Annotated in this window: 47 protein-coding genes (2 of these 47 running past the window's edge); 27 read left to right on the top strand and 20 right to left on the bottom strand. The window is 63.1% G+C overall.

Annotation, left to right across the window (positions count from 1 at the left end):
• The 4 genes in view from hlyD to IB262_RS22780 are tightly spaced (at most 1 nt apart) and all read left to right on the top strand, a layout consistent with a single transcriptional unit that may run on beyond the window.
• Nucleotides 1-962 carry the 3' portion of a secretion protein HlyD gene (gene hlyD / locus IB262_RS22795; protein ID WP_192372802.1) on the top strand. Its footprint begins 46 nt before the window's first position, so 962 of the gene's 1,008 nt are visible here — the last part of the coding sequence; the start codon falls outside the window, past its left edge; its stop codon occupies nt 960-962.
• On the top strand, nt 959-2,689 hold the full coding sequence (locus IB262_RS22790) for an ATP-binding cassette domain-containing protein (protein WP_192493805.1): 1,731 nt from the start codon (nt 959-961) through the stop codon (nt 2,687-2,689). Before hlyD ends, IB262_RS22790 begins: the two co-directional genes overlap by 4 nt.
• On the top strand, nt 2,686-3,834 hold the full coding sequence (locus tag IB262_RS22785; protein ID WP_034799624.1) for an ABC transporter permease: 1,149 nt from the start codon (nt 2,686-2,688) through the stop codon (nt 3,832-3,834). Before IB262_RS22790 ends, IB262_RS22785 begins: the two co-directional genes overlap by 4 nt.
• Before the next feature lies 1 nt (nt 3,835).
• Nucleotides 3,836-4,948 (top strand): ABC transporter permease, encoded by a 1,113-nt coding sequence (locus IB262_RS22780; protein ID WP_192493804.1) that lies wholly within the window; start codon nt 3,836-3,838, stop codon nt 4,946-4,948.
• On the opposite strand, the gene IB262_RS22775 is transcribed toward IB262_RS22780, so the two are convergent.
• Entirely contained in the window at nt 4,949-5,551 is a 603-nt protein-coding gene (locus tag IB262_RS22775) for an alpha/beta hydrolase (RefSeq protein ID WP_034799622.1), read from the bottom strand.
• 155 nt (nt 5,552-5,706) lie between these two features.
• Nucleotides 5,707-6,636: a VOC family protein gene (locus IB262_RS22770; protein WP_192493803.1), complete on the bottom strand. Its 930-nt coding sequence runs from the start codon at nt 6,634-6,636 to the stop codon at nt 5,707-5,709.
• A 234-nt stretch (nt 6,637-6,870) separates the two neighbouring features.
• Here IB262_RS22770 and IB262_RS22765 point away from each other — a divergent pair, with 234 nt between their 5' ends.
• Nucleotides 6,871-8,697 (top strand): sensor histidine kinase, encoded by a 1,827-nt coding sequence (locus tag IB262_RS22765; protein WP_034799620.1) that lies wholly within the window; start codon nt 6,871-6,873, stop codon nt 8,695-8,697.
• Nucleotides 8,694-10,055 (top strand): sigma-54 dependent transcriptional regulator, encoded by a 1,362-nt coding sequence (locus IB262_RS22760; RefSeq protein WP_192493802.1) that lies wholly within the window; start codon nt 8,694-8,696, stop codon nt 10,053-10,055. The genes IB262_RS22765 and IB262_RS22760 overlap by 4 nt, the downstream gene beginning before the upstream one ends.
• A gap of 75 nt (nt 10,056-10,130) precedes the next feature.
• Here the strand turns inward: IB262_RS22760 and IB262_RS22755 are convergent, their stop codons facing one another.
• From IB262_RS22755 to IB262_RS22740, 4 genes are read right to left on the bottom strand one after another with little or no spacing between them, the layout of a single operon-like run.
• On the bottom strand, nt 10,131-11,732 hold the full coding sequence (locus IB262_RS22755) for an ABC transporter ATP-binding protein (RefSeq protein WP_060530325.1): 1,602 nt from the start codon (nt 11,730-11,732) through the stop codon (nt 10,131-10,133).
• Nucleotide 11,733: 1 nt separating this feature from the next.
• A complete protein-coding gene (locus IB262_RS22750) occupies nt 11,734-12,864 on the bottom strand; it encodes an ABC transporter permease subunit (protein WP_034799617.1) in 1,131 nt (376 codons plus the stop codon).
• Entirely contained in the window at nt 12,857-13,780 is a 924-nt protein-coding gene (gene oppB, locus IB262_RS22745; RefSeq protein WP_034799616.1) for an oligopeptide ABC transporter permease OppB, read from the bottom strand. Before oppB ends, IB262_RS22750 begins: the two co-directional genes overlap by 8 nt.
• A 54-nt stretch (nt 13,781-13,834) precedes the next feature.
• Entirely contained in the window at nt 13,835-15,433 is a 1,599-nt protein-coding gene (locus IB262_RS22740; protein ID WP_034799615.1) for a peptide ABC transporter substrate-binding protein, read from the bottom strand.
• Nucleotides 15,434-16,193: 760 nt separating this feature from the next.
• On the opposite strand from IB262_RS22740, the gene fba reads away from it, so the two are divergent.
• Nucleotides 16,194-17,237 carry a class II fructose-bisphosphate aldolase gene (gene fba, locus IB262_RS22735; RefSeq protein WP_034799614.1) on the top strand — a complete coding sequence of 348 codons (1,044 nt, stop codon included), beginning with the start codon at nt 16,194-16,196 and terminating at the stop codon, nt 17,235-17,237.
• Between the two features lie 144 nt (nt 17,238-17,381).
• Here the strand turns inward: fba and IB262_RS22730 are convergent, their stop codons facing one another.
• Nucleotides 17,382-18,194 carry a MerR family transcriptional regulator gene (locus tag IB262_RS22730; protein ID WP_034799613.1) on the bottom strand — a complete coding sequence of 271 codons (813 nt, stop codon included), beginning with the start codon at nt 18,192-18,194 and terminating at the stop codon, nt 17,382-17,384.
• Between the two features lie 225 nt (nt 18,195-18,419).
• Between IB262_RS22730 and IB262_RS22725 the strand changes: the two genes are divergently transcribed.
• Together IB262_RS22725 and IB262_RS22720 are read left to right on the top strand one after the other, a co-directional pair.
• The gene (locus IB262_RS22725) at nt 18,420-19,688 is read left to right on the top strand and encodes a 4-aminobutyrate--2-oxoglutarate transaminase (RefSeq protein WP_034799611.1); all 1,269 of its coding nucleotides are present in this window, start codon (nt 18,420-18,422) and stop codon (nt 19,686-19,688) included.
• Between the two features lie 257 nt (nt 19,689-19,945).
• Nucleotides 19,946-21,421 carry an NAD-dependent succinate-semialdehyde dehydrogenase gene (locus tag IB262_RS22720; RefSeq protein ID WP_192493801.1) on the top strand — a complete coding sequence of 492 codons (1,476 nt, stop codon included), beginning with the start codon at nt 19,946-19,948 and terminating at the stop codon, nt 21,419-21,421.
• A gap of 20 nt (nt 21,422-21,441) precedes the next feature.
• Here the strand turns inward: IB262_RS22720 and fabI are convergent, their stop codons facing one another.
• Genes fabI through IB262_RS22700 form a run of 4 tightly spaced genes read right to left on the bottom strand, consistent with a single transcriptional unit; the run spans nt 21,442 to nt 26,620 of the window.
• On the bottom strand, nt 21,442-22,227 hold the full coding sequence (fabI, locus tag IB262_RS22715; protein WP_034799607.1) for an enoyl-ACP reductase FabI: 786 nt from the start codon (nt 22,225-22,227) through the stop codon (nt 21,442-21,444).
• Between the two features lie 17 nt (nt 22,228-22,244).
• Nucleotides 22,245-23,429, bottom strand: coding sequence for an acetate/propionate family kinase (locus tag IB262_RS22710; RefSeq protein WP_034799605.1), 1,185 nt, complete (start codon nt 23,427-23,429; stop codon nt 22,245-22,247).
• 2 nt (nt 23,430-23,431) lie between these two features.
• Nucleotides 23,432-24,388, bottom strand: coding sequence for a phosphate acetyltransferase (locus tag IB262_RS22705; RefSeq protein WP_060586225.1), 957 nt, complete (start codon nt 24,386-24,388; stop codon nt 23,432-23,434).
• Between the two features lie 15 nt (nt 24,389-24,403).
• Complete coding sequence (locus tag IB262_RS22700) at nt 24,404-26,620, bottom strand: DUF3141 domain-containing protein (protein WP_192493800.1); 2,217 nt, start codon at nt 26,618-26,620, stop codon at nt 24,404-24,406.
• A 359-nt stretch (nt 26,621-26,979) separates the two neighbouring features.
• Between IB262_RS22700 and htpG the strand changes: the two genes are divergently transcribed.
• The gene (gene htpG, locus IB262_RS22695) at nt 26,980-28,869 is read left to right on the top strand and encodes a molecular chaperone HtpG (RefSeq protein ID WP_060586224.1); all 1,890 of its coding nucleotides are present in this window, start codon (nt 26,980-26,982) and stop codon (nt 28,867-28,869) included.
• A gap of 92 nt (nt 28,870-28,961) precedes the next feature.
• On the opposite strand, the gene IB262_RS22690 is transcribed toward htpG, so the two are convergent.
• The gene (locus IB262_RS22690) at nt 28,962-30,146 is read right to left on the bottom strand and encodes a CaiB/BaiF CoA-transferase family protein (protein WP_192372792.1); all 1,185 of its coding nucleotides are present in this window, start codon (nt 30,144-30,146) and stop codon (nt 28,962-28,964) included.
• An 11-nt stretch (nt 30,147-30,157) separates the two neighbouring features.
• Nucleotides 30,158-31,345, bottom strand: coding sequence for an acyl-CoA dehydrogenase (locus IB262_RS22685; RefSeq protein ID WP_060530318.1), 1,188 nt, complete (start codon nt 31,343-31,345; stop codon nt 30,158-30,160).
• Between the two features lie 230 nt (nt 31,346-31,575).
• On the opposite strand from IB262_RS22685, the gene IB262_RS22680 reads away from it, so the two are divergent.
• The 15 genes from IB262_RS22680 (at nt 31,576) to IB262_RS22610 (ending at nt 48,293) form a co-directional block, all read left to right on the top strand.
• Complete coding sequence (locus IB262_RS22680) at nt 31,576-32,544, top strand: LysR family transcriptional regulator (protein ID WP_060530317.1); 969 nt, start codon at nt 31,576-31,578, stop codon at nt 32,542-32,544.
• 79 nt (nt 32,545-32,623) lie between these two features.
• A complete protein-coding gene (locus IB262_RS22675) occupies nt 32,624-33,751 on the top strand; it encodes an FAD-binding oxidoreductase (RefSeq protein WP_192493799.1) in 1,128 nt (375 codons plus the stop codon).
• A gap of 389 nt (nt 33,752-34,140) precedes the next feature.
• Nucleotides 34,141-34,524 (top strand): YciI family protein, encoded by a 384-nt coding sequence (locus IB262_RS22670; protein ID WP_090295868.1) that lies wholly within the window; start codon nt 34,141-34,143, stop codon nt 34,522-34,524.
• Between the two features lie 241 nt (nt 34,525-34,765).
• On the top strand, nt 34,766-35,608 hold the full coding sequence (gene phnC / locus IB262_RS22665) for a phosphonate ABC transporter ATP-binding protein (RefSeq protein WP_192493798.1): 843 nt from the start codon (nt 34,766-34,768) through the stop codon (nt 35,606-35,608).
• Nucleotides 35,609-35,692: 84 nt separating this feature from the next.
• Nucleotides 35,693-36,598 (top strand): phosphonate ABC transporter substrate-binding protein, encoded by a 906-nt coding sequence (phnD, locus tag IB262_RS22660; protein ID WP_034799586.1) that lies wholly within the window; start codon nt 35,693-35,695, stop codon nt 36,596-36,598.
• 169 nt (nt 36,599-36,767) lie between these two features.
• On the top strand, nt 36,768-37,730 hold the full coding sequence (gene phnE / locus IB262_RS22655) for a phosphonate ABC transporter, permease protein PhnE (protein WP_060530376.1): 963 nt from the start codon (nt 36,768-36,770) through the stop codon (nt 37,728-37,730).
• 9 nt (nt 37,731-37,739) lie between these two features.
• Nucleotides 37,740-39,257, top strand: a complete 1,518-nt coding sequence (gene phnE / locus IB262_RS22650; RefSeq protein ID WP_060518221.1) for a phosphonate ABC transporter, permease protein PhnE — start codon at nt 37,740-37,742, stop codon at nt 39,255-39,257.
• Nucleotides 39,258-39,383: 126 nt separating this feature from the next.
• Nucleotides 39,384-40,091, top strand: a complete 708-nt coding sequence (locus IB262_RS22645) for a DUF1045 domain-containing protein (RefSeq protein ID WP_060518331.1) — start codon at nt 39,384-39,386, stop codon at nt 40,089-40,091.
• Nucleotide 40,092: 1 nt separating this feature from the next.
• Nucleotides 40,093-41,232 carry an alpha-D-ribose 1-methylphosphonate 5-triphosphate diphosphatase gene (locus tag IB262_RS22640; protein WP_192493797.1) on the top strand — a complete coding sequence of 380 codons (1,140 nt, stop codon included), beginning with the start codon at nt 40,093-40,095 and terminating at the stop codon, nt 41,230-41,232.
• Nucleotides 41,229-41,813 carry a phosphonate metabolism protein/1,5-bisphosphokinase (PRPP-forming) PhnN gene (phnN, locus tag IB262_RS22635; protein WP_060518225.1) on the top strand — a complete coding sequence of 195 codons (585 nt, stop codon included), beginning with the start codon at nt 41,229-41,231 and terminating at the stop codon, nt 41,811-41,813. Before IB262_RS22640 ends, phnN begins: the two co-directional genes overlap by 4 nt.
• Nucleotides 41,814-42,113: 300 nt before the next feature.
• Entirely contained in the window at nt 42,114-43,358 is a 1,245-nt protein-coding gene (gene hutI / locus IB262_RS22630) for an imidazolonepropionase (RefSeq protein ID WP_034799575.1), read from the top strand.
• Nucleotides 43,355-44,890, top strand: a complete 1,536-nt coding sequence (gene hutH / locus IB262_RS22625) for a histidine ammonia-lyase (RefSeq protein WP_060530312.1) — start codon at nt 43,355-43,357, stop codon at nt 44,888-44,890. The genes hutI and hutH overlap by 4 nt, the downstream gene beginning before the upstream one ends.
• Nucleotide 44,891: 1 nt before the next feature.
• The gene (gene hutG / locus IB262_RS22620) at nt 44,892-45,710 is read left to right on the top strand and encodes an N-formylglutamate deformylase (protein ID WP_034799571.1); all 819 of its coding nucleotides are present in this window, start codon (nt 44,892-44,894) and stop codon (nt 45,708-45,710) included.
• 2 nt (nt 45,711-45,712) lie between these two features.
• Nucleotides 45,713-47,386, top strand: a complete 1,674-nt coding sequence (gene hutU / locus IB262_RS22615; protein WP_192493823.1) for a urocanate hydratase — start codon at nt 45,713-45,715, stop codon at nt 47,384-47,386.
• A gap of 268 nt (nt 47,387-47,654) precedes the next feature.
• The gene (locus IB262_RS22610; RefSeq protein WP_034799569.1) at nt 47,655-48,293 is read left to right on the top strand and encodes a hypothetical protein; all 639 of its coding nucleotides are present in this window, start codon (nt 47,655-47,657) and stop codon (nt 48,291-48,293) included.
• A 1-nt stretch (nt 48,294) separates the two neighbouring features.
• On the opposite strand, the gene IB262_RS22605 is transcribed toward IB262_RS22610, so the two are convergent.
• The 6 genes from IB262_RS22605 to IB262_RS22580 all read right to left on the bottom strand — a co-directional run bounded on the left by IB262_RS22605 (nt 48,295) and on the right by IB262_RS22580 (nt 55,218).
• Entirely contained in the window at nt 48,295-49,515 is a 1,221-nt protein-coding gene (locus tag IB262_RS22605) for an MFS transporter (RefSeq protein ID WP_060530310.1), read from the bottom strand.
• A gap of 181 nt (nt 49,516-49,696) precedes the next feature.
• Complete coding sequence (locus IB262_RS22600) at nt 49,697-51,139, bottom strand: M81 family metallopeptidase (RefSeq protein ID WP_060530309.1); 1,443 nt, start codon at nt 51,137-51,139, stop codon at nt 49,697-49,699.
• An 11-nt stretch (nt 51,140-51,150) separates the two neighbouring features.
• Nucleotides 51,151-53,070: a beta-N-acetylhexosaminidase gene (locus IB262_RS22595; protein WP_060644345.1), complete on the bottom strand. Its 1,920-nt coding sequence runs from the start codon at nt 53,068-53,070 to the stop codon at nt 51,151-51,153.
• Between the two features lie 24 nt (nt 53,071-53,094).
• Entirely contained in the window at nt 53,095-53,871 is a 777-nt protein-coding gene (locus tag IB262_RS22590) for an SDR family oxidoreductase (RefSeq protein WP_034799561.1), read from the bottom strand.
• Between the two features lie 21 nt (nt 53,872-53,892).
• Nucleotides 53,893-54,756, bottom strand: a complete 864-nt coding sequence (locus IB262_RS22585) for a MurR/RpiR family transcriptional regulator (RefSeq protein ID WP_034799558.1) — start codon at nt 54,754-54,756, stop codon at nt 53,893-53,895.
• A 72-nt stretch (nt 54,757-54,828) separates the two neighbouring features.
• Entirely contained in the window at nt 54,829-55,218 is a 390-nt protein-coding gene (locus IB262_RS22580) for a RidA family protein (RefSeq protein WP_034799761.1), read from the bottom strand.
• A 114-nt stretch (nt 55,219-55,332) separates the two neighbouring features.
• On the opposite strand from IB262_RS22580, the gene IB262_RS22575 reads away from it, so the two are divergent.
• On the top strand, nt 55,333-55,830 hold the full coding sequence (locus IB262_RS22575; RefSeq protein WP_192493796.1) for a hypothetical protein: 498 nt from the start codon (nt 55,333-55,335) through the stop codon (nt 55,828-55,830).
• Nucleotides 55,831-55,952: 122 nt separating this feature from the next.
• Nucleotides 55,953-57,428, top strand: coding sequence for a M81 family metallopeptidase (locus IB262_RS22570; RefSeq protein ID WP_034799551.1), 1,476 nt, complete (start codon nt 55,953-55,955; stop codon nt 57,426-57,428).
• Nucleotides 57,429-57,463: 35 nt separating this feature from the next.
• Here IB262_RS22570 and IB262_RS22565 read toward each other — a convergent pair whose 3' ends face one another.
• On the bottom strand, nt 57,464-57,671 hold the 3' portion of the coding sequence (locus IB262_RS22565) for a DUF1801 domain-containing protein (RefSeq protein WP_192493795.1). 50 nt of this gene lie beyond the right edge of the window; the window shows 208 of its 258 coding nt (coding positions 51-258); its start codon lies beyond the right edge, outside the window; the stop codon is at nt 57,464-57,466.

The raw sequence follows: 57,671 nt of genomic DNA, 5'->3' as shown, positions 1-57,671 counted from the left end.
CCAGTGCCTGGTGGTTCGACGTGCCGCAGCGGCTCGGCTGGATCGGCACGGAGCAGACCTCGGTGCTCTACGGCAATGTCGACATTCGGCAGGTTTCACTCGGCTTCCGCGTCAGCGGCCGCATCGCAAGCCTTGGCGTCGACGAAGGAGACGTGGTCAAGCCCGGGGACGTTCTGGCGACGCTGGACGCCGTCCCGTTCGAGCAGGCGGTCGCCGCGGCGCAGGCCGATCTCGGTGCGCTCAGGGCCAACCTTGCAAAGCTGAGGGCGGGGGCACGCCCGACCGAGATCGCCCAGGCGCGCGCGACCCATGAGGAACGTCTGGCCGATCTCGAAAACGCCAATCTCGCTTATGAACGCGCCCGGCAATTGCGCCCGAACGGCACCATCTCCCAGGCCAATCTCGACGAGGCGAACGCCAACAGGGCGGCAGCCGCAGCGCGCGCCACCTCCGCCCGCGAGGCCTTGGCGCTCATCGAAGAGGGAAGCCGGATCGAGGATATTGAAGCCGCCCAGGCGCAGGTGCTTGCCGCCGAAGCCAAGCTCGAAAGCGCCCGCACCTCGCTTGCCGATACCCAACTGTTCGCGCCGAGCGCCGGCACGGTCCTGTCGCGGGTGCGCGAGGCTGGTGCCATCGTCGCGCCTTCCGACACCGTCTACGTCGTCTCGCTGAACGAACCCGTCTGGGTGCGCGCCTATGTGGCGGAACCGGACCTTGGCCGGGTGCATCCCGGCATGGCCGTCGAGGTCACGTCCGACAGCGCCCCGGACCACCGCTACAAGGCGACGGTCGGGTTCATTTCACCGGTCGCCGAATTCACGCCCAAGTCGGTGGAAACGCCGGAACTGCGCACCGATCTCGTTTATCGCCTGCGCATCGTGGTCGACAAGCCGGGCCCCGATCTCCGGCAGGGCATGCCCGTGACCGTGCATCTGCCGGAAAAGGCTGGAGCCGCGCAATGAGCGACGAGGTGCCGTTCGTTCGCATCGCGGATGTGGTCAAGCGCTTCGGCGATGCTCCGCCGGCGCTCGACCATATCGCTGGCGAAATCTTGGGCGGGCGGATCACCGGGCTCGTCGGCCCGGATGGCGCCGGAAAGACCACGCTGATCCGCCTGATGACCGGGCTGATGGTGCCGGACGAAGGCAAGGTCGAGGTTCTCGGTTTCGATACGGTGGCGAATGCTGCCGATATCCAGGCGGCCATCGGCTACATGCCGCAACGCTTCGGCCTCTATGAGGACCTTTCCGTTCAGGAAAACCTCAATCTCTACGCCGATCTGCGCGGCCTGCCGCTTGGCGAGCGCACAGCGACCTTCGACGAACTGCTCGAATTTACCGACCTCAAGCGTTTCACTAGCCGCCTTGCCGGCAAGCTCTCCGGCGGCATGAAGCAGAAGCTTGGCCTTGCCTGCGCCCTGCTGCGCAAGCCGAGGCTGCTTCTCCTCGACGAACCGGGCGTCGGCGTCGACCCGATCTCGCGCCGAGATCTCTGGAAGATGGTCGAAAACCTGACGAAGGAAGGCATCGGCGTCGTCTGGTCCACGGCCTATCTGGACGAGGCGGAGGCCTGCGACAGCGTTCTGCTCTTGAACGAAGGCAAGCTCCTGTTCACGGGCAGTCCCGCCGAATTGACCGCCAGGGTCGCCGATCGCGTCTTCAAGATTTCCGGCATTCCCCATGGGCGGCGCCAGAAGCTCGCAAGCTATCTCGACGACGACGATGTCGTCGACGGGGTCATCCAGGGCGAAGCGATCCGCCTGGTCATGAAGCCAGGGACCAAACCGCCAACCCCAGACGGACATTCGTCCGCATCGGGCGTGGCGACGACCACGCCGCGTTTCGAGGATGCGTTCATCGACATGCTCGGCGGCGGTCCCGGTGGCCGCTCCAAGCTCGCGGAAACCCAGACCCCCTTCCCGACCGACGGCGAACGCCCGGTCATCGAAGCGCGCGGACTGACGAAACGCTTCGGCGATTTCACCGCCGCGGATGCGATCACCTTCGACATACCGCGCGGTCAGATCTTCGGGCTCTTAGGCCCGAACGGCGCCGGCAAATCCACGACCTTCAAGATGTTGTGCGGGCTGTTGAAGCCCACGGCCGGCGAAGGCCGCGTCGCCGGTTTCGATCTACGGCGAGACGCAGCGGAAGCACGCAACCGGCTGGGCTACATGGCGCAAAAATTCTCGCTCTACGGCGATTTGAGCGTCGGCCAGAACCTCAGCTTCTTTGCGGGCGTCTACGGTCTTGCCGGCGCGCGCAAACGCGAACGCATCCAGTTGATGACGGAAATCTTCGGCTTCGCCCGCCTGCTCGACATGTCGGCGAAAGATCTGCCGCTCGGCCTCAAGCAGCGTCTGGCACTCGCCTGCGCCGTATTGCACGAACCGGAAGCGCTGTTTCTCGACGAACCGACCTCCGGCGTCGACCCCATCACCCGGCGCGAATTCTGGACCCACATCAACGGCCTTGTCGAAAAGGGCGTCACCGTACTCGTCACCACCCACTTCATGGACGAAGCCGAATATTGCGACCGCATTTCGCTGATTTATCGCGGCCGGTCGATCGCGCTCGGCTCACCGGACGAATTGAAGGCGCAGGTCGCTAGCCCTGAGCTTCCGGACCCGACGATGGAGGATGCCTTCATCGCTCTGGTTCAAGGCTCAGAGGAGAAGGAGGCCGCATGAGCGCGCGCGCCGCAACGACCGAGGGCCGGGCCACGAGAGCCAGACGCTTTGCCGCGTTGGTGCGCAAGGAAAGCTATCAGATCGTTCGCGACCCGAGCAGCATCCTGATCGCCTTCGTGCTGCCGATGATCCTGTTGTTTCTCTTCGGCTATGGTGTTTCGCTCGACACGACGCAGACCCGCATCGGCCTCGTCGTCGAAGAAGAGGCCCCGCTGACGCGCGATCTCGCTGCGGGATTTCAGGCCTCGCGTTATTTCACGGTGGCGGTCGGTCGGGACCGCCGCGAGTTCGAGGAAGACCTAGTGCTTGGCCGGGTCCGGGGCATCGTTGTAATCCCCAAGAGCTTCGTGGCCGACTACTCGGCCGGTCGGCACCCCGCCTTGCAGGTGCTCGTCGACGGCTCCGATCCCAACACCGCGAACTTCGTCCAGAACTATGCGCAGGCGACCGTAGCCAATTGGGAGCGCCAGCGGTTGAGCGACAGCGCCGGCCGGCCGCCGGCGATCTCGGCCGAGCAGCGCTTCTGGTTCAACCCGGAGCTGACCAGCCGGAACTTCCTGGTGCCGGGCTCGATCGCCATCGTCATGACGCTGGTCGGGACGCTGCTCACCTCGCTCGTCGTTGCACGTGAATGGGAGCGCGGCACGATGGAGGCGATGATGGCGACGCCGGTTTCGGCAGCCGAACTCCTTGCCGGCAAGCTGCTGCCCTATTTTATTCTCGGGCTCACCTCGATGACGCTCTGCGTCCTCCTTGCCGTCTTCCTCTTCGGCGTTCCTTTTCGCGGCTCGGTCGCAGCGCTCTACGCGCTGTCAGCGACTTTCCTGATGCCGGCGCTCGGTCAGGGCCTGTTGATTTCCGCGGCGACCAAGAACCAGTTCCTCGCCTCGCAGCTCGCGCTGATTTCGGCGTTTCTTCCGGCCTTTCTGCTTTCGGGATTTCTCTTCGAGATCAATTCGATGCCGACGGTCATCCAGTGGATCACCTTTATCGTGCCGGCGCGCTATCTGATCCCGAGCCTGCAGACGGTGTTTCTGGCTGGCGACATCTGGCCGATGTTCGGCAAGTCCATTGCCGCCATGCTCCTGATCGGCAGCGTGTTCTTCGCGCTCGCCGCCCGCAGTACCCGCAAGAGGATCGGCTGACATGTGGTGGACGAGACTGAAGGCCCTGATCGTCAAGGAGTTGCTGGCGGTGCTGCGCGACCCCAAGGGGCGCACCGTGCTGATCGTACCGCCGATCCTGCAGCTTCTGGTGTTCTCCTACGCTGCGACGCTGGAGGTCACGAATGTCGACGTGCTGGTGCTGAACCGCGACAACGGCCACTGGAGCCAGGATCTGATCGAGGGGATCGACGGCTCGCCAACCTTCCGAAGCATCCGCTTCACCGACAGTCAGCAGGAGGTGCGCCTGGCGATCGACACCCAGCAGGTCATTGCGGCGATCGAAATCGGCCCCACCTTCTCGCGCGATATCGAGGCCGGCCGGCCGGCGGAGGTGCAGGTCATCCTCGACGGCCGCCGCTCCAATGCGTCGCAGATCGTCTCCGGTTATCTCGGCCGTATCGTCGGCGCGCTTGCCGCCGAGACGCCCGCAGGCAAGCGCATGGCATCGGGGGCGGTCACCGTCGTTGCCCGCAACTGGTTCAATCCAAACCTTACCTACCAGTGGTTCATGGTTCCGAACCTCGTCGCCAGCATCGCATTGTTGATCGGTCTTATTGTCACGGCGCTATCGATCGCGCGCGAACGGGAGCTCGGCACTTTCGATCAACTGATGGTCTCGCCGCTTCGAACCCACGAGATCCTGATCGGCAAGCTGATCCCGCCGATGATGATCGGCCTCTTCCACATCACCATTTACATCCTGGCGGCCGTCTTCATCTTCGGCGTGCCGCTGCGCGGCTCGCTGCTTTTGCTCTACGGCAGCGCGGTGTTCTACCTCGCCTCCGTCGTCGGCCTCGGCCTGTTCATTTCTGCCCTGTCGATGACGCAGCAGCAGGCGATCCTCGGCGCGTTCCTGTTCATGGTGCCGGCGATGCTGCTTTCGGGTTTCGCCACGCCGATCGAGAACATGCCCTCCTGGCTGCAGCCGATCACCTATGTCAATCCGCTGCGCTACTTCCTCGTGATCGTGAAAGGCGTGTTCCTCAAGGACATTCCGGCGGTCGAGGTGGCGCGACAGACGATCCCATTGTTTCTGATCGCCATCGTCACCCTCTCGGCCGCCTCCTGGCTCTTCCGTCGCCGGCTGGAGTGATCAATCCTTCAGGAAGCGCGCGATCGCCGCGATTTCATTCTGGCGGATGTCGTGCCCGCCCGAATGCCACTCGATCTCGGTTGCCGCGCCCTGCCCCTGGAAATAGTCCGCGAGCGCCTGGGTCAGCGGCGCCGGGCAGATGGGGTCACGCTCGCCGGCGGTGATCAGGACGCTACGCTCCTTCAGCCCCGCATTGTCCTTCGGGCGGAACGGGATCAAGGGATGCATCAGCACCGCCTTGTCGAAAACACCACCTTCGATCAGCACGTTGGCAAGGATGTTCGCGCCGTTGGAATAACCAAGGCCGATCACCTGAGAAGCCTGATGCTCCGTAGCCAGCGCCTTGACGAAGCCCGTCATCTTTTCGGTGGCGCGAGCAAGGTCGGCCATATCGTAGACACCCTCGCCGGTGCGCTTGAAGAAGCGTGCGGCGCCAAATTCCGAAACGTCGCCTCGTGGCGAAACGATCGTCGCGTCGGGCAGCAACTCGGATGCGAAAGTGAAGAACTGGTTCTCGTCACCGCCGGTCCCGTGGAACACGAAGAAAATCGGCTGGCCGGGCTTTCCGGCCTTCAGCTTGTGAACATAGCCATGATCTACCATTTTTGTCTCCTGGGGCAGGCCTCCGACGGGTCGAAGCCTCGTGCGAACCTGCCTGATTTCAAAGCGTTGGCTTCACGGTTTCGACGAAACTGTGAACCGACCTGTGCAAGATCGGGTAGCGAAGGCTCGCCGCGGCGGCGAGCCTTCTTGGCGTCTTAGTCGATCTTCTGCAGGTGATTTTCGAGGATCGGGCGCAGGTGCTTGTGCTGCTGCGGCAGCTTCAGCGCCTCGCCGAGATGGGCGAGGTCCTCGTCCCGGTCGAAGCCAGGCTCGTTTGTCGCGATCTCGAACAGGACGCCGCCCGGCGTGCGGAAATAGATCGCCCAGAAGTAATCGCGGTCGATGACCGGCGTCACCTGATAGCCCGTGTCCATCAGTGCCTTGCGCACCTCGAGTTGCTTTTCGCGGTTATCGACCGCGAAGGCGATGTCGTGCACCGAGCCTGCCCCTTGCGAGGCGCGGCCGATATTCGGCATCGTTTCGAGGTCGATGACGCGGGCATCGTTGCCGCCGGGCACGATTAGACGAGTTACACCATCCTTGCGGTCAAGCTCTTCGTAGCCCATGAACTTCAGAAGTTCCGCCGTCGCACCTTCGTCACGCAGGCGCAGTGCTGCCGAATGGAACCCGCGGATCGCATGATCAGCGGAAATGCCGCCTTCCGTCCAGGGCGTGCGCCCATCGTCCCTGACCTCGACAAGCGCAAAGCCGTCACCATCAGGACCGGCAAAGTTCAGGCGCTTTTCACCGAAGGTTTCTTCATCCTTGAGACCGGTGGCGCCGAGCGTCGCCAGCCGCTCTTTCCAGAAACCGAGCGAACCTTCGGGCACGGAGAAGACGGTGGTTCCGACTTCGCCAGTACCGGCGCGGCCACGCGGCATCTGCGGGAACGGGAAATAGGTCATGACGGTACCAGGCGTGCCGGCTTCGTCGCCGTAATAGAGGTGGTAGACATCCGGCGAGTCGAAGTTGACCGTCTTCTTGACACGGCGCAGGCCGAGCGACTTGGTGAAGAACAGGTTGTTCTCGCGCGCATCGTCCGCCATCGAGGTGACGTGATGCAGACCCTTGATCTGATTGAGCATTGCCGTGATCCTTTCTCTCCGGCGCCACCGGGCGCTCCGTTGGGTCTTAGATGCGCCTATCCGCTTCTCGGCGAAAGACGGCCGCAACCAAACGCATTGTCAACAGATCATTGACGACGCCTAAAACTCGTCAACAGAAGCGAGTTGCAGCGGCGACTTGTGAGCCCTCGCCCCGATGCTTAAGATCGGCGGGCGGCATTTGCTGCAACGACGCGAGGAGGGGCGCGCATATCTGTGAAACATCGCTTGGTCCTTGCGTTCCTGCTGTTGCCGCTGCTTGCAACCATGCTGGCATGGAAAGGCTATGCGGTCACGACCGACAGCTATTTGCGCGAGGCAGGTGCTCAGGCGACCACGGCGCTGCGCCTCGCCGTCACCGCGCTCGACGGCCACCTCAACCGCTACCAGGCGTTGCCGGCACTGATCGCGGATCATGACGATGTCCGCGAGCTCGTCACCCGCCCACGGGACCGGCGACTGCGGGAGGCCGTCGACAGCTACCTCAAGGACATCAACGGCCTGTTGCAGTCCTCGGACATCTACGTGATCACGCCGGATGGCAACACCATCGCCGCCAGCAACTATGACGGGCCGACGAGCTTCGTTGGGCAGAATTTCAGCTACCGGCCCTATTTCCAGGAAGCGCTTCGCGGCGAGCAATCACGGTTCTATGCACTCGGAACCACGTCGTTGAAACGCGGCTACTTTTTCGGCTCCCCGATCCGGGTTGGCAACGAGATCCGCGGCGTCATGGTGTTCAAGGTCGATGTCGAGCGCATCGAAGCGTCCTGGCAGGGCGGCGAGTACAAGATCTTCGTCTCCGACCCGGAAGGCATCGTCTTCATGTCCGGCGATCCGGAATGGCGCTACGCGTCGATCCTGCCGCTGACGTCGGACCGGCTTGCACGAACCGAGGCCTCCAGGCGCTACGCCGATGCGACCGTACATGCCCTTCCCGTGTCGGAGCGCGTTTCGTCCGACCGTCATTTCCTCACCGTCTCGGCCGAAAACTCGAGCCGCGAATACCTGATGCTTTCGCAGCGGATGCCCGACGCCGACTGGACGGTGAATGTGCTGGTCGACACCGCGTCGGTGCGAACACAGGCGCTGACGACTGTTATCGCCGCTCTGCTTCTGCTCTGCCTTGCCGGTCTCGGCGTCGCCATCATTCTCCAGCGGCGCGCGCGGCTCAACGAGCGCCTGTCGATGCAGGCGGAAGCACAGGCCGAGCTGGAACGCCGCGTAGACGAACGCACCGCTGACCTTGCCCGCGTCAACGGCCAGATCGAGGAAGAGATCGCCGAACGGCGGCTGACGGAGAAGCAACTGCGACGGACGCAGGCCGATCTGATCCAGGCCGGAAAACTGGCAGGGCTCGGGCAGATGTCCGCCGCCCTCTCGCACGAATTCAACCAGCCGCTCGCCGCCGCAAAGACCTATGCTGACAGCGCCGCACTGCTGATCGAGCGGGGTCGGTCCGACGAGGCGACGGACAATATCCGTCGCATCTCCGGGCTTGTCGACCGCATGGCGGCGATCAGCAAGCACCTGCGCAATTTCGCCCGCAAACCGAACGAGAAACTCGGGCCGGTCCCGGTCGAGGAAGTGGTGCGCGACACGATGGAGATCGTGTCGGTTCGGCTGAAGGCGGCGGCGGCGACCATCGACATCGATCTCGGCAACGAACCGCTCGTCGTCCGGGCCGGCTCGGTCCGCCTGCAGCAGGTGCTCGTCAACATCATTTCCAATGCCGCCGATGCCGTCGAGGGCCTTGACGACCGCACCATCCGCCTGCGTGCGAAGCAGGAAGACGGCAAAGTCGTGCTGACCGTCAGCGACCGCGGCCCCGGCATTGCGCCGGCGATTGCCGAACGTATCTTCGACCCATTCTTTTCCACAAAGGGCGTCGGCAAGGGGCTGGGCCTTGGCCTTTCGATTTCCTATAACATTATCAAGGATTTCGGCGGAAGCCTTGTCGCCACTAACCTCGCGGAAGGCGGCGCCGAGTTCCGCATCGAACTCGCTGCCGACAACAGCAATGCCCGGGAGGCCGCCGAATGATCGAGAGCCGGATCCTGCTCGTCGATGACGAAGAGGATGTGCGCCATTCGAGCGCCCAGGCGCTGGAGCTGGCCGGTTTCCGCGTCGATGCCTTCTCGGCCGCCGAACACGCGCTCGAATTCATCAGCTACAGTTTTCCTGGCGTGGTGATCAGCGATATCCGCATGCCGGGCATGGACGGCATGACCCTCCTGCAGCGCATCCGCGAAATCGATGCGGAGGTACCGGTCATCCTCGTCACCGGCCATGGCGATGTGCAACTCGCGGTCCGGGCCATGCGCGAAGGCGCCTATGACTTCGTCGAGAAACCCTTCGCAGCGCAGATGCTCGCCGGCACGATCCGCCGGGCACTGGACTGGCGCGCGCTCGTTCTTGAAAACCGCCGGCTGAAGGCGGTTGCCGGCAAGCGCGACGACATCGAGCAGCGGCTGCCCGGTCGAAGCCAGGTCATGGTCGACCTGCGCTACCGCATCCGCGCGCTCGGCGCGGCCGATGCCGATACCTTGATCATCGGCGATACCGGCGTCGGCAAGGAGGTGCTGGCCCGCACGCTGCATGATCTGAGCACCCGCGCCAACAGCCCGTTCATCGCCATCAACTGCGCCGCACTGCCCGAAAACCTGATCGAAAGCGAACTCTTCGGCCATGAGCCCGGCGCCTTTCCCGGCGCCATCCGTCCGCGCTACGGCAAGTTCGAACATGGTCGCGGCGGTACGATCCTGCTCGACGAGATTGGCTCGATGCCCTTCGACCTCCAGGCAAAGTTTCTGCGGGTGCTGCAGGAACGCGTCATCACCCGTCTGGGATCGAACGAGCAGGTCCCGCTCGACGTCCGTTTCATCGCCACCAGCAAGGTCGATCTCGAAAAGGAAGTCGCCGCCGGGCGCTTCCGGGCGGACCTCCTCTATCGCCTCAACGTCGCGACGCTCCGCGTCCCCTCGCTTGCGCAGCGGCGCGCCGACATTCCGCTGCTCTTTCTGCAACTGGTCAGGGAGTCGGCCGCTCGCTACGGCCGGGATGAGGTGGAGATCTCCCAATCGATGCTGGCCGAAATCGCCGAGCGCGACTGGCCGGGCAACGTGCGCGAGTTGCGCAATGCCGCCGAGCGGCTGGTGCTCGGGCTCGACGCGGCTCCCGACGACAGCGCGCGATCGGAAAACGGCAACCGCCTTGCCGACAAGGTGGCGGCATATGAAAAAGGCCTCATCGCCAGCGCAATCGCCGCCCATGGCGGCGCGCTGAAGCCGGTCTACGAGACCCTCGGCATCTCGCGCAAGACGCTCTACGAGAAGATGCAGAAGTTCGGGCTCGACAAGAAACTCGTCGCTTCCGATTTCTCCGCAGAGAACGAGAGCTGACGTTTCCGAGCCCGAGAACGGAAACGGGGACGCGATCGCTCGCGTCCCCGCCAAATTTTGAAGGCCTGTGCCTGCTCAAACGTTGAAGGCAGCGCCGATCAGCGTCTTGGTATAGGGCTGCTTCGGCGCCTCGAAGATCGCATCGGTCTCGCCTTCCTCGACAATCTTGCCGTTCTTCATGACGATCACATAGTCCGACATCGCCTTCACCACCGAAAGGTCGTGGCTGATGAAGATGTAGGAGAGCCCGTGTGAGCGCTGCAGGTCGCGCAACAGCTCGATCACCTGCCCCTGGACCGAACGGTCGAGCGCCGACGTCGGCTCATCGAGGATGACGACCTTGGGCTTCAGGATCATGGCACGAGCAATGGCGATGCGCTGGCGCTGGCCGCCCGAGAACTCGTGCGGGTAGCGGTTGCGGGAGGCGGGATCCAGGCCCACTTCCTTCAACGCTTCCGACGCCCGGCGGTCGCGGTCGGCGCGGGTGAGCTCGGGCTCGTGCACGTGCAGGCCTTCGGTGATGATTTCGCCGACGGTGCGCCGTGGCGAAAGCGAGCCGTAGGGATCCTGGAAGACGAGCTGCAGGGTGCGCCGCAGCGGCCGCATCTGCCCGCGGTCGAAGCCGGAGATATCCGTCGTGCCGAAGCGGTAGTGGCCGCTGCTCGGCAGGAGCCGAAGAAGCGCGCGGCCGAGCGTCGACTTGCCCGAACCGGACTCGCCGACGACACCGATCGTCTGCCCTTCCTTCAGGCGCAGATTGACGCTGTCGACCGCACGGAAGACGGACTTGCCGCCGCGGAAGAGGCCGCCACCGATTTGGTAGTCGACGCAGACGTCGCGACCTTCGAGAATGATCGGCGCACTGTCGGGCGGAGACGCCTTGCGGCCGCTCGGTTCGGCGGCAAGCAGCATCTTCGTATAGTCGGCCTGCGGCCGTTCGAAGATGTCGGCCGTCGTGCCCTTTTCAACCACTTCGCCGCGACGCATCACGGCGACACGGTCGGCGAAGTGTTTGACGATGCCGAGGTCGTGGGTGATCAGCACGATCGCCATGCCGAATCGCTTCTGCAGCGATTTCAGGAGATCGAGGATCTGTGCCTGGATCGTCACGTCGAGCGCCGTCGTCGGCTCGTCCGCAATCAGCAGATCCGGGTCGTTCGCAAGTGCCATCGCGATCATCACGCGCTGGCGCTGGCCGCCCGATAGCTCGTGCGGATAGCTGTCGATGCGGCGCGCCGGTTCCGGAATGCCGACGAGCTCCAGCAGTTCGAGCACGCGCGCCCGCGCCTGCTTGAACGTGCCGCCGCGGTGGTGAACGATCGGCTCGGCGATCTGGCGACCGACCGGATAGAGCGGATCGAGCGAGGTCATTGGCTCCTGGAAGATCATGGTGACCTTCGCGCCGCGGACCTGGTTCAAGGCCTTGGCCGGCAGTCCGACGAGTTCCTGCCCGCGGTAGGTTGCCGAGCCGGTCACGGTGCCGTTCTTGGCAAGCAGACCCATGATGCCCATCATCGTCTGACTCTTGCCGGAGCCGGACTCGCCGACGACCGCGAGCGTTTCGCCGGTGCGCACATCGAGGTCGATGCCCTTGACCGCTTCGACCGTGCCGTCAGGCGTCGAGAAGTTCACCTTGAGACCGCGAACGGCCAGGATGGTTTCCTTGGTATCTGCCATGTCAGCGATCCTTCGGGTCGAGCGCGTCGCGCAGGCCGTCGCCGACGAAGTTCAGCGAGAACAGCGTCAGGACGAAAAAGATGGCCGGGAAGATCAGAAGCCATGGCGCCGACTGGATGTTGTTTGCGCCTTCCGAGATCAGTGCCCCCCAGCTCGTCAGCGGCGCCTGAACGCCGAGGCCGAGGAAGGAGAGGAAGCTCTCGAGCAGGATCACCTTGGGCACGACGACTGTCACGAAAACGATGACCGGGCCAATCGTGTTGGGGATAATGTGCCGGCGGATGATCTGCCAATCTGTGAGGCCGAGCGCCTGAGCGGCGCCGACGAATTCTCGACGTTTCAACGCCAATGTCTGGCCGCGCACGATACGGGCCATGTCAAGCCATTCCACCGCCCCGATCACCAGGAAGATCAGGATGAACGAGCGGCCGAAGAACACGACGAGAACGACGACCAGAAACACGAAGGGCAGAGAATACATGATCTCAACCAGACGCATCATGACGTTGTCGACGCGACCGCCGATGTAGCCCGATGTCGCGCCGTAGACCACGCCGATCCCGAGAGACACGAGGCTCGCAAGCAGGCCGACGGCGATCGAGATCTGGCCGCCGAGCATGACGCGAACCAGGAGGTCGCGGCCGTTGGAATCCGTGCCGAAGGGGAAGTATTCCCGGTCGACCTGACCGGTCACCTTCAGCGTCTTCCCGTCGTTTTCCGTTGCCACCACCTGCGTGTCGCGGAATTCGTTGGCGCGGTCGAAGTAGCGCGTGGCGCGGGAATCGATCGGCTGTTCGGAGGTAATCGTCGCGGTGAAGGTTTCACCCTCGAGATTGAACTCCTTGAGCGTGACGCGTGCCCGTGTGGCGACGCCTTCCATCACGTCCTGAAGCGTCGACGTATCTGGACGCGGCTCCAGGCTCGGGCTGATCGAGACGTAGGACGGAAACACCTGATCGTAGGTGTGCGGGACGAAGAACGGGCCGAGGAACGAGAACAGCGCGATAAGCGCCAGCATGAAGCAGCCGGCCATGGCGGCGCGGTTGCGCTTGAAGCGCATGGCGGCGAGCTGGAAGAGGCTGCGCCCCTTTGTTTCCGGCGTCGCCGCCGGGGTCTGGGCGATATCAGTCATGGCGAACCCTCGGATCGAGCAGGCCGTAGAGAATGTCGACCAGGAGATTGAAAACGATGACGAAGATGGCAACGAGGATAACTGTGCCCATCACCAGCGTGTAGTCACGGTTGATGGCGCCAAGGACGAAGTAGCGACCGACGCCCGGGATGGTGAAGATCGTCTCAACGACGGCCGAGCCGGTCAGAAGGGCCGCAGCACAGGGCGCGAGATAGGACACGACCGGCAGCATCGCACCACGCATCGCATGGGTAACGACGACCGTTCGCGATGGCAGGCCATAGGCCTTGGCCGTTCGGATATGGTCGGTATGCAGCGCCTCGATCATCGAGCCGCGCGTGAGCCGCGCAAAAACTGCAAGCTGCGGCAATGCCAGCGCGATCATCGGCAGGATCAGGAAGCGCAGCGATCCATCCCCCCAACCACCGGCCGGCAGCCATGCGAGCACGATCGCAAAGACCAGTGTCAGCACCGGGCCGACGACGAAGTTGGGCACGGTGACCCCTATCGTCGAAAACGACATGATGGTGAAATCGAGGACGCTGTTTTGCCGAAGCGCGGCGATCGTTCCGGCGGTGACGCCGCCGATCAGCGCAATAAGCAACGCGTAGAAGCCGAGTTCCATCGAATAGGGCAGACCCTTGCCGATCAGTTCAGCGACGTTGTTGTCCTTGTAGACGTAGCTCGGGCCGAAGTCGCCGGTCACCGCATTGCTGAGATAGTGCGTGTATTGGCGCCAAAGAGGCTGGTCGAGCTGGTACGTCTTCATCAGGTTCGCCATCGTTTGTGGCGGAAGAGGACGCTCGAGGTTGAAGGGGCCACCAGGGGCGAACCGCATCAAGAAAAACGAAATGGTGACGACGATAAACAAGGTCGGCACCGCACTCGCCAATCGGCGAAGGATGAAGGAAATCATGGACGTGCTCCGGAGGCGACGCGCGACCTTATGACCGCGCGTCGTCTCTGTTCGTTATTCGGCGATGCTCAGGAACTTGCTGAGGTGCTCGTTCGGAGCATTGTCCGCCCAGCCCTTGACGCGGCTGGCAACCAACCACAGGTCGGCCTGGGTCAGAAGCGGAGCGATCGGCTGTTCCTTCATCAGCAGCGCTTCGGCTTCATGCATCAGCTTCGAGCGAGCGGCCGGATCTTGCTCGTCGTAGGACTTCTTCATCAGGCCGTCGAACTCGGCGTTTTCGAAATGGCCGTAGTTGAAGGTCTTGTTGGAGCCGACGCTGAGCGCCAGGAAGTTCTCGGCATCCGCGTAGTCAGCCTGCCAGCCGGCGCGGGCAACGTTGAACTTGCCGCCTTCCTGCAGGTAGGCGTAGTGCGAGGACACGTCGAGGTTCACCAGCGACACCTTGGCGCCGAAGGTGTTCTTCCACATGTCGGCGACAGCCGTTGCGACGCGCTCGTGGTTCGGGTTGGTGTTGTAGCGCAGCTCGATGTCGAGCGGCTTGCCACCTTCGCCGTAGCCGGCTTCCTTCATCAGGGCGATGGCCTTGTCTTCGCGGTCGAGCTGCGACAGCGTGCCGAACTCGGCCTTGGACGGCTCACCGTAGCTCTCGATGCCCGGAGGAACCATCGAATAGGCGGGGAGCTGCGAACCGGCGTAGATTTCCTTGGCGAGGAAGTCGCGGTCGACGGCCATGGAGAGAGCCTGGCGGACGCGAACGTCGCTATAGGGCTCCTGGCGGGTGTCGAAGGCGTAGTAATAGGTCGCAAGCGACGGCGAGACATGGACCTGCTCGCCATAGGACGTGCGCAGACGGTCGATCTGGTCAGCCGAGAAGTTGTAGACGAGGTCCATTTCCTTGGCTTCGAAACGACGAACCGAAGCAGCCTGGTCGTCGATCGGGTAGAAGATGACCTTGTCGAGCTTGACGTTGGCCGCATCCCAGTAGTTGGCGTTCTTGACGACGGTCAGGCTGTCGTTCGGAACGTGGGCCTGCAGCGTGAAGGCGCCGTTCGATACCATGACGCCCGGCTTGACGAAGTCTGCGCCGTTCTTTTCGACGCTGGCCTTGCTGACCGGAAGTGCCGTCTGGTGTGCGAGCAGCTCCAGGAAGAACGGGGTCGGACGCTCGAGCGTGATTTCGACGGTCTTTTCGTCGATCGCCTTGATGCCGAGCTGATCGGTCGGCAGGTCGCCCTTGTTGACCTTTTCGGCGTTCTTGATCGGGAAGAGAATGTTGGCGTAGCCGGCAGCCGTCTTCGGATCTTCGACGCGGCGGAAGGAGAAGACGAAGTCTTCAGCCGTTACCGGCGAACCGTCCGACCACTTTGCATCGGCGCGCAGCTTGAAGGTGTAGACCGTGCCATCGTCCGAAAGCTCCCACGTCTCAGCAACACCGGGGACGATCTTGGCAGAGGCGTCATAGATCGTCAGGCCTTCGTAGAGGTCCTTGAGGATGAACGCTTCAATGTTGATCGAGGTGTGGTGCTGGTCGAGCGTCTGCGGCTCACCTGCGTTGCCGCGATGCAGGACAGCTTCGGCAAGTGCCGGGCTTGCTCCGATGAGCAGCGAGCCAATCAGCGCGGCAGCGCGGAGGTTGAGTTTCAGTGATGCCATTTTGTTTCTCTCCTTCCCCTTGTTTTGGGTTTGTGATCGCAGGAGAGAAGTGCAAATCGTTCGCGAACGCAAGGCGGATTCTGCGGCTGTCTGCATCTTTATCTATAGGAGGGGAATCGACCTATCCCATAGGTTGTATTTTGTTTGCGATTCTTTTCGTCGCCTTTGCGACGGGCATATGACGTGAACAGGGCATTTTTGCGAAATCTACTGCAACGTTTTAGGTCCGCGCTTTTTGTCGGCCGGATTGGGCCTCGAATCATCCGCGATGCAAAGTTTGTGAATTTTAGCGGCAGTTTACGTAATCTGCGCAAAGAAAGAGGGGCGTTGCCGCAATCTTCTTGCGAGACGTTCACCTCCTGTCGACAGACTGTTTCCGAGAGGGCATCCACCACGATGGTGTAACAGACAAAATCAGCGCCCAATGGTTGTATCTACTGCCCTCGACTCCCCCTCCTCTCAGGCACCACCAGAAAGTGAAAACACTTCACACTGAAGGTGTTGCATCCAGTCCACAGTAAAATCGATTGAAGCGAGTTTCGACCTCTGGCAACCTGCCTTTTGCCCGGTTGTCAAACCACTTCGATGAACTATTGTGCGCCTGACTTCGGTGGGCGCGACCAATTCGCGCGCGCCGTCACGCCGCACGAAAAAGCCGGCCATCGACTTTGCCATCGATGCATTTCGTGCGGTTCAACGGCCGGATTGTTTTTGTGGTGCGCCGCATAGGTTGCACCGAGTATCCAAAGGGAGATAGCGAATGGCATTGATCACATTGCGGCAACTGCTCGACCATGCGGCGGAGAACGACTACGCGCTGCCGGCGTTCAATGTGAACAATCTGGAATACATTCAGGCCGTCATGCGCGCCGCCGATGCGACCGACAGTCCGGTCATCCTCCAGGCAAGCCGTGGCGCCCGCTCCTACGCCGGTGACGCGTTCCTGCGCCACCTCATCCTCGGCGCGGCGGAAGAATACCCGCATATCCCGGTCTGTTTGCACCTCGACCACGGCGACCAGCCGTCGACCTGCATTTCGGCCATCACCAACGGCTTCACCTCCGTCATGATGGACGGCTCACTGGAGAAGGACGGCAAGACCGTTGCCAGCTATGAATACAATGTCGCCGTCACCGCAGAAGTCGTGAAGATCGCACATGCGGCCGGCGTTTCGGTCGAAGGCGAACTCGGCTGCCTCGGCAACCTCGAAACTGGCGCCGGCGACAAGGAAGACGGCCACGGCTTCGAAGGCAAGCTGTCGCGTGAAGAACTGTTGACCGATCCGGAGCAGGCGCTCGACTTCGTCACCAAGACCGGCGTCGACGCACTGGCCGTCGCCATCGGCACTAGCCACGGCGCCTACAAGTTCACCCGCGAGCCCGATGGCGACATCCTGTCGATCGAAACGATCGCCAAGATCAATAAGAAGCTGCCGAACACCCACCTCGTCATGCACGGCTCGTCGTCGGTGCCGAAGGATCTGCAGGATCTCTTCAACACCTATGGCGGCAAGATGAAGCCGACCTGGGGCGTTCCGGTCTCGGAAATCCAGAAGGCGATCCCGCTCGGCGTTCGCAAGGTCAACATCGACACAGACCTGCGCCTCGCCATGACCGGCACGATCCGCAAGAACTTCGCCGAGAACCCGGAAAACTTCGACCCGCGCACCTACCTGAAGCCGGCAACCGCGCTGATGACCGAAGTCTGCAAGGAGCGCTTCGAAGCCTTCCGCACCGCTGGCAAGGCCTCGAAGATCCGCACGCTGCGCCTGCCGGAAATGGCAAAGCGCTACGCGGCCGGCTGATCCGACAATCCCTCCCCGCTCCGGGTCACCGGATCGGGGAGCAGACGGCTTGCCTGGGCTCACAACACCAATCGGCGCGCGGTTCTATTCGGACCGCGCGCCGATTGCGTTTCAATTGAGAAATACCGCGTGATCGGCCGACAATTAGAACGTCGGCGGCGTGTTGACCCAGAGCAGCACGGTTTCGCCGTCATGCCGGTTCGTCCAGGCGTGCCGCCTCTTGCTCTCGAAATAGAGCGAGTCGCCGACACCGAGGTCGTAGAACTGGTCGCTGTCGAGAATGAACTCGACACGGCCGGAGAGCACATAGACAAACTCCTCGCCCTCGTGCCCGTAGGCGCCTTCGCTGGACGCGCCCGGCTCCAGCACGAAGCGGTGGCAATCCATCTGGTTGCGGCCATCGGCAAGCAGTTGCACCGTGACGCCGGGGGTCGTGCGCGGCCATGTCCGCCATTCGCCGGCCCGAACGACGGCGCGCGTATCCGCCTCCTCTTCACCAGCAAGGCTGGAAACGGTGGTTCCGAAGAATTCCGCGATGTTGTGCAGCACAGCGACCGAGACGCCCTGCGACGTGCGCTCCAGCGTCGAGAGCACCGAGGCGGCGATGCCGATCTCGCCGGCGACCTGCTCCAGCGTCTTGCCGGCGGCGTGCCTGAGGCTGCGTAGCTTGCGCCCGATCTGGTTTTCAGGCCCGTCGCTCGTCGCCGATGGGGGCTGGTCATCCGCAGCCGCTTCGGCGTCCAGCGCCTCACGGATCGCAGCCGGATTGAGACCACGCTCGGCCCGGAACCAGGAGATGCGCTTCAACCGGGCAAGATCGTTCTCGGTATACTGCCTATGCCCCGTCGGCGAGCGCTCGGGCACGACGAGACCTTGCGTCTCCCATAGCCTCAGCGTCGAGGCGGAAACCCCCGCCAGTCGCGCCGCTTCAGCGACCTTGTAGCGCACTGCGCCCATTCCAATTTCCCTTTACCGCCCAGCGGCGCTGCCCGAATCCTTGCAATTCCGGCGTGTCCGCAACCTTAGCCGCCGCGATCGAGATCTGACAAGAACGGCGCATCAGCAACCGTGGTGTCTCGATCACCAAATTTGATTTGCAATCGACAGTGAAAGGTGTACCACTTCCACAATAAACTTGCAGAAAAAATGCAATATATTAACTCCAGACGACAGGAACGCGCCATGACCAGCCTCCCCGACCGCAAGAACGCCGCCATCTCGCGCGGCGTCGGCATGACCACCCAGATCTACGCCGACCGCGCGGAAAATTCGGAAATCTGGGACAAGGAAGGCAATCGCTACATCGACTTCGCCTCCGGCATCGCGGTCGTCAATACCGGCCATCGCCACCCGAAGGTGATCGAGGCGGTCAAGGCGCAGATCGATCGCTTCACCCACACCTGCCACCAGGTCGTTCCCTACGAATCCTACGTGCATCTCGCCGAGCGCCTCAATGCACTGACGCCCGGCGACTTCGCCAAGAAGACCATCTTCGTGACCACCGGCGCCGAAGCCGTCGAAAACGCCGTCAAGATCGCCCGCGCCTCGACAGGCCGTCAGGCGGTTATCGCCTTCAGTGGCGGCTTCCACGGCCGGACCTTCATGGGCATGGCGCTCACCGGCAAGGTCGTTCCCTATAAGGTCGGCTTCGGCGCGATGCCGGGCGACGTCTTCCACGCCCCCTTCCCGATCGAATTGCACGGCGTCACCACCGAACAGTCGCTCGCTGCGCTGAAGAAGCTCTTTGCCGCCGACGTCGATCCGGGTCGCGTCGCCGCGATCATTCTCGAGCCCGTGCAGGGCGAAGGCGGCTTCTATCCGGCGCCTGCCGCCTTCATGAAGGCGCTGCGCGAAATTTGCGACCAGCACGGCATTCTCTTGATCGCCGACGAAGTTCAGACCGGCTTTGCCCGTACCGGCAAGATGTTTGCCATGGACCACCATGATGTCGCGCCCGATCTCATCACCATGGCGAAAAGCCTCGCCGGCGGCTTCCCGCTTGCCGCCGTCACCGGCCGCGCCGAAGTCATGGATGCTCCAGCGCCGGGCGGCCTTGGCGGCACCTATGGCGGCAACCCACTCGGCATCGCCGCAGCGCACGCCGTCCTTGACGTTATCGCTGAGGAGAAGCTCTGCGAGCGCGCCGAGCAGCTTGGCGGCCGGCTGAAGCAGCGGCTTGCCGCAATCCGCGAGCAGGCGCCCGAAATCGCCGACATCCGCGGCCCCGGCTTCATGAACGCCGTCGAGTTCAACGACGTGAAGACCAACCTGCCGAGCGCTGACTTTGCCAACAAGGTGCGCCTGATCGCTCTGGAAAAGGGCCTGATCCTGCTTACCTGCGGTGTGCACGGCAACGTCATCCGCTTCCTGGCGCCGATCACCATCCAGGACGAAGTCTTCGCCGAAGCGCTCGACATTCTCGAAGCGTCGATCCTCGCAGCGCGTGCTTGATCCTCGACCGGGCGACCAGCAACGCGGGTTGCCCGGTGCATAATTCCTCAATTCAGGATCGACTTGAGGGCAAAATTATGCAGCAATTCAAAGTGCTATGGCGGCCTTAGCGCATCCTGAGGGATTCGCTGCGCTGTAGGTGCTGCGCGCCAATTCAGACGCGCAATTCTCGGGTGCCGGGATTGATCGGCACCCGCAAGAACAAGCAAAAGCGGGCCTGCCGTCTCGCGGCAGGCCATCGCCGGAGGATGCCCGCCATGACCTTGACCCCCGCCTTGACCAAGCACTTGCGCGACGCCGACCTGTTCGCTTCGCTTCACTCCATCCCCGCGGCCGGCAAGAATTGGGCTGGCGCAACCTTCGACGTCTTCAATCCATCGACCGGCGAAAAGCTGGCGACGCTGCCGGATATGGGCATCGACGAAGCCCATGCGGCAATCGAAGCTGCGGCCAAGGCGCAAGTTCTCTGGGCGGCAAAGCCTGCCAAAGACCGCAGTGCCGTGCTTCGCCGCTGGTACGACCTGATCGTCGCGCATGCCGACGACCTTGCAGCCATCCTGACGGCCGAGATGGGGAAACCCATCGGCGAATCGAAGGGTGAAGTGCTGCATGCCGCGGCCTATGTCGAGTGGTATGCGGAAGAGGCGAAACGCATCTATGGCGAAACCTTCCCCGCCCCGGCCAACGACCGCCGCATGCTTGTGATCAAGCAGCCCGTCGGCGTCGTCGGCACGATCACGCCATGGAATTTCCCGGCCTCGATGGTCGCCCGCAAGATCTCGCCGGCGCTAGCCGCCGGCTGCACCATCGTGCTGAAACCCGCCGAACAGACACCGCTCGTTGCCGGCGCGATGTTCTTGCTCGCCGAAAAGGCAGGCTTCCCGACCGGTGTCCTCAACCTGCTCTATGCCGCAGAAGGCGCTGCAATCGGCCGCGAACTTTGCAGCAACCCGAAGGTGCGCAAGATCAGCTTCACCGGTTCGACCGAGGTCGGGCGGCTGTTGATGCGACAATGCTCCGACCAGATCAAGAAGGTCAGCCTGGAGCTTGGCGGCAACGCCCCCTTCATCGTCTTTGACGACGCCGACATCGACGAGGCGGTCGATGGCGCCATCCAGGCGAAGTTCCGCAATGCCGGCCAGACCTGCGTCTCGGCCAACCGCATCTATGTGCAAGCGGGCGTGCATGACGCCTTTGCCGAAAAGTTCGTCAGGCGCGTCGCCGAGCTGACTGTCGGCGACGGTTTCACGCCTGATATCACCATCGGCCCGATGATCGACAAACACGCGATCGAAAAGATCGAGGCCCATGTCGCCGACGCCGTTTCGAAGGGTGCCAAGGTGCGCGCCGGCGGCCACAGGATCGGCACGTCCGGCACCTTCTTCGAGCCGACGGTGCTAACAGGCATTTCGACAGACATGCGCGTCGCCCAGGAAGAGACCTTCGGTCCGATCGCCCCGATCATCCGCTTCGAGACCGCCGAGCAGGTGATCGCCGAAGCCAACGACACGATCTACGGTCTTGCCGCCTATTTCTACGCCGAAAATCTGAAGCGCGTCTGGCATGTGGCCGAGGCGCTCGAATACGGGATGGTCGGCATCAACACCGGCCGCATGTCCTCCGAAGCCGCGCCCTTCGGCGGCATCAAGCAATCGGGCATCGGCCGCGAAGGCTCCCGCCACGGGCTCGAAGACTATCTCGAGATGAAGTATCTCTGCATGGGCAATATCTGACCCATGCGGAGACCCGGCGGTTAGTCGATGATGTGGTAGCCGCCGTCGACATAAAGCACCTGGCCCGTGATCAGGCGGGCGGCGTCATGCGCAAGGAAGGCGGTGGCCGCGCCGACGTCGTCGATGTCAATCAGCTCGCGGCTCGGCGATTTGACCTTGGTCTTTTCGAGCAGCGCGTCAAATTCCGGAATGCCGGAAGCGGCGCGCGTCGCCAGCGCGCCAGGCGAAATGGCGTGCACGCGGATCCCCTTCGGGCCGAGTTCGGAGGCGAGGTATCGGACGGCACTTTCGAGTGCGGCCTTGGCGACACCCATGATGTTGTAGTTTTCCACCACCACCTGTGAGCCATGATAGGTCATGGTGAAGAGCGTGCCGCCGTTCTTCATCAGCGGCTCGGCGAGATGCGCCATGCGGATGAAGGACCAGCAGGAAATGTCCATAGTCTTCAGGAAGCCCTCGCGCGGGACATCGACGACGCGGCCGCCGAGCGTATCCTTCGGCGAAAAGGCGATCGAATGGACGACAAAGTCGAGTTCACCCCAGGTCTTCTCGATCTCCTCGAACACCGCTTCCATTTGCCCTGGCACGGCCACGTCGAGCGGCAGGAAGATCGGCGCTTCGATTTCACGCGCCAGGGGTTCGACGTGAGGTTTCGCCTTGTCGTTCAGATAGGTGACCGCCACCTCCGCCCCGAAGGCGCGGAAGGCACGGGCGCAGCCCCAGGCGATCGATCGATCATTGGCAATGCCGACGATCAGGCCCTTGCGGCCGTCCAGAAGTTTGGCCTTTGCGACAGGAATGGACATCAATTGTCTCCGATGGATCAGGCTGCGCGGGTTTTAAGCAGTGCAAGCGTGTGGCGGGCGATCATCAGTTCCTCGTCGGTCGGGATGACGTAAAGCGCAACGCGGCTCGAAGGCGTCGAAATCAGCGTCGCGCCGGCCTCGTTGGCGGCTGGGTCGAGTTCGGCCCCGAGCCAGGCGATGTTCTCGGCGATGCGGGCGCGGATCTGTGCGGAGTTCTCCCCGACGCCCGCCGTGAAAACCAAGGCGTCGATGCCACGGAGCGCGGCTGCAAGCATCCCGACATTGAGCCCTGCGCGATAGACGAAGTGGTCGATCGCGAGCTTGGCATGGGCGTCTGCGCTTGCGAGCAGGTCGCGCATGTCATTCGAGACGCCAGAGAGCCCCTTGAGGCCGGCCTCGTGATAGAGCAGGTCAGAAACGGCCTGAGCGCTCATGCCGCGTTGCAGGATCAGATAGAGCACGACGCCCGGATCGAGCTGACCGGGCCGCGTTCCCATCGGCAGGCCGTCGAGCGCGGTGAAGCCCATGGTGCTCTCGATGCTGTGACCATCGCGCAAGGCGCACATAGAGGCGCCGCTGCCGAGATGGGCGACGATGACGCGACCACCTGCGACCGCAGGCGCCACATCCCGCAGACGCTCTGAAATGTACTCATAGGAAAGGCCGTGGAAGCCGTAGCGCCGCACACCGTCCTCATAGAAGCTGCGCGGCATGGCGTAGCAGTTCACCTCTTCCGGGTGGCCATGATGGAAGGCGGTATCGAAACAGGCGACCTGCGGTACATCCGGATTGATCGCCATCGCCTGACGGATCGGAGCAAGATTGTTGGGCTGGTGCAGCGGTGCCAGATCCTGGTAGCTCGCGAGGCGATCAAGGACGGTCGCATCGATCAGCACCGGCGCCGCATAATCGGGGCCACCATGTACTACGCGATGGCCGACCGCCCGTAAGGTGAAGCCTTCGAGCGTCATCAACCAGTCGCGTGCCGCCGCGATCGCCGCCGGCAGATCGCCAACGACGTCGGCATCATAGCTCTTGTCGATCAGAATGGTGCCGTCGGCCGCTTTCGCCTGCAGGCGGGGACGCGTGCCGATGCCACCGATCTGGCCCTTGATCTGGCGTTCGAGCCCTTGATCCGTGATCCCGAAAACCTGGAACTTCAAGCTCGATGAGCCGGCGTTGACGACGAGAAGCGCATCCATGGTCATACCGCCGCAACTTGCGAGGTCCGCCGGCGCGCCGCATAGAGCGCGGCGACCGCGCAGGAGGCGAGGCGCGTGCGCACGGAGTCCGCCCGCGACGTCAGCACGATGGGCACGCGCGCTCCAAGCACGATGCCGGCAGCGTCGGCATGGGACAGGAACGTCAGGTTCTTGGCGAGCATGTTGCCCGCCTCAAGGTCCGGCACCACCAGAATCTGGGCGCGGCCGGCCACGGGCGACGTGATGCCCTTGATCCTTGCTGCCTCCGGGTCGATCGCGTTGTCGAAGGCAAGCGGACCATCGAGCAGGCCGCCGGTGATCTGGCCGCGTTCGGCCATCTTGCAGAGTGCTGCCGCCTCGATCGTTGACGGGATCTTCGTCGTTACCGTTTCGACCGCAGAAAGAATGGCGACGCGCGGCTCGCCGAGGCCGATCGTCACCCAGAGATCGATGGCATTCTGCACGATGTCGCGCTTGGCTTCGAGGTCGGGAAAGATGTTGATGGCGGCGTCCGTGATGAAGAGCGTCTCTGAATGCCCCGGTACGTCCATGATGAAGACGTGGCTGATCCTTCGATCGGTCCTGAGCCCGGTCGCCGACGCCGCGACCTCCTTCATCAGTTCGTCGGTATGCAGGCTGCCTTTCATCAGCAACTCGCCACGACCCTCGCGGATCATCGCCACCGCTTTCGCTGCGGCCGCATGGCTATGCGGCGCGTCGACGATCTCGCACCGACCGAGGTCGAGGCCATGTTCGGCGGCCACGCTGCGGATCTTTGCCTCTGGCCCGACGAGAACGGGCGCGATCAGCCCCATTTGCGCGGCCTCCAACGCACCGCGCAGAGAGGTCTCGTCGCAGGGATGCGCGACAATGGTGACCGCCGGCGTTTCGTCTCGCGCGGTGGCAATCAGGAGATCGTATTTGGACTGCTCAATCGGCAGTTCGGTTACCTCGGACACGTCGATACTCCCTCATCAGGTAGCGGTGCGATTGCGAATGATCTTGCCCGCCGCGATCGGAACCGGCGGCTCGCGGTCCAGGCGGAAGAGCGCGGCAACCTGCTGCAACCGCTCGGCAGCCACGCCCGTCACGGCTCCGGATGCCTCCAGTACCTCACGAAGGGCCGTAAAGGCACTGCGACGCTCCTCGACCGCCTCCGGTAGCAGCTTCGGAAGAGCGGCGAGCGCCGCCGCCTCGTCGATCAGCAGCATGAAATACTGCTCCCGCATAACGGTCTTGAAGTCGGCCAGGCTCAGTTGCTTTGCTTCCGGATGGGAAAGCCGGAGCCGGCGCACAGCCTCGAACCCGCGTTCGTCCGCGCCTCCGCGCGCCATGCCGACGAAGGTCAGGGCTCTGGCAAGACCTTCACAGGTTCCGCCCACGGCCATTCTGGCCTTGAGTTCGGCGATCCGCGCCTTGACGAGTTCGCGGTGCAAGAGGCTCTTCTCCGCTTTGCGCGGCGGCTGGTCTGAGTTCGTGTCGATGCCGAGTGCCGCTTGCAGGGTCGGAGCGCCGTAGATGGCGTGGAAGCTTTGCTCCGAAAGATATTCAGCCGTCCGTCGCCAGGTCTCTAACCCGTCCACGATCTGCTGCGACAGCGCCTCCTGCCAGGCGATGAACGGGTTGCCGGCGGCAGCAGGTTCGCGGTTTTCACGGACATAGTCCGCCAGCGCCGACGTCCAGGCCATGAAGGGGTTGTCGGGCCCGAAAAGCGCGTATTGCAGACGCAGCGGGTGCATGTTGCGCATCGCCTCCGCCACGGGCGGCGTTGCCGCTGCCTTGACCATTGGCTGCAGATAGGTGCGATAGAGCGCCAGATTGATCTCCGAAAGCTTCGCCGCGGTGGCAAAACGCCTGTCATCCTCGATGTCGTTGCCGCCATGCGCGCGGATGTCCTCGAGGGTGCGCGGCTCGCAGCGCATCAGCCATTCTCCGGAGACGAGCGCCCTGCCCTCGGCCGCCTCGCTCGCCGGCGTCAGCACCGCCTCGTAAAGCCCAGGCGGCAGCACGTCGATCAACTCGATATTGGAGGCGAATTCGTCATGTTCCTTCCGCGCGACGCCGGCGGAGACGAAAATGCCGAGATGTCCCACGGTCTCGTGGACGGTGTAGACGATCGTCTGGCCGTAGGCCCGGATTTCGTCGACGCTGTCATAGAGGTCGAGGATCCAGTCGAGCGCCTGCTGCGGCGGGGTGATGTTATCGCCCTTGGAGCAGAAGACCACGATCGGCGAGCGGATGTTGCGAAGGTCGATCGCCGTGCCGTCCGATGTTCGGATTTCGCCCGCGGCAAGCTTGTTGCCCACGAAGAGTTCGTCGACGATGAACTGCATCTCCTCGGCATTGAGCGTGACGTGGCCACCCCACCAGCGTTCGAACCCGAGGTAGCGCGCGGCTTCCGTGTCGATCTTCGAATAGAGATTGTATTGCTTGGTCCAGAGGGTGTTGGCCGGATTCTGGTTCTCGAAATTCTGTACCAGCCAGGCACCGTCGAATATGCCGCCGCCGAGGTCGCCGGTCAGCGCCGTCAGCCAGCTGCCACCGAGAAGCCCGCCGGAATAGCGCATCGGGTTCTGCCCGTGCACGCCTGCCCAATAGGACAGCGGCGCGCCGGCAATGATGATCGGGCCGAAGAGTTCGGGACGCAGCGCGGCGACGATCGTGACCGCCCAACCCGCCTGGCAGTTTCCGATCACACAGGGCTTTCCGTCCGCTTCCGGATGGCGGGCGATGACGGTTTCGAGAAAGCCGGCTTCGGCCAGTGCGATGTCCTCGATCGTTTGTCCAGGAACCGGATCCGGCAAGAAGCCGATGAAGTAGCAGGGATGGCCCGCTTTCAGCGCGACACCGATTTCACTGTCGGCCTTGAAGCCGCCAATGCCGGGGCCGTGGCCGGCCCGGGGGTCGACGACGACGAAGGGACGCTTGGTCGGATCGACCGTGACGCCCTCGGGCGGAACGATGCTGACCAGCGCATAGTTCACCGGCCGGGCGAGCGTGCGCCCATCGGTAACAAGCTGGGCCTCGAACTCCAGCACGTTCGGCGCGGTCTGCGTGCGATGTTCCTCGTATTGCGCGCCGCGCTGACGCATGACATCGAGAAAAAGGATCGAACGTTGCCAGGCATCGAGCGAAAAGGAATAGGCATCTGCGAAAGTCGGGATTGTCGGGCTCGTGGAATGCTTGGGCATGATGTCCACTCCTCGGTGCGATTGAAGGTCAGCCCCGTCGCCAAGGCCAATAGAGCAACGCAATTTGTCGCGCATTGACCTTAGTCAAATCGACTGGCGGCAGAACGCGATATGAACTCGGCATGGTGACCCAGGACCATCTGTCCGGGTCGCAGGAACATAACAGCGGAGTGTTACGGCGACTTGTCGCCCTTTGCGAATTCCTCGCCTTCGACCCCGTTGAAGAAGCATCGTTTCGCTGGTGTTGAGTGATCTTTCGCAGTGCAGCATTGTCCAGAAATGGGGAGTGCGCAAGTCGGGCCTTGAAATTCAGGACACAGCTTGCCAATTGGGGCGAAACCCAAAGGAGTTGCCAGGCAATGAGCGAAACCGAAATGTCCGTAGAGAAACATGTCTTCGAAGCCGATGTGGCGCGACTGCTCCATTTGATGGTGCATTCGGTCTATTCCGACAAGAACGTCTTCCTCCGCGAACTGATTTCGAACGCGGCGGATGCCTGCGAGAAGCTGCGTTATGAGGCGATCGTCTCGCCGGAGCTTCTGGCCGGCGACCCGACACCCCGCATCACCCTGACGCTGGACGAGGAAAATAACCGGCTCATCGTCGAGGACAACGGCATCGGCATGGGTCGCGACGAGCTTGTCGAAGCGCTCGGCACCATCGCCCGCTCGGGCACACGCGCCTTCATGGAGCGCATTGAAGCCGCCCAGGGCAAGGAGGGCGCGCAGCTCATCGGCCAGTTCGGCGTCGGCTTCTATTCCGCCTTCATGGTCGCCGACAAGGTCGATGTGGTCTCGCGCCGCGCCGGCTCGGAGCACGCCTTCCTGTGGTCGTCCGACGGCAAGGGCAGCTACACCGTTTCCGCAGCCGAACTTGCGGACGCCCCGGCGCGCGGCACACGCATCACGCTGCACCTGATGGAAGACGCCAAGACCTACACGTCGCGCTGGACCGTCGAGCGCATCGTCAAGGACCAATCCGGCCACGTGCCGGTGCCTATCTCGATTCTCGAAAAGCCCGATGCCGAGCCTGTCCAGGTCGGGGACGGCACCGCGCTCTGGACCAAGCAGAAGAGCGAGATCAGCAAGGAAGACTACGCCGATTTCTACCGCGGCGTCGCCGGCCAATATGACGACCCAGCGCTGACCGTGCATTTCCGCGCCGAAGGCCGCCATGAATATACGGCCCTTGCCTTCGTGCCCGGCTCCAAGCCATTCGATCTGTTCGACCCGGACCGCAAGGGCCGGATGAAGCTCTACGTCAAGCGCGTCTTCATCACCGACGAAGCGGAATTGCTGCCGCGTTACCTGCGTTTCGTGCGCGGCCTCGTCGACACGTCGGACCTGCCGCTCAACGTTTCGCGCGAGATGATCCAGGAAAGCCCGCTGCTCGCCAGCATCCGCAAGGGCGTCACCAATCGCGTGCTGACGGCGATCGAGAAGCTTGCGGAAAACGAGACAGAGACCTTCGACAAGCTCTGGGAAAACTTCGGCAGCGTGCTGAAGGAAGGCATCTATGAGGATTACGAGCGCCGCGAGCAGCTGGTGGCGCTGTCGCGCTTCCGCACCACTACTTCGGATGCGAGCCAGCGCAGCCTTACCGATTACGTCAAGGACATGAAGGACGGCCAGTCGGCGATCTATTACTTGACCGGTGACAACCTTGCCCAGCTCAAGGCCTCACCACAGCTCGAAGGTTTTCGCGCCCGCGGGATCGAGGTGTTGCTGTTGACCGATCCGGTCGATAGCTTCTGGGTCACATCCGCGCCCGATTTCGACGGAAAACCGTGGAAGTCGATCACGCAGGGTGCGGCCGATCTCAGCGCCATCGCCAAGGCCGAGGGGGCCAAGGAAGAAGCGCCGCAGGCCAGCCAGCTGGTCATCGACTTCGTCGCGTTCGCCAAGGAGACGCTCGGTGCGTCCGTCTCGGACGTGCGCACCTCCGACCGCCTGACGGAAAGCGCCGTTTGCCTGGTGGCACCCGAACACGGCCCCGACCGCCAGCTCGAAAAGATGCTGCAAGGTGCTGGCCGTCTCGACGACGCCCCCAAGCCGATCCTTGAGATCAACCCGAGCCACGCTCTGATCACCGCCATGGCCGCGAGCCCCGCCGGCGATACGGCGTTCCGCACGGACGCCGTCCAACTCCTGCTCGACCAGGCGCGCGTGCTCGATGGCGACAAGCCGCAGGACCCGCGCGGCTTCGCCGAACGGCTGTCGCGCGTCTTTGATCGCGCCCTCAAGGCTTAACAAAGAAGCCCTGGAAATCTCTCCGATTTCCAGGGCTTTCGCTATTTTCTTCAGGTCACGCCTAAACGAGACACTCAGCGTCTCACGTCGCGTTAATCGCTCTTCGACGCGTCCATCCCGATTTCGGCCAACACCTCGGCCGTATGCTCTCCAAGTCGCGGCACGCCACGCTCGAGCGCAAGCTCGGCGGCCGAAAACCGGATCGGCGTCCGGACCCCGGGCGACGTACCGGCAGCGGCCCCCGAATGCGGCGTATCCACACGCATTTGCCGATGCTCGATCTGCGGATCGGCAAAGACGTCGGCAACGGTGTTGATCGGTCCGCCGGGCACGCCTGCATCTTCCAGCAACTTCAACAGCGTATCGCGCTCGATCTTCGCGGTTTCGGCGGCGAGTTCCGGCGTCAACGTGTCCCGGTTCTGCACGCGAAGCGCGTTGGTCAGATAACGCTCGTCGGTCGCAAGATCCGAACGCCCGAGCAGGGTGCAGAACTTCACGAACTGCCGGTCGTTACCAACAGCGACGATCAGGTGACCGTCCGAGGTCGGGAAGACCTGATAGGGCGCGATGTTCGGGTGCGCATTGCCGAGCCGGCGCGGCGCCTTGCCCGAGACGAGGAAGTTGAGCGCCTGGTTGGCAAGCACGCCCGTCATGCAGTCGAGCAGCGCCATGTCGATCTGCTGCCCCTCGCCGGTGCGCTCGCGCTGGGCAAGTGCTGCCTGCACGGCAATCACGCCGTAAAGACCGGTGAAGATATCGGCGAAGGCGACGCCGATTTTCTGTGGCTCGCGATCGGGCTCACCGGTCAGGTCCATGATGCCGCTCATGCCCTGGACGATGTAGTCGTAGCCGGCGCGGTGCGCATAGGGACCATCCTGGCCAAAGCCAGTGACCGAGCAGTAGATCAGCCGCGGATTGATCTTCTTCAGACTCTCGTAGTCGAGCCCGTATTTCGTAAGCCCGCCAACCTTGAAGTTCTCAAGCAGCACGTCCGACTGGGCGGCAAGGCGGCGCACGGCCTCCTGCCCCTCCTCGGTCGTGAAGTCGAGCACCACCGAGCGCTTGCCGCGGTTGCAGGCGTGGAAATAGGCGGCATCGAGCTTCTCGCCTTCCTCGCCCGCAACGAAGGGCGGGCCCCAGGTGCGGGTGTCGTCGCCGGCCGGGCTTTCCACCTTGATGACGTCGGCACCGAGATCGGCCAGCGTCTGGCCGATCCATGGGCCCGCCAGAATGCGGGCCAATTCCAGGACACGAATGCCCTTCAGCGGCGTTTCCATGACGGCACCGCTCAGAAGAAGGCCTGAAGGCCGGTCTGGGCGCGACCGAGGATCAGCGCATGGACGTCATGCGTGCCCTCGTAGGTGTTGACGGTCTCGAGGTTCACCATGTGGCGCATGACCTGGTATTCCTCCGAGATGCCGTTGCCGCCGTGCATGTCGCGGGCCATGCGGGCGATGTCGAGCGCCTTGCCGCAATTGTTGCGCTTGACGATCGAGATCATTTCCGGGGCCATGCGGCCTTCGTCCATCAGGCGGCCGACGCGCAGCGACCCCTGCAGGCCGAGCGTGATCTCCGTCTGCATATCGGCAAGCTTCTTCTGGAAGAGCTGCGTCTGCGCCAGCGGCCGGTTGAACTGCTTGCGATCGAGACCGTACTGACGCGCCGCATGCCAGCAGAACTCGGCAGCGCCGAGCGCACCCCAGGAGATACCGTAGCGGGCACGGTTGAGGCAGCCGAACGGGCCCTTGAGACCCTCGACGTTCGGCAGCAGCGCTTCTTCGCCGACCTCGACACTGTCCATGACGATTTCGCCGGTGATCGACGCCCGCAGCGACAGCTTGCCGGCGATCTTCGGGGCGGACAGACCCTTCATGCCCTTTTCGAGCACGAAACCGCGGATGGCGCCTCCGTGCGCTTCCGACTTTGCCCAGACAACGAAGACATCGGCGATCGGTGCGTTAGAGATCCACATCTTCGAGCCGACGAGGCGGTAGCCGCTCTCGGTCTTGATCGCGCGCGTCTTCATGCCGGCCGGGTCAGAACCGGCGTCCGGCTCGGTCAGGCCGAAGCAGCCGATCCACTCGCCGCTGATGAGCTTCGGCAGGTACTTCTGCTTCTGCTCCTCAGAACCATAGGCATAGATCGGATAGATCACCAGCGACGACTGCACGCTCATCATCGAGCGGTAGCCCGAATCGACGCGCTCGACTTCGCGAGCAACGAGGCCGTAGGCGACGTAGGAAGCGCCGACGCCGCCATAGGTTTCGGAAACGGTGACGCCGAGCAGACCGAGCTCGCCCATCTCGCGGAAGATCTCCGGATCGGTCGATTCTTCGCGGTAGGCGTCGATGACGCGCGGCTGCAGCCGGTCCTGCGCATAGGCCCGCGCGGTGTCGCGGATCATACGCTCGTCCTCGGTCAACTGATCGTCGAGGAGGAACGGATCATCCCATTGAAATTGCGTCTTGCCGGCCATGTTTCTCTCCCATCGGATTATTCGGCTCACGTTATCGCAAGGGGTGCATGCCGTTTCAAACGAAATTGAGGCACCGCCTCATGCGTCCGGGGAATGGCCCCTCGTGCGCCATCGAGCAGCCCATGTTGCAAATTCGCTGGAATATGACGACAAGAACGGACGTCCTTCGCTCCGCTTCCCTCAGAACAAAGGGCCAGTTCAACGCCAGAGATCAGAAGCAAGCCACGACCATGGCCAATGACCGCCTCGAACGCTTTGCCCACAATCTCGACTGGAATCTGCTGCGCACCTTCGTCGTGCTCGTCGAGGAAGGCAGCATCACGGCCGCCGCCAACCGGTTGCTCCTGCAACAGCCGGCCGTCAGCATGGCGTTGAAGCGGTTGGAGCAAACCGTCGGCCAGAAACTCATCGACCGGCGTCCCGGGCGTTTCAACCTGACCGACGCCGGTGCGCGCCTGCATGCGCAGTGCCGCGATATCTTCGCAGCCGTCATCCGCCTGCCGAATGTTCTTGAAACCGCCGGCGAGGAGATCACCGGCCATCTCAACATCCACTCGGTCAGCCACGCGCATAATCCCGCCTGGGACCGCAAGCTCGAAAGCTTCTTTCGCCTGCACCCCAAGGTCACGCTGTCGGTCACGGTCGCAACTACCGTGGATGTGTTGAGCGCCGTCGAGCGCAATGTTGCGACCATGGGCCTATGCGACGGCAACATTCCCGACTGGCTGAACAGGCGGTTTCACGTGCGCGAGCGCTATGCGCTCTATTGCGGCAGAAGCCATCCGCTTTTCGGGGTCGAAGGTGTCGACTTCAACGACCTCAGGGGCAATCCCTATATCGCTTTCATCGCCGACGTTTTGGGCGGCCAGCACATGAACTCGGTAACCGCCGTGCGCGCGATCGGGTCTTTTGGCCAGCAGGTCCGCGCCGTCTCCTGCAATGTCGAGGAGGTGATGCGGCTGATCGCCTCCAATGTCGGCATCGGCATGCTGCCGGATCACTTGGCATCGCCAGCCGTCGCGGCGGGCCAACTGTGGCAGCTGCCGCCCTATAGCGATCTGCCCAGCACCGATGTCTTCCGCATCTCCAATCCGAATGCGATCCTCAATCCGGCAGAGGCCGCATTTCTTGCCCATGTGGCCGATACGGAGCCGCTGGACCACTGCCTCGACGATCGGGCCGACCATCATCAGGATTGATAGCCACCTTTCCAGTTATAAATTTGAACACAGATGACGCCTTGCCTATGGTCCGGCCGACAACCAACGGAGGCGGGACATGCAAGACTACGACGTGGCGATCATTGGCGCTGGAATCGCCGGCCTGTCGCTTGCCTATTTCCTGGCACCGCATCGCTCCGTCGTGGTGATCGAGCGGGAAGAAGGGCTCGGCTATCACAGCACCGGCCGCTCGGCGGCAGAGTTCGTGCTGCGCTATAACGCGCCGGAGGTCTGTGCGCTGGCGGCGATATCCAAGGGCTTTTTCGATAATCCACCTGAGGGCTTCTCCGAAGTGGCGCTGCTCAAGCAGCGCGGTGGCGTCATGATCGCCAATGCCGAGAAAGTTGCCCGGTTCGAAGAGGTGTTTGCCGCGGAGAGCCGTGCCAACGCCGAAATTGAACGGCTGACCGTCGACGAGGCGATCGCGCGTGTGCCGATCCTGCGCCGCGACTATGTGGCTGCGGCCTATTACGATCCGCAATTCTGGGACATCGAAGTCGAGAACCTGCTGCAGGGTTACGTCCGGGGCGCGCGTCGCCATGGCGCGGTAATTATCGAGCGCTCGGACGTGCTGGCGCCGCGCCGGAACGGCGACCGCTGGGTGCTGGCGACGAGTGCCGGCGAAGTCAGTGCAAAGACGATCGTCAATGCTGCCGGCGGCTGGGCCGATCCCGTCGCACAATCGTTCGGCGTCGCCCCCATCGGCATCGTGCCGCATCGCCGCACCGCAATCACCGTCGACCTGCCCGAAGGCATCGACGCGCTGACGCTGCCCGAAATCAACGAGATCGATGAAGACTTCTACATGAAGCCCGAAGGCGGGCGGCTGCTTTCCTCGCCCGCCGACGCAACGCCGTGCGAGCCGGCCGACGTCCAGCCGGAGGAGATCGACGTCGCCTGGGCTGCGCACTACGTCGAGGAGGCAACGACCGTGCCGGTGCGCCGCATCTTCAAGAGCTGGGCCGGCATGCGCAGCTTCTCGCCGGACAAGCTTCCGGTGATCGGCTTTGCCCGCGAGCGACCGGATTTCTTCTGGCTCGCCGGCCAGGGCGGCTACGGCATCCTCACCTCACCGGCGCTCGGCGCATTCGCCGCAAGCCTCCTCGTCGGTGCACCAGCGCCCGAGGCCTTCGAAGCGATCGGCCTCGATGCCGCAAAGTTCAGCCCGGCTCGATTGGAACGCTAGCCCGAGCAGAGTTGGCCGCAGGCGAGGGAGGCCACGCCCAGCACGATACTGCGGCGCGCGACGGGGTCGAAATACGACTGTGACGAGGTCTTCGGCAACGCCGCGATCGATGAAGGCCTGCGCGCGCTCAGCCGAAGATACCCGGGCGCGAAGTTGCCCGCTCGCTCGCGCGCGGCCCCGTCTGGAGGGCCCGCGACGCAGCAGCCCGCGGCGAGATCAAGCGCGGTTCTCGGATTGCCAGGCAGGCCTGTCGCTAGGCAGCGGCGGCCTGGGGCTGATCCGCTGAACACGCGCCCCACTCCGGCGGCACGCTCGGTGACGCCGTCCGCACGACGAGGCGTTGATGCGGCCGGCAAAACCTGACACGAATACGCGCGGGAGGACGGTTCATGTATTACGCAATCTTGGCCTACCATACAGCAGGCGTCGTCGAATCCTGGACCGAGGAGGAGGACGCAGCGCTGATGTCCGACCTGCTTGAAGTTCATGACCGGTTCGTCCAGCAGAAGGCCTTTGGCCCGGCCGCACGGCTCGGGCCTACAGAAGGTGCTGTGACGCTGAGGGGCAAGGGCGAAGGCATTGTCACCGATGGCCCCTTCGCCGAAACCAAGGAGCAATTGCTCGGCCTCTACGTCGTCGACTTCCCGGCCATCGACGCGGCAGTTGACGCCGCGCGCGAATTGCGCCGCTCCAATCCGACCGCGATCTACGAGATCCGGCCGATTGCGCTCTATGTTCCCGGCGCGACGCTGGACCCCGGTCCACAAAGCTAACGACTGCGCCGGCCGCGACGGCGGCTCCGACCACAGATATCCGCTCGATGTTGATACGCGCCCCTTGAAGTTGACGGGGAGTGCAGGCGCCTGCGCGCAGCCATTCAAATTTTGTTAACCAAACATGCGGGGCTGTGAACTGTAACAGAACTTACAACAAACTGACATTCCGGCTTCATGAAGCGCCGATATGGCAGGGTCATACCGATGACCGGTCTCCCCGGAAGAGGACCTGCTAGACATGTTTCAGTTGAAGAATGTAACCCGCCAGTTCGGCAAGAAGACAGCCGTGAGTTCGGTTACCTTCGACATACCGCAAGGGCAGATGGTCGGCGTGATCGGCCGCTCGGGCGCCGGCAAGTCGACGCTTCTGCGTATGATCAACCGCCTCGTCAATCTGTCGTCCGGCTCGATCGTCTTCGATGGCACGGAAGTTTCGTCGCTGCGCGGTGCTGCCCTTCGCACCTGGCAGCGCGACTGCGCGATGATCTTCCAGCAGTTCAACCTGGTGCCGCGCCTCGACGTGCTCACCAACGTGCTTCTCGGGCGTCTCAACCACCGCTCGACCGTCTTGAGCATCCTCAACATGTTTACCCGCGAAGAACGCATCATGGCGATCGGCGCACTTGAGCGCCTCGGCATCGAGCAGACCGCGCTCCAGCCGGCCGGCACGCTTTCCGGCGGCCAGCAGCAGCGCGTCGCGATCGCCCGCGCGCTGATGCAGCAGCCGAAGGTTCTGCTTGCCGACGAGCCGATCGCCTCGCTCGACCCGCTGAACGCCAAGATCGTCATGGATGCGCTGCGCGATATCAACGAGCGCCATGGCATCACGGTGATCACCAACCTCCACACGCTCGATACCGCCCGCAACTATTGCGAACGCATCATCGGCATGGCGCATGGCCGCGTCGTCTTCGACGGCCAACCCAAGGATCTGACCGCGGCAGCGGTTGCCGAGATCTACGGCGCCGACACAGGCATCGAGGAATCGATGACCTCCACCAGCATCAACATTCCGGCGGCAGTACCGCAGGAAGAAACGGCATCGGCCGGCCTCAAGCCGCTGGCACTGGCCGGCATCTGACGCCCGCCATGATCGAAAGCCCGCGTCAAGGGCACCTCTTTGAAACCCAATAGGATCCGGCCAAGCCGGACACGGGAGAACCTTATGCTGAAGAAAGCTCTTCTGGGCGCCGTAGCGCTCCTCGCCCTCGTCGGCCACGCCCAGGCTGAAGACCTGAAGGAATTCCGCATCGGCATCCTCGGCGGCGAAAACGAAGCCGACCGCCTGCGCAACTTCCAGTGCCTGGTCGACAAGCTGCCGGCCGCCATTGGCGTCGAGAAGGTCTCGCTGTTCCCGGCCGCCGACTATGACGGCGTCATCCAGGGCCTGCTCGGCGGCACGCTCGACTACGCCGAACTCGGCGCTTCCGGCTACGCCAAGATCTACCTCGCCAAGGCTGACGCCGTCGAGCCGATCCTGACGACCGTTCAGACCGACGGTTCGACCGGCTACCACTCGATCATGGTTGCCCGCAAGGATTCCGGCATCACCAAGATCGAAGACCTGAAGGGCAAGAAGCTCGGCTTCGCCGACCCGGACTCGACCTCGGGCTACCTCGTCCCGCTCGTCACGCTCCCGGAAGCGATCGGCGCCCCGGTCAAGGAATTCTTCGGTGAAACCGGCTTCGGCGGCGGTCACGAAAACCTCGTTCTCGAAGTCGTCAAGGGCACCTTCGATGCCGGCACGACCTTCGGCTCGGGCGTCGGCGAATTCAAGGACGGCTACACCTCGGGCAACCTGAAGAAGATGGTCGACAAGGGCATCCTCGACATGAACGACCTGGTCGAGCTCTGGAAGTCGCCGCTGATCCCGAACGGCCCGATCGTCGTGCGCAACACGATGAACGACGACATGAAGGCGAAGTTCAAGCAGTTCATGCTGGACCTGCCGAAGACCGACGCGGCCTGCTTCTCGGCCATCCAGGGCGGTGACTTCACCGGCTACACCGAAGTCAACGCCGACTTCTACAAGCCGATCATCGACGCCCGCAAGGCGACGATCGGCGGCTGATAGACCCGCACCACTCGGGAACGCTGGCCGCCCAAACGGCCAGCGTTTCACTGTTTGAAGGGGTGCTTTCGCATCCTTCGCCGCATTGTTTTCACGCATTTCCGGGGCGGAAAACCGCTTCGCACTTTACCTGGAAATGCTCAAGAGGCCGGCGAAAGCCGGAACGGTCATGGCAACTTCCCTGCTCCCGCGACATCTGAGCGACAACGGCGCCGTCATCGAGCGTCACTGGCAGGAACTCAGTTCCCGCCGCCGGCTCTATTCCTGGCTTGGCTTCGGCGTTCTCCTCCTGGCGCTATCGGGCTCGCTCTGGTTCGCCAACGATTCCAATGCCGGCAAGTTCTTCGACCGTTTGCCGCATTTCTTCGATTTCGTCGGCGATCTCGCGCCGCGCGACGGGCTAGAAATTTTCCGCGCCATGTTCGACCTGCCCTCGCCCTATGACGATGGCAGCTTCAAGTACAACTACCCCGAGGGCCGGCTGTACCTGACCGAAAGCTTCTACATCCCCGAATACGTGCACAAGATGCTGGAGACCGTGAACATCGCGATCTTCTCGACGGTGATCGGTACGGCCCTCGGTTTCGTGCTCTGCTTCCTTGCCGCGCGCAACCTGATGCCCAATCCGTGGATCCGCGGCATCGTTCGCCGCATCATGGAAGTTCTCCGGGCATTTCCGGAGGTGGTGATCGCCGGCTTCTTCCTCGCGATCCTCTCGCTCGGCCCCATTCCGGCGATCGCCGCGGTCTCGATCCACACGATCGGCGCGCTCGGCAAGCTCTTTTATGAAGTGGTCGAAAACGCCGACATGAAGCCGGACGAGGGCCTGCGGGCTGCCGGCGGCAACTGGATCGAGCGCGTCTGGTTCGGCATGGTGCCGCAGGTGCTGCCCAATTTCACCAGCTATTTCCTGCTGCGCCTCGAGATCAACGTGCGCGCCTCGACGATCATCGGCGCCGTCGGTGGCGGCGGCATCGGCGAATTGCTGCGCCTTTCGATCGGCCAGGGACACCAGGCCAAGACCCTTGCAATCGTCCTCCTGCTGTTTGCGACCATTTTTGCCGTCGACCAGTTTTCCGCCTGGCTTCGCCGCCGCCTCGTTGGCGAGCAGGCCTTCCAGCTTGCCCAGTAGGTGCGTACCATGACCACGACCACACGATTGAACCCGATGGAAATGGACGCGATCGCGAGCCGCCATCCCGACCTCCTCAAATCCTCGACCTCCAGCCGCGTGCGCACCGCAGCCATCGCCGGCGGCGTCGTCGTCTACCTCATCTTCAGCTGGTGGTTCTTCTCGATCGGCCACGTGCTCGGCAATGCCAATTGGGGCATCGCCGGCACCTACCTCGCCGACTGGGTTTCCTATGAGGTACGCCCGGAAATCCACGTCGCCCCCGACCGTACGATGCGTCTCAACTATCAGCGCAATTCGCCGCTCGGGCCCAATCCCAATCCGGATTGGGTGGAGCTCGACAGGCAGACGGTGACGCGCCAGGTCGAGATACCGGCCTCCACCGCGCAGGCGGTCAAGCCGAAGGCAAGCTCGTCGTTCAGCTTCATGGCGCCCGGCTCCGCGCTCGGTGGCACAGCCGCTGCCGAAACGCAGAACCGTATCGAAACCCGGACGGAAGACGTGCTGACGCGCGTCGTCGTAACCTACGACCGCTCGACCAGGATCGAGATCGCCGATGGCCTGGTGAAGGCTACCCATGGCGGCGACACGTTTGTGATGACCGTAGACGGCGTCGACACGGTGAGGCCGCAGGGCCAACTGCCCGCCTGGGCGACACAGAAGCGGCCAGGCGAAAAGATCGTGCTTGCCTTTGGCGCCACCGGGTGGGCTGAAGTGGAAGGCGACGAGGTTTCCGTCCGCAACCGCTTCTTCGGTTGGGCGAACTTCCTGTTCGACACCAACTCGCCATTCTTCGGCAAAAGCTATGGCGAGGTCGTCGCGCTCATCACATCCGGCGAACAGATCGACCCGACGCGTTCGAACCTTTCGCTCGCCTGGAACAACATCCTCTATAACGCCGAATGGCAGCATCTGGACGTCTGGACGAAGCTGTTGCAGACGGTCGTCATGGCTTTCGTCGGCACGCTCTTTGCGTCGCTGATCGCCTTCCCGCTCTGCTTCCTTGCCGCCAGAAACATCACGCCGAGCTTCCTGACCAACCAGGTGGTCAAGCGCTTCTTCGACTTCCTGCGGTCGGTGGACATGTTCATCTGGGCACTGTTCTTCACCCGCGCCTTCGGCCCCGGACCGCTTGCCGGCATCTCCGCGATCTTCTTCACCGACACCGGTACGCTCGGCAAACTCTATTCCGAGGCGCTGGAAAACATCGATGACAAGCAGCGCGAGGGCGTGAAGTCGGTCGGAGCGACGCCGCTTGCCGTGCAGCGCTTCGGCGTGCTTCCGCAGGTGCTGCCGGTTTTTGCCAGCCAGGCGCTCTACTTCTGGGAATCGAACACTCGCTCGGCGACGATCATCGGCGCCGTCGGCGCCGGCGGTATCGGCCTCAAACTCTGGGAAGCGATGCGTACCAATTCCGATTGGGAAAATGTCGCCTATATGGTGCTTCTGATCTTGCTGGTTGTCTTTATTTTCGACAGCATCTCGAACGCGTGCCGTTCGCGCCTGATGGGCAGCAAGGCACATTGACGACAGCCAAGCATTTGCGTGTCCGCCATCATGATGTTGTCATGGAAATCGGCTAGCTGCGCATCGCATCCCGCAAACAATCGATCCGCCGCCCGGCGGACCGGTCGCTACAAGAAAGTGAAGACCGTGCGTTATGCCATCTATTTCGCGCCGCCGGCGGACGACCGGCTGTCGCAGGTCGCGTCCCGTTGGCTGGGGCGCGACGCCTTTACCGGTGAGGACCTCACGCTTCCGACGATCGCCGGGATTGACGAAGAGACGCAACGCACATTGACGGCTGACCCGCGGCGCTACGGTTTCCACGGTACGCTCAAGGCTCCCTTCGAGCTTGCCGAAGGCCGGGACGAAGACGAGCTCCTAAGTATTTTCGAGTGCTTTGCCGCCGACCTCGACCCGTTCGAGATCCCCGAAATCGTGCTGCACCAGTTGGGCCCGTTCTTCGCACTCGTGCCGTCCGCGCCTTGCGTCGACCTGCTGGATTTGGCCGAAGACGCCGTTCACCGCTTCGACCCGTTCCGCGCGCCGCTGTCGGACGCCGACTTTGCCCGCCGCAAGCCAAACAGCCTGCCTGAGCGCCAGAGGCGCTACCTCAAAGAATGGGGCTATCCCTATGTTTTCGAAGAGTTCCAGTTCCACCTGACCTTGACTGGCCCGGTGCCCACGGAAACCAGCGGCGTGATGCGTACCGCGCTCGAAACCACCTTTGCCGAGCATATCGGCAAGCCACTTCACGTCACGTCAGTCGCGCTCTTCGTCGAACCGGAGCGCGGCGCACCCTTTACTGTCCGCTCCCTGCTGCCGCTCGGCAGCGACACCCAACGAAAGATCGCATGAGATGAGCAAAGAACAGGTTTTGACCAACGCCCGCATCGTCCTCGAGGATAGTATCCTCGACGGTTCGGTGCTGATCCGCGACGGCAAGATTGCCGACATTTCCGAGGGCACGGTTGCCAGCGGCGAGGACTTTGAAGGCGACTATCTGATCCCCGGCCTCATCGAGCTGCACACCGACCACCTCGAAGCCCACTACTCGCCGCGCCCGGGCGTGCGCTGGCTGAAGATCGCGGCAATCCAGGCCCATGACGCACAGGTGGTCACCTCCGGCATCACCACGGTCTTCGACTGCCTGCGTCTCGGCTCCGACGAGGATGGCGGCTTCCAGAAGGGCGAGATGCGCAGCATGGCCGACGCGCTGGCCCAGGCCAAGGAAGAGGGTCGCCTTCGCGCCGATCACCTGATCCACCTGCGCTGCGAAGTTTCAACGTCCGACGTGCTCGAACACTACGAGGACTTCCAGAACGATCCGCAGGTCAAGCTCGTCTCGCTGATGGACCATGCGCCGGGCCAGCGCCAGTTCCAGACGATGGACCAGTACACGCTCTACTACAAAGCCAAGCGCGGCTTCTCGGACGAAGAATTCGCGCGCTTCGTCGAGCGGCAGCAGGCGTTGTCGGCCAAGTATGCCGGTCCGCACCGCACCGCGCTCGCCGAGGCCTGTGCGGCCCGCGGCATCACGATCGCCAGCCATGACGACGCGACCGTCGACCACGTCGAGGAATCGATCGGCTTCGGCATCAAGCTTGCGGAGTTCCCGACGAGCTTCGAGGCCGCCGAGGCGTCGCACCGCGCGGGCCTCAGCGTTCTGATGGGCGCGCCGAACATCGTGCGCGGCAAGTCGCACTCCGGCAACATCGCCGCCCGCGATCTCGCCGAGCGCGGCGTGCTCGACGTGCTGTCGTCGGACTATGTGCCCTTCAGTCTGATCCACGCCCCCTTCGTGCTCTCCGACGAACTCGACGCCGTCGACCTGCCAAAGGCAATCGCCATGGTGACGTCGACGCCGGCGCGTACCGTCGGTCTCGATGACCGCGGCCGCATCGGCGTCGGCCTTCGCGCCGATATCGCTCGCGTCCATCGCAAGGAAGGCATCCCGGTCGTGCGCTCCGTCTGGCGCGAAGGACGGCGTGTCGCATGAGCGCGAACAACCAGGGCGGCGCGCTTGTCGTCGTTGTTGGACCGAGCGGCGCCGGCAAGGACAGCGTCATGGGCTTTGCCGCCCGGCATTTCGCGGATTGTCACGACGTGCATTTCGTCCGCCGCGTCATTACCCGTCCGTCGGATGCCGGCAGTGAGGTACATGAAAGCGTCTCGGAAGACGAGTTCGTCGAGATGCAGAAGGACGGCGCCTTCGCCGTTTTCTGGGATGCGCATGGGCTGAAATACGGCATCCCCGCCGTCGTGCTCAGGAATGTCAGGGACGGCATGACGGCGATCGTCAATGGCAGCCGTGGTGCCCTGCCGGCGTTCCGCGAAGCCTTCGGCGAGATCGCCGTCGTCGTTGTTACAGCCGAGACGCCTGTGCTTGCAAAGCGGCTTGCCGAACGCGGCCGCGAAAGTGAAGAGGAAGTTTTGCGACGCCTCAGCCGCCAGGCTCCAGACGTGACCTCAGGCCCGGATGTCAGCGTGATCGACAACAGCGGTCGCCTCGACATTGCCGGAAATCGCTTCGTCGAGGTGGTTGAACGGCTGCGCACTAAGGCGGATCACGCGGTTTAGCGTGATCTGTTTTCGCGGCCCGGCAGGATTTCGGGTCGCGGGCACGCGTCGCGATCCCCATTCCAAGGACACAGACAAAGGTTCCGAACCTCATGGCTCGGGGCCTTTTCTTTTTGCCTGCGGTGATGACGAACCCGGGGTGAGAAATTCCCGAGAAATCAGAGTTCTACGGTCATCTCCTCAAAGCCCCCGTTCTGTTTCACTCGGCCGATCACCCTTTCCTTTTCCGCAGGCTCCATAAATTTCCCCTTGTGGAGCGAATTAATATGTATATACATTATATTCAGTGGAGGCGACCTGATGAACGAACTCTCGACCCGCAGGCAGACATCCGGCATCTGGCGCAATGTGCGTCTCGTGACGCTTGGCGAAACCGTTGACGGTCTTGGCCTCGTCGAGAATGCGGCCGTTGCGGTCGTCGATGGGCGTATCGCCTATGCCGGGCCGGAGAGCGGACTGCCCGCCGACCTCGCACGCAGCCTTGAAGCGACGGACTACGAGGGCCGCGTAGTGACGCCCGCTCTCATCGACTGCCACACCCATCTCGTTCATGGCGGCAACCGCGCCCGCGAATTCCAGATGCGCCTCGAAGGCGCCACCTATGAAGAGATTGCGCGTGCCGGTGGCGGCATCGTTTCCTCGGTCAAGGCGACCAATGCGCTGACCGTCGACCAGCTTGTCGAAAGCACCCTGCCGCGGCTCGACACGCTTCTTGCCGAAGGCGTCTCGACCGTCGAAATCAAATCCGGCTACGGACTGAACGTCACGGCCGAGCTCAACATGCTGCGTGCCGCCCGCAAACTCGAAACGCTGCGGCCGGTGCGCGTTATGACGAGCTATCTCGCCGCACACGCAACGCCTGTGGACTACAAGGGCCGCAACGATGACTACGTCACCGATGTCGTGCTGCCCGGCCTCGACGCCGCCCATGCCGAAGGCCTGGTCGATGCGGTCGACGGTTTCTGCGAGGGCATCGCGTTTTCGACTGCCGAGATCGCCCGCGTCTTTGACCGCGCCAAGGCACTCGGCCTGCCGGTCAAGCTGCACGCAGAACAGCTCTCCAACCTTGGCGGCGCAAAGCTCGCGGCCTCCTACGGCGCGCTTTCGGCCGACCACCTTGAATATCTCGACGCCGAAGGGGCTGCGGCCCTGGCCAAATCAGGTACGGTCGCCGTGCTTTTGCCCGGCGCCTTCTATGCGCTGCGCGAAGAGCGCCTGCCGCCGGTCCAGGCTTTGCGTGATGCCGGCGCGCGTATCGCGATCGCCACCGACTGCAATCCCGGCACCTCGCCGCTGACCTCGCTGCTTCTCACCATGAACATGTCGGCGACGTTCTTCCGGCTGACGGTTGCCGAATGCCTTGCCGGTGCGACGCGCGAAGCCGCCCGCGCGCTTGGCCTACTGGCCGAAACCGGCACGATCGAAGTCGGAAAATCCGCCGATCTGGCAATCTGGAACATCGAGGATCCGGCCGAGCTCGTCTACCGCATCGGCTTCAATCCGCTTCATGAACGCATCTTTAGAGGGCAAAGGATCGGTCAATGACCATCACTCTACACCCGGGCTCCGTGCCCCTCCGCGATCTCGAAACCATTTACTGGACCGGCGAGCCGGCCCGCCTCGATCCGTCCTTTGACGCCGGCATCAACAAGGCTGCCGCCCGCATTGCCGAGATCGTCGCCGGTAACGCGCCGGTCTACGGCATCAACACCGGCTTCGGCAAACTCGCCTCGATCAAGATCGACAGCGCCGACGTTGCAACGCTGCAGCGCAACCTGATCCTGTCACATTGCTGCGGAGTCGGCGAGCCGCTCGCCGAGAACGTCGTTCGCCTCATCCTGTCGCTGAAGCTCGTCTCCCTCGGTCGCGGCGCCTCCGGCGTCCGCCTCGAACTCGTGCGGCTGATCGAAGCCATGCTCGAAAAGGGCGTCATCCCTGTCATTCCCGAAAAGGGCTCGGTCGGCGCCTCCGGCGACCTCGCCCCGCTCGCCCATATGGCCGCAGTCATGATGGGCCACGGCGAAGCTTATTTCGAAGGCCGTCGCATGTCCGGCGGCGAAGCGCTGTCCGCCGCCGGCCTCAAACCGGTGGTGCTGGCCGCCAAGGAAGGCCTTGCGCTGATCAACGGCACCCAGACGTCGACGGCGCTGGCACTCGCCGGTCTCTTCCGCGCCCATCGTGCCGCACAGGCGGCACTCATCACCGGCGCCATGTCGACCGATGCGGCCATGGGCTCGTCAGCGCCCTTCCATCCGGATATCCATACGTTGCGCGGTCATCGCGGCCAGATCGATACGGCCGCGGCTCTCCGCGCGCTGCTTGCCGGCTCGGCAATCCGCGAAAGCCACATCGAAGGCGATGAGCGCGTGCAGGATCCCTATTGCATCCGCTGCCAGCCGCAGGTCGACGGCGCCTGCCTCGATCTGCTGCGCTCGGTCGCCCGCGTGCTTGAAACCGAAGCCAACGCCGTCACCGACAACCCGCTCGTTCTTTCAGACAACTCGGTCGTCTCCGGCGGCAACTTCCACGCCGAGCCGGTTGCCTTTGCCGCCGACCAGATCGCCCTTGCCGTCTGCGAGATCGGCGCGATCTCGCAGCGCCGCATCGCGCTGCTCGTAGACCCGGCTCTCTCCTACGGCCTGCCGGCCTTCCTCGCCAAGAAGCCGGGCCTGAACTCTGGTCTGATGATCGCTGAAGTCACCTCGGCGGCGCTGATGTCGGAGAACAAGCAGCTCTCGCATCCGGCGTCTGTCGACTCGACGCCGACGTCGGCGAACCAGGAAGACCACGTTTCCATGGCCTGCCACGGCGCGCGCCGCCTGCTGCAGATGACCGAGAACCTGTTCTCAATCGTCGGCATCGAAGCACTGACCGCCGTCCAAGGCGTCGAATTCCGCGCGCCGCTCGCCACGAGCCCTGAATTACAGAAGGCCGCTGCCGCCCTTCGCGCCGTCTCGCCGACGATCGAAGAGGACCGCTACATGGCCAACGACCTCAAGGCCGCCGGCGACCTCATCGCCTCGGGCCGTCTGAACGCCGCCGTCTCCGCCGGCATCCTGCCAAGCCTGGAGGCCTGAAATGGCGGTCGTCGAAGTCAGACAAGGCAACTCGCCGGTCATTCTCGGCTTTCCGCATACCGGCACCGACGTGCCGGCTGCGATCTGGGATCGGCTGAACGATAACGGTCGGATCCTCGCCGATACCGACTGGCATATCCATCAACTTTATGATGGCCTGCTGCCGGAGGTGACCGTCGTTCGCGCCACCTTCCACCGCTACGTGATCGACGCCAACCGCGATCCCGAGGGCGTCAGCCTCTATCCCGGCCAGAACACGACCGGATTGATCCCGGAAACGGATTTCGACGGCAAGCCGATCTGGAAGGACGGAGAGGCACCGACTGAAGCGGATATCGCCGAACGGCTCCGGTCATTCCATGCGCCCTATCACGCGGCCCTTGCCGCCGAGATCGAGCGGGTCAAGGCGATCCATGGCGTGGTCGTGCTTTATGACTGCCACTCGATCCGCTCGCGCATTCCGTTCCTGTTCGAAGGCAAGCTGCCGGATCTCAACATCGGCACCGACATGGGCAAGACCTGCGCGCCTGACATCGAGAAGGCGACGGCCGCAATCGCTGCCGCTGCGGAAGGTTACAGCAGCATTCTCAACGGCCGCTTCAAGGGCGGCTGGACCACCCGCCACTATGGCCGCCCGGAAACCGGCGTGCATGCCATCCAGATGGAGCTCGCGCAATCGACCCATCTCGCCGCCGAAGAGCCGCCTTTCGCGCTCGACGCCACACGATCCGCCCTGTTGCGAAAGCCGCTGGGTGCGATCCTGAACCGCATCGAAACCATCGCATTTGACCTCAAGACGCTGACAGGGAGCGAGGCATGACCATCAACAATCCGCGCCACAATATTCGCGACGTGCGCGCCCCTCAGGGCACCACGCTCAATGCCAAGAGCTGGCTGACCGAAGCGCCGCTTCGCATGCTGATGAACAATCTGGACCCGAACGTCGCGGAAAACCCGCACGAGCTGGTCGTCTACGGCGGCGTCGGTCGTGCCGCCCGCACGTGGGCCGATTTCGACAAGATCGTAGAGACGCTAAAGGACCTCAACGACGACGAAACCTTGATGGTGCAGTCGGGCAAGCCGGTCGGCGTGTTCCGCACCCACAAGGATGCGCCCCGCGTTCTCATCGCCAACTCCAACCTCGTGCCGCACTGGGCGACCTGGGATCACTTCAACGAGCTGGATAAGAAGGGTCTCGCCATGTACGGCCAGATGACGGCCGGCTCGTGGATCTATATCGGCACGCAAGGCATCGTTCAGGGCACTTACGAAACCTTCGTTGAAGCCGGCCGTCAGCACTATGGCGACAACCTTAAGGGCAAGTGGGTGCTGACCGGCGGCCTCGGCGGCATGGGTGGCGCCCAGCCGCTCGCCGCCGTCATGGCAGGCGCTTCGTGCCTGGCCGTCGAATGCAACCCGGACTCGATCGATTTCCGCCTGCGCACCCGCTACCTCGACGAAAAGGCCGAGACGCTGGACGAAGCGATGGAGATGATCGCCCGCTGGACGAAGAACGGCGAAGCCAAGTCCGTCGGCCTGCTCGGCAACACCGCCGAAATCCTGCCGGAGATGGTCCGCCGCGGCATCCGTCCCGACATGGTCACCGACCAGACCTCGGCGCACGACCCGGTCAACGGTTACCTGCCGAAGGGCTGGACCATGGGCCAGTGGAAGGAGAAGCGCGTCAGCGATCCGAAGGCCGTCGAAAAGGCCGCGCGCGCCTCGATGCGCGACCACGTCGAAGCGATGATCGCCTTTCAGGACATGGGCATCCCGACCTTCGACTACGGCAACAACATCCGCCAGATGGCCAAGGAAGAAGGCCTCGAAAACGCCTTTGCCTTCCCGGGCTTCGTTCCGGCCTATATCCGCCCGCTCTTTTGCCGCGGCGTCGGCCCGTTCCGCTGGGCGGCCCTGTCCGGCGATCCGGAAGACATCTATAAGACCGACGCCAAGGTCAAGGAACTGCTTCCCGACAACAAGCACCTGCACAACTGGCTGGACATGGCACGTGAGCGCATCGCCTTCCAGGGCCTGCCGGCGCGCATCTGCTGGGTCGGCCTCGGCGATCGCCACCGCCTCGGCCTCGCCTTCAACGAAATGGTCAAGAACGGCGAACTGAAGGCGCCGGTCGTCATCGGCCGCGACCACCTCGATTCCGGCTCGGTCGCCTCGCCGAACCGCGAGACCGAAGCGATGAAGGACGGCTCGGACGCTGTTTCGGACTGGCCGCTGCTCAACGCCCTGCTCAACACCGCATCGGGCGCCACCTGGGTGTCGCTGCACCACGGCGGCGGCGTCGGCATGGGCTTCTCGCAGCATTCGGGCGTCGTCATCTGCGCCGATGGTACCGACGATGCGGCCAAGCGCCTCGAACGCGTGCTCTGGAACGACCCGGCAACCGGCGTCATGCGCCATGCCGATGCGGGCTACGACATTGCGCTCGATTGCGCCAAGGAAAAGGGCCTGCGCCTGCCGGGCATTCTCGGCAACTGATCCGCTCTCGACCGACATACTCACGGACATACTGATTGGGGCGCCGAAAGGCGCCCCAATCACTTTTTGATGAGACTAGCGTCAGGACTGCGTCTTCCTCGCTCCGGCGCCTTGCAGCTGTTGATAGCAATGCTAGAAAAATCGAGATGCCATCGCATTGCTGGCGACGCGTTGCAGAACATCTCTGTTCGCTCACGCGAGCGCTGGTTTTTTATGAGAAGGCTTCATGCGCTGGGGCGGGTACGGGAGAAGAACCATTAGACATCTTATGTTTGCCACCGGGCTTCTTGCGAGCGTCTTTGTTGCCTCGTCTGCGGTCGCTCAAAACGTGAGTTTCTTCGGCCCTGTTCGCAACGGAGAACGGCACTTTACCGCCTTCCCGGAATTTATTGGCGTCGGAATGAGCCAAGGGGAGACCAAGAAGAGGGACGTGGTCTTCTCGACAATTCAAATGATCGCCATGGCCGCCGGAATTGAGACCAAGGCCCAACCGGGCCTCGGAAGAAACACCATCGGCGTGATCTTCAGAAAGGATGTCGTCAAGAATGGCCGGGTCGACGTCAGCAAAATTGAAGATTTCGGCTTCGACCCCTACTACGAGCGGCTGCTGAACGATACTGCAGCAACTGGCGTACCAAATTGCGCTTCCGCCGTGAACTATTCCGCGGAAGGGCGATTTGACCGCGCTGTCATCGTTGCAAACAGCGATGTCCCCGATCAGGAATTGGCGACCTGCGTGGCGCAGGCCCAGGCGCACGCTTTGGGGATAGCCACGTTTACCTCCAGCAAGGCCGACTTTTCGCGCTTCTTCGCGAGGATCATGATCCTCGCCGATCAAAAGAAGAGATGTCTCCAGGACAACCAGACAAAGTTCACCTGCAGTTTTGTCGATGAGCCCTGGGACTAATTCACGAGCGGCGGAATGTTTTCTTCCCTGTTTTATCGCCGTCGAGCGCGAGCAGCAGCACCAGCCCGGCAAGGCCTGCGGCGCCGCCAAGCAGCGCCGTGCCCGAATAGTCGCTGATCCGCGTGCCGAGCGCAAAAAGCCCGGCGCAAAGGCCGCCGCTCAGGAAGAGGTTCACGGCGAGCAATGAGCTTCCGAGGCCCGGGCGGTCGGCAATCAGGTCCTGGAGGTAGCTGATCGGGATCGTGATCAACGCGGCGGCACCAAAGGCACTGATCAAGGTGAGCGCGTAGATCTGCCAGGTCGCCGTCGAGAAGCCGAGCAGCACCATGTAGCCGATGTAGATCGCGGTTCCGAGCGCCAGCGCCTTGAATGGAACAAGGCTCAGCTGGATGCGCGCCCAGACGAAGATGAACACGACTTCGAGGAAAGCGACGATCCCAACGATGATGCCGATATCGGTGACGCTGCCGCCGATCTCGTCAGTCATGATCAGGGGCAGCACGGCGGCGTTGACGTGCAGCGACGAGGTGATGATCGCAACGGCGATGACGCGCAGGAAAATCCCTGGCGCCAGGATCTCCCGAAAAGACGTCCAGTAAGAAAGCCGCTTGCCGAGCGATGCGTCGGCCCCGCTTTCGTTGGGCAGTTTAAAATAGACGATCAGCAGATTGGCGAGGCAGCCGAGACAGGCGAGCAGATAGGCCGGCAGCATGCTGTCGCCGCCGGCGAGTGCAAAGCCGACCAGTCCTGGCACCAGAACCCAGGACACTGATATGGCCGCGCGGGCGCCCGTCGTGAGCGAGGCGGCGTCATGGCCGCTCATCCGCCGGGCGATGCTGCGCACATTGGCAAAGAGCAGCGTGTAGACCGCGCCGTAGATCGGCAACAGCAACAAGACGCTAACGACGAAGCTCATCTGATGCGGGAGCACATAGACGATGCCGTAGCCGACAACGCCGAAAAAGATCGCCGTCGACATCAGCAGCCGGTAGTTGCCGACGCGATCGGCCAGAATGCCGATCGAAACGCTGACGATGACGTTCACCGTCGAGGCAAGCAGGATCAGCAGCGAATAGACGGCATCGCTGAGCCCCAGCTCGTTGATGCCGACGACGGACTGGTAGGGCGAGGTGGCCGCACCGGCAAACCCGAACAGGAAGATTGCCAGCATGCTGATCCGCATGGCCGGGTTGCGCATGGCGCTGAGAATGGTGGAGGTCATGCTAGAATGTGTCCGCGAAGCGGGTGGAGGATATCGCACAATCGCTTAAATTGTGATCGATTTAAGGACGGTGTTATGCGGAAGGCTAAGGCGTTTCAGCGCCCATGCGCGTCGAACGACGCGCGGTGCTTTGAGGGAAGCCCCTACCCGAAACTCGGGTAGGAAATGTGCGAAGCATGTCTCAGGCGCCGCTCGACCAACGCGCCGAAAAGCGGGCGACGGGTTCAAAGGAAAAGTCCTGATCGAAGGGGTAGGCCGGCCGCTGACGGCGGAGGCTCGCGAGCCCTTGGATGTCCTGATTGACGACCCCTTCAGTCAGGGCCATCAGGTTGGGGTTGGCGATCGGCGCCAGTTCGGGCGACAGGTAGCCCGATTTGACGACGAGCAGCCGCACCGCCTCAGGGTCGAGGCCCAGCCGCCGGAAGTCCTCGATGTTGTGGTAGGGCCTGCGCCGTGCCGCGATAACGACATCGATCGCGCCGACCCGCACCACCGCCTGCCGCTCTTTCGCAGGCCCGGGATCATCCAGCGTGACGACCTCGGCCAGCATCTCCGCACGGGGGCTTGCCGGATCGAGGCTGCCGCCGATCTTGAGCATCAACGTTTCGCCGACCCCAGCGGCAAAGCAGGCTTCGACCGCCGGCAGGTCCGTGATGCCGGCGATCAACGCGCCCCGCCAGCCGCGGGCGAGCAGCGCCTTCAGCACGTCTGCGCGATCACCAACGCCGCCGCCGGTCGGGTTGTCGCCGGAGTCCGCAAGAATGATCGGCGTCGTCGTCGCCCGCTCGGCGATATCCAGCATTTCGTTGAGCGGTCCGGTGACCGGACCGAAGCGGAAGTTTCGACGTTTCGACCAGTAGCCCGCGGCAATCTCTTCCGCTGCCCGTTTGGCCGCCGCCCTGTCGGTGGCCGTTACGACCGCACAGGCGGTCGCCCGCGGCTCGTCGGCCCAGACGTAGCCCACCATCAGGTTGGCATCGAGAACGCCTGGCCGCTTATCGATCTCGGGCAGTTGCACGTAGAGCGACTTTGCCGGCTCGTCCTCGGTCGAGGTGCATTCGCCGGGAAGCAGGACCGGGACCGGTGCCCAGGCGATGCCCGGGCGCGTCCCGTCTCTCAGCGCAGATACCAGCATCGACCAGGCACGGGTCATGGTCTCCGGCGTATCGATATGCGGCGCGGTGCGGTAAGCGGCAAAAATATCGAGCTGGTCGATGATCTCCTGGCTGACATTGCCATGCAGGTCGTAGCTCGCCGCCACCGGGCAATTGGGACCGACGACAGCGCGGGCGGCGGAGATCCAGTCGCCTTCGGCGTCGTCCATCCCGTCGACCTTGATGGCGCCATGCATGGCGAGATAAAGCCCGTCGATCGGCAGCGCGTCACGCAGCATTTCGAGGAACTCGGCCTTGAAGGCGTCGTAGGTTGGGCGCGACACGGGGCCGCCGGGCACGGCGCGGGCATGCAAAAGCGGCAGATGCTCGACACCCTCGGCCTTCATGAAACTGAAGTACTCGGCGTCCAGCAGCGTTTGGCCGCGCAGAACGCGAAAATCTTCCTCTGTCATCAGAACAGGCGAATAGGTGCTGCATTCGGTATGGATGCCACCAACGGCGATGCGCATGAGCGTTCCTCTCAGAGGTTCGGGCTGAGCGGCGCGATGGCCGCAAAGCGCAGCCAGTCCTTCGCCGACTTCGGTGTCCATGCCGCCTCGGCGATCGCCGGAAGCCGCGGGAAGACGAGCCGGTTGAAGTAGCCGCGCGAAAGATAATGCTCGGACCAGATGCACGCCTGCACGCCTCTGAGGCGGGCCTTCAGCTCGTCCGGGAATTCGCCCTCGGCCTCGTAGCCGTAGGTGTGGGCGGGTGTCGCCGTGCCGGCCCAGCTTGCACCTGGCTCCTGCCAGGCATCGGCCTGCGCCATGTCGAGGTAATAGGCCTGGCCGGGGGTCATCACCACGTCATAGCCTTCGCGGGCGAGCTCGATGCCGACCTCCGGCCGCTCCCAGGCCATCAGCAGCGTATCTTCGGTCGAGACACCGCCGCCATGCGCCACTTCGTTCCAGCCGGCGAGCTTGCGGCCACGCGCCGTCAACATCTGCTTCACCCGCTTCAGGAAATAGGACTGCAGCGCGAAGGTGCCGGAGATGCCCTCCTGCTCCATCAGCTTCTTGGCCAGCGGCGAAGCGAGCCAAGAACCGTTCGCCACTTCGTCGCCGCCGATATGGATGTAGGCGCTCGGGAAAAGCTCGACCATTTCGTCGAGGACCTTCTCCAGAAACTCGTAGGTAAAGGCAACGGCCGGGTTGAGCGCGTTATTAGGATAGCCCTGAACCGAATGGTAGCTCTCCGGGGCCTCCTGACCGTCTGTCAGATCCGGCAGCGCCACCAAGGTCGCCGTGCTATGGCCAGGGATATCGATCTCCGGCACGACATCGACATGCAGCGCCGTCGCCTGCGCGACGATCGCCCTCACGTCCGCTTGGCTGTAGAAGCCGCCGACAGGCTCAGCGCCATTACCAAGCTGCGGCAGAAGCGGCTCATCCGGCCCGCGCAGGACGCCAAGCGTCGTCAGCTGCGGGTAGGCCTTGATCTCCAGGCGCCAGGCCTCGTCGTCGGTCAGGTGCCAGTGGAAAACGTTGAGCTTGAACCAGGCGAGAATGTCAATCAGCCGCGCCACATCCGCCGTCGGGTAGAACTGGCGGGAGACGTCGAGATGGCAACCGCGCCAGCTGTAACGCGGCGCATCCGAAATTTTGCCGCTCGCCGGAAAGCGGAACTTTTCCGGATGGTTGCGTGCCCCATCCAGAAGCTGGGCCAGACTGGTCAAACCATATTGCCGGCCGGCGCTGCCGCCAAAGCTAAGCCGGATTTCGGTCTCAGAGAAGTCGAGCCGATAGGCCTCAGCCTTAAGACCAGCGTCGGCGGTAAAGACAATCGCCCGCCCCTGCTTCGAGGCTGCCAGGCTGAAGGGGGCGTGGCCCGCAGGGAACAGCCGATGGTACATCGCCAGAACCGTATCGATGGCAGCGACATCCTCGCCCGTCGAGCCGACCGCCGGATAGAGCACCACTGGAAAACCGTCTCCAGGACGAAGCTCAAGCTTCGCTGGCCAGGGCTGCAACGCATAGGGCTGATCGAGCTTGCCGTCCGGTAGCCGCACCGGCGGCGGTTCACTGACGGCATTTTCAAGCAACAGATCGGAGACAGCGACCGGCACGTGACCGCCATCGGCAAGCGTCAGATAGGCGGACTTGGCACCGTCGGTGCAGTGGCGCGCGTTGCGGTGCAGGCCGCTGACGGTGAAGGTCCAGCTCCCGCCGTTTTCGATCGTCAGCCCCACAGGCGGCGCGAATTCGTGAAAATTGGCGTTACGGCGCAGGAACACGGCATTGTCGCAGGCCTTGGGATCGATCACCCGGGTGAGCGAGGTGTAGACGATCCTGAAGCCGGAAAGTGGCGCGCCGGAGAAATTGAACAGCGTGAAGGTAAACCGCCCGAACGGCCCGCCATCCGGCTGCCAGGACGCCTCGAGACGGTAGGAAACCGGGTGCATGCTCTTCCTCCAGAATGCTCTATGTCAGTAGTGGTTTGATTGCGAGAACGTGCGGGCCAACTCAGCCTGTCCGGCGGTCAGGCCGCAATCGACAGGCAGGCAGACGCCCGAAATGGCGGCCGCGAGCGGGCCTGCGAGAAAATGCACGGCATTGGCGACGTCATCCGGATTGACGATGCGCTGCAGCGGATACCAGCGGCGCGCCTCTTCGAAGACATCCGGGTTCGATGCCGCCCTCGCCTCCCAGGCCTGGGTGCGAACCGTGCCGGGTGCCACCGCATTCGAGCGGATGCCGAACTTGCCGTATTCGACCGCAATCAGCCGGGTCAGGTGCAGGAGCCCGGCCTTGGCGGCGCTATAGGCCGGATGGCCGAAGACGTTCATGCCGTTGACCGAGGCGATGTTGACGACCGAGCCGTGGGTCTCTTTCAGCATGTCCTCGACGGCGCGAAAAGTGAGGAAGGCCGCCTCGAGGTTCAGCGCATTGTCCATGCGCCAGATCTCCGGCGTCGTGTCGTGCAGGCTGACGGCACGGGCAGCACCAGCATTGTTGACGAGGGTGCGGACAGCGCCCTTCTCTGCGGCCTTCGCTGCCATCGCCGCCACGCTTTCGGCATTGGTGACGTCACAGGCGACTGCGACGAAGCGCTTGCCGTCGCCAAGCGCCCGCGCTGCCTTTTCGGCGGCCTCCGCATCGATGTCGACGAGCAGAACCACGTCATGGTCGTCGGCAAGCTTGCGGGCGATAGCACGGCCGATATCGCCGGCGGCGCCGGTGACGATCGCGAGAGATTGCGTCATGCGTTGACCTTTCGCGGCACGTCAGTCTCCGAGCAACTGGCGGTCGTCACCGTCGCGGTGGGTCACCAGCTGCTGTTTGATGCGCCGAAGTGTGGCTGTCGCCTGCGGCTGAACCCGATAAGCGACGAGACTGGAGAGGATGTCGAGCAGCGCCAGATAGGCGATGCGGGTGGAGGTGGGGCGGTAGATATTGTTGCCCTCCGGCAGATCGACCGGAACGGTGATGCTGGCAGCGGTGGCCACCGGGCTGCCGCTCTGCGTCAGCGCGATGGTCGGCACTTTCAGTTCGCGCGCAAGCGTGAAGGCGCGCACGAGTTCGGCGTTGCGGCCGGAAAAGGAGGAGCCGATCAGCACGTCCGTCGGCCGGGCCGCCGCCGTCATCATCAACTGCATGCTGTGATCCGAGCTCGATGTGATGCGCAGGCCGAAACGAAAGAGCCGGTTTTGAAGCTCGCCGGCGATCATCGACGAATTGCCGCCGGAACCAAAGGCGTAGATCATTTCCGCTGAGGCAATCCGCTCGACCGCCTGCTCGATCGCGGCGAGATCGAGCGAGCGATGCAGAAGAAACAGCGCGTTCTGCGACTTGGTGATGATGTCCTGGGCGACATCGCCGGTCTCCCGGCTCTTCGGCTCGGGCTTCAGGTAGCGCATGCCGATATAGGCGGTCCGCGCGAGCTGCACCTTGAAGTCGGAGAAGCTGTCACAACCCAACCGCCGACAGAAGCGGGTGACGGTCGGCGGCGAAACGTCCGCCTTGCTCGCGAGCTCGATGATGGAGGCGTTTACCGCGAACTCGAAATCGTTCAGGAGAATATCGGCGATGCGGTTTTCCGACTGGGAGAGCCGCCCCTTTTCTTCCTGCAATGTCGCGAAGATGTCCATCGCCCGCTTATGCCTTGCTTCGGATCACGAGTGAGAGCGGGATGCGGGCAGAAAACCGCTCCCGCTCCAGGATCAGCCTTCTTTCGGCTTATAGGCGACGCAGTCGATCTCGACCTTGCAATCGACCATCATCGACGACTGGACGCAGGCCCGCGCCGGCGGATGAGCACCGAAATACTCCTGGTAGATCTTGTTGAATGTCCAGAAATCCCTGGGATCGTCGAGCCAGACGCCGCAACGAACCACATGCTCCGGACCGTAGCCGGCTTCCGTCAGGATGGCCATCACATTGGCGATCGTCTTGTGGGTCTGGGGGATGATCCCGCCCTCGATGATCTCGCCGTTTTCCATGGCAACCTGACCAGAGACATAGAGCCAGCCGTCCGCCTCGACAGCGCGCGCGAAGGGCAAAGGTTTGCCGCCAGCGCCGACCTGTTCCGCACCATAGCGCTTGATCGTCATCATGAGCCTTCTTGCAAATTATTTTCTTTGATCGTTGACAAGTGACCATAGAAAGCCGAATTTGGCTAGCGAAAAACGCCATTCATGAAAAGAATTTCAATCCAGGGCGCGAATATGCGGGATCCTTTTCTCAATCCATTCCCCTCTTCCGATGCTGCACGCCACTCGATCTGGGAGATGCTGGTCTCCCGCGACATCACTGCCTTTCTGGCAGCCGACTGGTCGATGGTTGCAGACGATTTCGTCGGGGAGAGCTTCATCGGCATCGACGGCCGCCGCGAAACCAATCCGGACAATTGGCGGCTGACCTTCCCGTCGCTGGCCGCCTATCGCGAAGAGTGGCTGCGCCAGGCGCAGGATTTCGCCACACAGAGCTTCGCCGAAGACCCGCGCACGGCGATCTTCACCACGACGACGCTCGAGGACATCGAGATCAACGGTGACCAGGCGTTGGCGCGCAAGAAGTTCGATGGCACCCTGAAGAAGACGGACGGCAGCGTCGACATCCTGAAATGGCAGACGGTCTATTACTGCCGTCTGCACGAAGGACGCTGGAAGATTGCCGGCTTTACCGGCTACCTGCCGAACCCGATGGGCGCGGCTTCCGCGTAGTTTCCTGGATCGCCATGCATCCGGGAAAAATCATGCGCCAGACTTAGAGCCCGCAGCGACCTTAGCACATCCGGCCGGATGAGCGGCGCTGCAGGCGTGACGCAATAGAAAAGGCAACGGCATTGCGGATCTTCACAGCGGCGCTTGCGACCGAGACCAATACCTTCTCCCCGATCTGCATCGACCGCCGGGCCTTCGAAGCCTCGCTCTACGCCCCGCCGGGAGAACACCCGGAGACACCGACGCTTTGCACGGCGCCGATCACCGTCGGCCGGCGCGTCTGCGTTGAGAAGGGCTGGGAACTGATCGAGGGAACCGCGACCTGGGCGGACCCGGCTGGCCTCGTCAACCGCGAGACCTATGAGGGCCTGCGCGACGAGATCCTCGGCCAGTTGCGCGCCGCCATGCCCGTCGATGCCGTGGTGCTCGGCCTGCACGGCGCCATGGTCGCCGACGGCTACGAAGATCCCGAAGGCGACCTGCTGACGCGCGTCCGTGCGATCGTCGGTCCCGATATCCTCGTCTGCGCCGAGCTTGATCCCCACAGCCACCTGACGGCCAACCGCGCCGCCGCATCGAACTTCTTCGTCTACTTCAAGGAATTCCCGCACACCGACTTCGTCGACCGCGCGGAGGACCTCTGGAAGATCGCTGTCGACACGCTCGAAGGCCGCATCACGCCCGTCATGTCGATCTTCGACTGTCGGATGATCGACGTCTACCCGACATCTCGCGATCCGATGCGCTCCTTCGTCGACAAGCTGATGCGGATCGAGAAGGAAGACGCAGACGTGCTTTCGCTCTCCGTGATCCACGGCTTCATGGCCGGCGACGTCCCGGAAATGGGAACGAAGCTGCTCGCCGTCACCGACGGCAAGCCGGAGAAAGGCGCGAGCCTCGCACGGGAATTGGGTCTGGAACTCTTCTCCCACCGCGGCACCTTCATCATGCCGCAGATCGACGAGAGGCAGGCGGTCGATGAGGCACTCGCAGCAACCAAAGGTCCCGTCGTCATCGCCGATGTCTGGGACAACCCGGGCGGTGGTACGGCCGGCGACGCGACAGTTCTGCTCGAAGAACTGCTGGCTCGCGGCGCAACCGACGTTGCGGTCGGCACGATCTGGGACCCGATGGCGGTGCAGATCTGCATGGCGGCCGGCGAAGGCGCCGACATCCCCTTGCGCTTCGGCGCCAAGTCGGCGCCGGGAACCGGCAATCCGGTCGATGGCACGGTCAAGGTGGTCAAGCTGGTGCGCGACGCCGAGATGCGCTTCGGCGAGAGCTTCGCCCCCTTCGGCGATGCGGCCCACATTCGCTTCAAAGGCATCGACATCATCCTCAACTCGACCCGCGCGCAGAGCTTCGATCCAAGCCTGTTTTCGGTGATGGGCATCGACCCGACAAGCAAGAAGATCCTGGTCATCAAGTCGACCAACCACTTCTACGCCTCGTTCTCCAAGATCGCGTCCGAAATCCTCTATTGTTCGGCCGGCACGCCTTACCCGAACAATCCCGCCAAGACCGACTACAAGCGCGCGCCGAAGAACATCTGGCCGAAGGTCGACAACCCGCACGGAACCGAGAAGGGCGCGGCCTGAGGTTTGCGGCACCGTCGCCGGGCGCAACCGACCCTTCAGCGATCGGCAGCCTCGCGAGCCATCTTGATGTATAGCGCGACTTGTTTCTCATCTATATCCGCCGGGCCCAGGAGCTTGATGTGGCGGCGAAGCTTGCCTGAACCCTCCAGGACGGCATGTGGATCGGGCAAAGCGGCGCCCCGGCTAAACTCCAGCGTCACGTGTTGGGCGTAGGAAAAGACGCCGCAGAAGCTGTCCTTGGAC

Source organism: Ensifer sp. ENS02 (assembly GCF_014851885.1).
Classification (GTDB): domain Bacteria; phylum Pseudomonadota; class Alphaproteobacteria; order Rhizobiales; family Rhizobiaceae; genus Ensifer; species Ensifer adhaerens.
The sequence above is the reverse complement of the archived record's forward strand: the minus strand, read 5'-3'. Positions and strand labels throughout refer to the sequence as shown.

Bases quoted from the DNA above. Each gene is read 5' to 3' on its own strand.
- IB262_RS22790 (WP_192493805.1), top strand. From the start codon at position 959: ATGAGCGACGAGGTGCCGTTCGTTCGCATCGCGGATGTGGTCAAGCGC.
- IB262_RS22785 (WP_034799624.1), top strand. From the start codon at position 2,686: ATGAGCGCGCGCGCCGCAACGACCGAGGGCCGGGCCACGAGAGCCAGA.
- IB262_RS22780 (WP_192493804.1), top strand. From the start codon at position 3,836: ATGTGGTGGACGAGACTGAAGGCCCTGATCGTCAAGGAGTTGCTGGCG.
- IB262_RS22775 (WP_034799622.1), bottom strand. From the start codon at position 5,551: ATGGTAGATCATGGCTATGTTCACAAGCTGAAGGCCGGAAAGCCCGGC.
- IB262_RS22770 (WP_192493803.1), bottom strand. From the start codon at position 6,636: ATGCTCAATCAGATCAAGGGTCTGCATCACGTCACCTCGATGGCGGAC.
- IB262_RS22760 (WP_192493802.1), top strand. From the start codon at position 8,694: ATGATCGAGAGCCGGATCCTGCTCGTCGATGACGAAGAGGATGTGCGC.
- IB262_RS22755 (WP_060530325.1), bottom strand. From the start codon at position 11,732: ATGGCAGATACCAAGGAAACCATCCTGGCCGTTCGCGGTCTCAAGGTG.
- IB262_RS22750 (WP_034799617.1), bottom strand. From the start codon at position 12,864: ATGACTGATATCGCCCAGACCCCGGCGGCGACGCCGGAAACAAAGGGG.
- oppB (WP_034799616.1), bottom strand. From the start codon at position 13,780: ATGATTTCCTTCATCCTTCGCCGATTGGCGAGTGCGGTGCCGACCTTG.
- IB262_RS22740 (WP_034799615.1), bottom strand. From the start codon at position 15,433: ATGGCATCACTGAAACTCAACCTCCGCGCTGCCGCGCTGATTGGCTCG.
- fba (WP_034799614.1), top strand. From the start codon at position 16,194: ATGGCATTGATCACATTGCGGCAACTGCTCGACCATGCGGCGGAGAAC.
- IB262_RS22730 (WP_034799613.1), bottom strand. From the start codon at position 18,194: ATGGGCGCAGTGCGCTACAAGGTCGCTGAAGCGGCGCGACTGGCGGGG.
- IB262_RS22725 (WP_034799611.1), top strand. From the start codon at position 18,420: ATGACCAGCCTCCCCGACCGCAAGAACGCCGCCATCTCGCGCGGCGTC.
- IB262_RS22720 (WP_192493801.1), top strand. From the start codon at position 19,946: ATGACCTTGACCCCCGCCTTGACCAAGCACTTGCGCGACGCCGACCTG.
- fabI (WP_034799607.1), bottom strand. From the start codon at position 22,227: ATGTCCATTCCTGTCGCAAAGGCCAAACTTCTGGACGGCCGCAAGGGC.
- IB262_RS22710 (WP_034799605.1), bottom strand. From the start codon at position 23,429: ATGGATGCGCTTCTCGTCGTCAACGCCGGCTCATCGAGCTTGAAGTTC.
- IB262_RS22700 (WP_192493800.1), bottom strand. From the start codon at position 26,620: ATGCCCAAGCATTCCACGAGCCCGACAATCCCGACTTTCGCAGATGCC.
- htpG (WP_060586224.1), top strand. From the start codon at position 26,980: ATGAGCGAAACCGAAATGTCCGTAGAGAAACATGTCTTCGAAGCCGAT.
- IB262_RS22690 (WP_192372792.1), bottom strand. From the start codon at position 30,146: ATGGAAACGCCGCTGAAGGGCATTCGTGTCCTGGAATTGGCCCGCATT.
- IB262_RS22685 (WP_060530318.1), bottom strand. From the start codon at position 31,345: ATGGCCGGCAAGACGCAATTTCAATGGGATGATCCGTTCCTCCTCGAC.
- IB262_RS22680 (WP_060530317.1), top strand. From the start codon at position 31,576: ATGGCCAATGACCGCCTCGAACGCTTTGCCCACAATCTCGACTGGAAT.
- IB262_RS22675 (WP_192493799.1), top strand. From the start codon at position 32,624: ATGCAAGACTACGACGTGGCGATCATTGGCGCTGGAATCGCCGGCCTG.
- IB262_RS22670 (WP_090295868.1), top strand. From the start codon at position 34,141: ATGTATTACGCAATCTTGGCCTACCATACAGCAGGCGTCGTCGAATCC.
- phnC (WP_192493798.1), top strand. From the start codon at position 34,766: ATGTTTCAGTTGAAGAATGTAACCCGCCAGTTCGGCAAGAAGACAGCC.
- phnD (WP_034799586.1), top strand. From the start codon at position 35,693: ATGCTGAAGAAAGCTCTTCTGGGCGCCGTAGCGCTCCTCGCCCTCGTC.
- phnE (WP_060530376.1), top strand. From the start codon at position 36,768: ATGGCAACTTCCCTGCTCCCGCGACATCTGAGCGACAACGGCGCCGTC.
- phnE (WP_060518221.1), top strand. From the start codon at position 37,740: ATGACCACGACCACACGATTGAACCCGATGGAAATGGACGCGATCGCG.
- IB262_RS22640 (WP_192493797.1), top strand. From the start codon at position 40,093: ATGAGCAAAGAACAGGTTTTGACCAACGCCCGCATCGTCCTCGAGGAT.
- phnN (WP_060518225.1), top strand. From the start codon at position 41,229: ATGAGCGCGAACAACCAGGGCGGCGCGCTTGTCGTCGTTGTTGGACCG.
- hutI (WP_034799575.1), top strand. From the start codon at position 42,114: ATGAACGAACTCTCGACCCGCAGGCAGACATCCGGCATCTGGCGCAAT.
- hutH (WP_060530312.1), top strand. From the start codon at position 43,355: ATGACCATCACTCTACACCCGGGCTCCGTGCCCCTCCGCGATCTCGAA.
- hutG (WP_034799571.1), top strand. From the start codon at position 44,892: ATGGCGGTCGTCGAAGTCAGACAAGGCAACTCGCCGGTCATTCTCGGC.
- IB262_RS22610 (WP_034799569.1), top strand. From the start codon at position 47,655: ATGTTTGCCACCGGGCTTCTTGCGAGCGTCTTTGTTGCCTCGTCTGCG.
- IB262_RS22605 (WP_060530310.1), bottom strand. From the start codon at position 49,515: ATGACCTCCACCATTCTCAGCGCCATGCGCAACCCGGCCATGCGGATC.
- IB262_RS22600 (WP_060530309.1), bottom strand. From the start codon at position 51,139: ATGCGCATCGCCGTTGGTGGCATCCATACCGAATGCAGCACCTATTCG.
- IB262_RS22595 (WP_060644345.1), bottom strand. From the start codon at position 53,070: ATGCACCCGGTTTCCTACCGTCTCGAGGCGTCCTGGCAGCCGGATGGC.
- IB262_RS22590 (WP_034799561.1), bottom strand. From the start codon at position 53,871: ATGACGCAATCTCTCGCGATCGTCACCGGCGCCGCCGGCGATATCGGC.
- IB262_RS22585 (WP_034799558.1), bottom strand. From the start codon at position 54,756: ATGGACATCTTCGCGACATTGCAGGAAGAAAAGGGGCGGCTCTCCCAG.
- IB262_RS22580 (WP_034799761.1), bottom strand. From the start codon at position 55,218: ATGACGATCAAGCGCTATGGTGCGGAACAGGTCGGCGCTGGCGGCAAA.
- IB262_RS22575 (WP_192493796.1), top strand. From the start codon at position 55,333: ATGCGGGATCCTTTTCTCAATCCATTCCCCTCTTCCGATGCTGCACGC.